The organism is Bradyrhizobium sp. th-b2 (genome assembly GCF_000426785.1).
In the GTDB taxonomy this organism is placed as follows: domain Bacteria; phylum Pseudomonadota; class Alphaproteobacteria; order Rhizobiales; family Xanthobacteraceae; genus Bradyrhizobium; species Bradyrhizobium septentrionale.
Window position 1 is genome coordinate 56593 of record NZ_AUGA01000025.1, and the last position, 53328, is coordinate 109920.

At 64.5% G+C, this 53328-nt stretch carries 63 protein-coding genes (2 of these 63 cut by a window edge); 31 read left to right on the top strand and 32 right to left on the bottom strand.

Going from position 1 to position 53328, the window contains the following annotated elements; all coding sequences use genetic code 11:
• Positions 1–322, bottom strand: the 5' portion of a protein-coding gene (locus tag K359_RS0127615; RefSeq protein ID WP_224741651.1) for a L,D-transpeptidase. The gene continues 308 nt to the left of window position 1, outside the view; 322 of the gene's 630 nt are visible here — the first part of the coding sequence; it begins with the start codon at positions 320–322; its stop codon lies off the left edge, out of view.
• A 175-nt stretch (positions 323–497) separates the two neighbouring features.
• On the opposite strand from K359_RS0127615, the gene K359_RS0127620 reads away from it, so the two are divergent.
• Positions 498–881 (top strand): hypothetical protein, encoded by a 384-nt coding sequence (locus K359_RS0127620; protein WP_029082214.1) that lies wholly within the window; start codon positions 498–500, stop codon positions 879–881.
• Positions 882–890: 9 nt separating this feature from the next.
• Here the strand turns inward: K359_RS0127620 and K359_RS0127625 are convergent, their stop codons facing one another.
• Both K359_RS0127625 and K359_RS0127630 read right to left on the bottom strand, forming a co-directional pair.
• On the bottom strand, positions 891–1673 hold the full coding sequence (locus K359_RS0127625) for an SDR family NAD(P)-dependent oxidoreductase (RefSeq protein WP_029082215.1): 783 nt from the start codon (positions 1671–1673) through the stop codon (positions 891–893).
• 24 nt (positions 1674–1697) lie between these two features.
• Positions 1698–2288: an NADPH-dependent FMN reductase gene (locus tag K359_RS0127630; RefSeq protein WP_029082216.1), complete on the bottom strand. Its 591-nt coding sequence runs from the start codon at positions 2286–2288 to the stop codon at positions 1698–1700.
• A gap of 179 nt (positions 2289–2467) precedes the next feature.
• Between K359_RS0127630 and K359_RS0127635 the strand changes: the two genes are divergently transcribed.
• Together K359_RS0127635 and K359_RS0127640 are read left to right on the top strand one after the other, a co-directional pair.
• Entirely contained in the window at positions 2468–2722 is a 255-nt protein-coding gene (locus K359_RS0127635) for a hypothetical protein (RefSeq protein WP_029082217.1), read from the top strand.
• Between the two features lie 161 nt (positions 2723–2883).
• The gene (locus tag K359_RS0127640) at positions 2884–4965 is read left to right on the top strand and encodes a methyl-accepting chemotaxis protein (protein ID WP_029082218.1); all 2082 of its coding nucleotides are present in this window, start codon (positions 2884–2886) and stop codon (positions 4963–4965) included.
• Here K359_RS0127640 and K359_RS0127645 read toward each other — a convergent pair whose 3' ends face one another.
• Positions 4966–5820 carry a LysR family transcriptional regulator gene (locus K359_RS0127645; protein ID WP_029082219.1) on the bottom strand — a complete coding sequence of 285 codons (855 nt, stop codon included), beginning with the start codon at positions 5818–5820 and terminating at the stop codon, positions 4966–4968.
• 94 nt (positions 5821–5914) lie between these two features.
• Here K359_RS0127645 and K359_RS0127650 point away from each other — a divergent pair, with 94 nt between their 5' ends.
• The gene (locus K359_RS0127650) at positions 5915–6916 is read left to right on the top strand and encodes a zinc-dependent alcohol dehydrogenase family protein (RefSeq protein ID WP_029082220.1); all 1002 of its coding nucleotides are present in this window, start codon (positions 5915–5917) and stop codon (positions 6914–6916) included.
• A gap of 17 nt (positions 6917–6933) precedes the next feature.
• Here the strand turns inward: K359_RS0127650 and K359_RS0127655 are convergent, their stop codons facing one another.
• The 3 genes from K359_RS0127655 to K359_RS0127665 all read right to left on the bottom strand — a co-directional run bounded on the left by K359_RS0127655 (position 6934) and on the right by K359_RS0127665 (position 9842).
• Positions 6934–8097, bottom strand: coding sequence for an acyl-CoA dehydrogenase family protein (locus tag K359_RS0127655; RefSeq protein WP_029082221.1), 1164 nt, complete (start codon positions 8095–8097; stop codon positions 6934–6936).
• A gap of 139 nt (positions 8098–8236) precedes the next feature.
• The gene (locus K359_RS53195; protein ID WP_051346447.1) at positions 8237–9151 is read right to left on the bottom strand and encodes a S9 family peptidase; all 915 of its coding nucleotides are present in this window, start codon (positions 9149–9151) and stop codon (positions 8237–8239) included.
• 13 nt (positions 9152–9164) lie between these two features.
• Positions 9165–9842, bottom strand: coding sequence for a nitroreductase (locus K359_RS0127665; RefSeq protein WP_029082222.1), 678 nt, complete (start codon positions 9840–9842; stop codon positions 9165–9167).
• Between the two features lie 150 nt (positions 9843–9992).
• Between K359_RS0127665 and K359_RS0127670 the strand changes: the two genes are divergently transcribed.
• Positions 9993–10241 (top strand): hypothetical protein, encoded by a 249-nt coding sequence (locus K359_RS0127670; protein WP_029082223.1) that lies wholly within the window; start codon positions 9993–9995, stop codon positions 10239–10241.
• Positions 10242–10416: 175 nt separating this feature from the next.
• Here the strand turns inward: K359_RS0127670 and K359_RS0127675 are convergent, their stop codons facing one another.
• The gene (locus K359_RS0127675; RefSeq protein ID WP_029082224.1) at positions 10417–10662 is read right to left on the bottom strand and encodes a PilZ domain-containing protein; all 246 of its coding nucleotides are present in this window, start codon (positions 10660–10662) and stop codon (positions 10417–10419) included.
• A 71-nt stretch (positions 10663–10733) separates the two neighbouring features.
• On the bottom strand, positions 10734–11705 hold the full coding sequence (locus K359_RS0127680) for an AraC family transcriptional regulator (RefSeq protein WP_245284733.1): 972 nt from the start codon (positions 11703–11705) through the stop codon (positions 10734–10736).
• 311 nt (positions 11706–12016) lie between these two features.
• On the opposite strand from K359_RS0127680, the gene K359_RS0127685 reads away from it, so the two are divergent.
• From K359_RS0127685 to K359_RS0127700, 4 genes are read left to right on the top strand one after another with little or no spacing between them, the layout of a single operon-like run.
• Positions 12017–13126 (top strand): DUF2336 domain-containing protein, encoded by a 1110-nt coding sequence (locus K359_RS0127685; RefSeq protein WP_029082226.1) that lies wholly within the window; start codon positions 12017–12019, stop codon positions 13124–13126.
• A gap of 8 nt (positions 13127–13134) precedes the next feature.
• The gene (locus K359_RS0127690) at positions 13135–13437 is read left to right on the top strand and encodes a PilZ domain-containing protein (protein ID WP_029082227.1); all 303 of its coding nucleotides are present in this window, start codon (positions 13135–13137) and stop codon (positions 13435–13437) included.
• Between the two features lie 36 nt (positions 13438–13473).
• Positions 13474–13665 carry a hypothetical protein gene (locus tag K359_RS0127695; RefSeq protein WP_029082228.1) on the top strand — a complete coding sequence of 64 codons (192 nt, stop codon included), beginning with the start codon at positions 13474–13476 and terminating at the stop codon, positions 13663–13665.
• Positions 13666–13698: 33 nt separating this feature from the next.
• Positions 13699–14748, top strand: coding sequence for an HD domain-containing phosphohydrolase (locus tag K359_RS0127700; RefSeq protein WP_029082229.1), 1050 nt, complete (start codon positions 13699–13701; stop codon positions 14746–14748).
• A 108-nt stretch (positions 14749–14856) separates the two neighbouring features.
• Here the strand turns inward: K359_RS0127700 and K359_RS0127705 are convergent, their stop codons facing one another.
• A complete protein-coding gene (locus K359_RS0127705) occupies positions 14857–15732 on the bottom strand; it encodes an MBL fold metallo-hydrolase (RefSeq protein ID WP_029082230.1) in 876 nt (291 codons plus the stop codon).
• A 146-nt stretch (positions 15733–15878) separates the two neighbouring features.
• Here K359_RS0127705 and K359_RS0127710 point away from each other — a divergent pair, with 146 nt between their 5' ends.
• Entirely contained in the window at positions 15879–16751 is an 873-nt protein-coding gene (locus K359_RS0127710; protein WP_051346448.1) for a dienelactone hydrolase family protein, read from the top strand.
• A 60-nt stretch (positions 16752–16811) separates the two neighbouring features.
• Here the strand turns inward: K359_RS0127710 and K359_RS0127715 are convergent, their stop codons facing one another.
• Entirely contained in the window at positions 16812–17108 is a 297-nt protein-coding gene (locus K359_RS0127715) for an HU family DNA-binding protein (protein WP_029082232.1), read from the bottom strand.
• Between the two features lie 365 nt (positions 17109–17473).
• Here K359_RS0127715 and K359_RS0127720 point away from each other — a divergent pair, with 365 nt between their 5' ends.
• Positions 17474–18106: a DapH/DapD/GlmU-related protein gene (locus tag K359_RS0127720; RefSeq protein ID WP_029082233.1), complete on the top strand. Its 633-nt coding sequence runs from the start codon at positions 17474–17476 to the stop codon at positions 18104–18106.
• Between the two features lies 1 nt (position 18107).
• Here K359_RS0127720 and K359_RS0127725 read toward each other — a convergent pair whose 3' ends face one another.
• Positions 18108–19730 carry an ABC-F family ATP-binding cassette domain-containing protein gene (locus tag K359_RS0127725; protein WP_029082234.1) on the bottom strand — a complete coding sequence of 541 codons (1623 nt, stop codon included), beginning with the start codon at positions 19728–19730 and terminating at the stop codon, positions 18108–18110.
• Between the two features lie 158 nt (positions 19731–19888).
• Between K359_RS0127725 and K359_RS0127730 the strand changes: the two genes are divergently transcribed.
• Positions 19889–20332, top strand: coding sequence for a DMT family transporter (locus K359_RS0127730; protein WP_029082235.1), 444 nt, complete (start codon positions 19889–19891; stop codon positions 20330–20332).
• Between the two features lie 71 nt (positions 20333–20403).
• Here K359_RS0127730 and K359_RS0127735 read toward each other — a convergent pair whose 3' ends face one another.
• Positions 20404–21108 carry a GrlR family regulatory protein gene (locus tag K359_RS0127735; RefSeq protein WP_029082236.1) on the bottom strand — a complete coding sequence of 235 codons (705 nt, stop codon included), beginning with the start codon at positions 21106–21108 and terminating at the stop codon, positions 20404–20406.
• A 270-nt stretch (positions 21109–21378) separates the two neighbouring features.
• On the opposite strand from K359_RS0127735, the gene K359_RS0127740 reads away from it, so the two are divergent.
• From K359_RS0127740 to K359_RS0127755, 4 genes are all read left to right on the top strand, one after another.
• Entirely contained in the window at positions 21379–22470 is a 1092-nt protein-coding gene (locus K359_RS0127740) for a hypothetical protein (RefSeq protein ID WP_029082237.1), read from the top strand.
• Positions 22471–22597: 127 nt separating this feature from the next.
• Positions 22598–25372 carry a xanthine dehydrogenase family protein molybdopterin-binding subunit gene (locus K359_RS0127745; RefSeq protein ID WP_029082238.1) on the top strand — a complete coding sequence of 925 codons (2775 nt, stop codon included), beginning with the start codon at positions 22598–22600 and terminating at the stop codon, positions 25370–25372.
• Complete coding sequence (locus K359_RS0127750) at positions 25369–25893, top strand: (2Fe-2S)-binding protein (protein ID WP_029082239.1); 525 nt, start codon at positions 25369–25371, stop codon at positions 25891–25893. The genes K359_RS0127745 and K359_RS0127750 overlap by 4 nt, the downstream gene beginning before the upstream one ends.
• A 10-nt stretch (positions 25894–25903) precedes the next feature.
• Entirely contained in the window at positions 25904–26521 is a 618-nt protein-coding gene (locus K359_RS0127755; protein WP_029082240.1) for a hypothetical protein, read from the top strand.
• Between the two features lies 1 nt (position 26522).
• Here K359_RS0127755 and K359_RS0127760 read toward each other — a convergent pair whose 3' ends face one another.
• The 5 genes from K359_RS0127760 to K359_RS0127780 form a co-directional block, all read right to left on the bottom strand.
• Entirely contained in the window at positions 26523–27239 is a 717-nt protein-coding gene (locus K359_RS0127760; protein WP_245284734.1) for an antibiotic biosynthesis monooxygenase, read from the bottom strand.
• Between the two features lie 74 nt (positions 27240–27313).
• Complete coding sequence (locus tag K359_RS0127765; protein WP_035977230.1) at positions 27314–28132, bottom strand: tetratricopeptide repeat protein; 819 nt, start codon at positions 28130–28132, stop codon at positions 27314–27316.
• A 32-nt stretch (positions 28133–28164) separates the two neighbouring features.
• Positions 28165–28851, bottom strand: coding sequence for a substrate-binding domain-containing protein (locus K359_RS0127770; protein WP_029082243.1), 687 nt, complete (start codon positions 28849–28851; stop codon positions 28165–28167).
• Between the two features lie 5 nt (positions 28852–28856).
• Positions 28857–29561 (bottom strand): hypothetical protein, encoded by a 705-nt coding sequence (locus tag K359_RS0127775; protein WP_029082244.1) that lies wholly within the window; start codon positions 29559–29561, stop codon positions 28857–28859.
• Between the two features lie 197 nt (positions 29562–29758).
• The gene (locus K359_RS0127780) at positions 29759–30793 is read right to left on the bottom strand and encodes a glutamine synthetase beta-grasp domain-containing protein (RefSeq protein WP_029082245.1); all 1035 of its coding nucleotides are present in this window, start codon (positions 30791–30793) and stop codon (positions 29759–29761) included.
• Between the two features lie 542 nt (positions 30794–31335).
• On the opposite strand from K359_RS0127780, the gene K359_RS0127785 reads away from it, so the two are divergent.
• Entirely contained in the window at positions 31336–31548 is a 213-nt protein-coding gene (locus K359_RS0127785) for a DUF2735 domain-containing protein (protein ID WP_035977231.1), read from the top strand.
• 90 nt (positions 31549–31638) lie between these two features.
• Here the strand turns inward: K359_RS0127785 and K359_RS0127790 are convergent, their stop codons facing one another.
• Positions 31639–31950 carry an MliC family protein gene (locus K359_RS0127790; RefSeq protein ID WP_029082247.1) on the bottom strand — a complete coding sequence of 104 codons (312 nt, stop codon included), beginning with the start codon at positions 31948–31950 and terminating at the stop codon, positions 31639–31641.
• Between the two features lie 113 nt (positions 31951–32063).
• Here K359_RS0127790 and K359_RS0127795 point away from each other — a divergent pair, with 113 nt between their 5' ends.
• Positions 32064–32807, top strand: coding sequence for a tyrosine-protein phosphatase (locus tag K359_RS0127795; protein ID WP_029082248.1), 744 nt, complete (start codon positions 32064–32066; stop codon positions 32805–32807).
• Positions 32808–32919: 112 nt separating this feature from the next.
• On the opposite strand, the gene K359_RS0127800 is transcribed toward K359_RS0127795, so the two are convergent.
• Both K359_RS0127800 and K359_RS53200 read right to left on the bottom strand, forming a co-directional pair.
• Positions 32920–33126: a hypothetical protein gene (locus K359_RS0127800; RefSeq protein ID WP_029082249.1), complete on the bottom strand. Its 207-nt coding sequence runs from the start codon at positions 33124–33126 to the stop codon at positions 32920–32922.
• A gap of 120 nt (positions 33127–33246) precedes the next feature.
• The gene (locus tag K359_RS53200) at positions 33247–33942 is read right to left on the bottom strand and encodes a hypothetical protein (protein ID WP_051346453.1); all 696 of its coding nucleotides are present in this window, start codon (positions 33940–33942) and stop codon (positions 33247–33249) included.
• 125 nt (positions 33943–34067) lie between these two features.
• Between K359_RS53200 and fabG the strand changes: the two genes are divergently transcribed.
• Complete coding sequence (fabG, locus tag K359_RS0127810) at positions 34068–34748, top strand: 3-oxoacyl-ACP reductase FabG (RefSeq protein ID WP_029082250.1); 681 nt, start codon at positions 34068–34070, stop codon at positions 34746–34748.
• Between the two features lie 25 nt (positions 34749–34773).
• On the opposite strand, the gene K359_RS0127815 is transcribed toward fabG, so the two are convergent.
• Together K359_RS0127815 and K359_RS53205 are read right to left on the bottom strand one after the other, a co-directional pair.
• The gene (locus tag K359_RS0127815) at positions 34774–35973 is read right to left on the bottom strand and encodes a GNAT family N-acetyltransferase (protein WP_165123406.1); all 1200 of its coding nucleotides are present in this window, start codon (positions 35971–35973) and stop codon (positions 34774–34776) included.
• A 274-nt stretch (positions 35974–36247) separates the two neighbouring features.
• Positions 36248–36523, bottom strand: a complete 276-nt coding sequence (locus K359_RS53205) for a GrlR family regulatory protein (protein WP_245284735.1) — start codon at positions 36521–36523, stop codon at positions 36248–36250.
• A 142-nt stretch (positions 36524–36665) separates the two neighbouring features.
• Between K359_RS53205 and K359_RS0127825 the strand changes: the two genes are divergently transcribed.
• From K359_RS0127825 to K359_RS0127835, 3 genes are all read left to right on the top strand, one after another.
• A complete protein-coding gene (locus K359_RS0127825) occupies positions 36666–37349 on the top strand; it encodes a DUF2161 domain-containing phosphodiesterase (RefSeq protein WP_029082252.1) in 684 nt (227 codons plus the stop codon).
• Positions 37350–37365: 16 nt separating this feature from the next.
• On the top strand, positions 37366–37665 hold the full coding sequence (locus K359_RS0127830; protein WP_029082253.1) for a putative quinol monooxygenase: 300 nt from the start codon (positions 37366–37368) through the stop codon (positions 37663–37665).
• A gap of 90 nt (positions 37666–37755) precedes the next feature.
• A complete protein-coding gene (locus tag K359_RS0127835) occupies positions 37756–38064 on the top strand; it encodes a hypothetical protein (protein ID WP_029082254.1) in 309 nt (102 codons plus the stop codon).
• Between the two features lie 81 nt (positions 38065–38145).
• On the opposite strand, the gene K359_RS0127840 is transcribed toward K359_RS0127835, so the two are convergent.
• Together K359_RS0127840 and K359_RS0127845 are read right to left on the bottom strand one after the other, a co-directional pair.
• Complete coding sequence (locus K359_RS0127840) at positions 38146–38769, bottom strand: GNAT family N-acetyltransferase (RefSeq protein ID WP_029082255.1); 624 nt, start codon at positions 38767–38769, stop codon at positions 38146–38148.
• A 139-nt stretch (positions 38770–38908) separates the two neighbouring features.
• Positions 38909–39307: a PaaI family thioesterase gene (locus K359_RS0127845; RefSeq protein ID WP_029082256.1), complete on the bottom strand. Its 399-nt coding sequence runs from the start codon at positions 39305–39307 to the stop codon at positions 38909–38911.
• A gap of 184 nt (positions 39308–39491) precedes the next feature.
• Here K359_RS0127845 and K359_RS0127850 point away from each other — a divergent pair, with 184 nt between their 5' ends.
• Positions 39492–40277: a cobalamin-binding protein gene (locus K359_RS0127850; protein WP_029082257.1), complete on the top strand. Its 786-nt coding sequence runs from the start codon at positions 39492–39494 to the stop codon at positions 40275–40277.
• 180 nt (positions 40278–40457) lie between these two features.
• On the opposite strand, the gene K359_RS0127855 is transcribed toward K359_RS0127850, so the two are convergent.
• A complete protein-coding gene (locus tag K359_RS0127855) occupies positions 40458–41735 on the bottom strand; it encodes an ArgE/DapE family deacylase (protein ID WP_029082258.1) in 1278 nt (425 codons plus the stop codon).
• Positions 41736–41789: 54 nt separating this feature from the next.
• The gene (locus K359_RS0127860) at positions 41790–42482 is read right to left on the bottom strand and encodes a pyridoxamine 5'-phosphate oxidase family protein (RefSeq protein ID WP_371261192.1); all 693 of its coding nucleotides are present in this window, start codon (positions 42480–42482) and stop codon (positions 41790–41792) included.
• Between the two features lie 105 nt (positions 42483–42587).
• Here K359_RS0127860 and K359_RS0127865 point away from each other — a divergent pair, with 105 nt between their 5' ends.
• The 3 genes from K359_RS0127865 to K359_RS0127875 are packed head-to-tail and all read left to right on the top strand — an operon-like array spanning position 42588 to position 44585.
• Positions 42588–44129 carry a PLP-dependent aminotransferase family protein gene (locus K359_RS0127865; protein ID WP_029082260.1) on the top strand — a complete coding sequence of 514 codons (1542 nt, stop codon included), beginning with the start codon at positions 42588–42590 and terminating at the stop codon, positions 44127–44129.
• Between the two features lie 46 nt (positions 44130–44175).
• A complete protein-coding gene (locus K359_RS63425; RefSeq protein WP_165123400.1) occupies positions 44176–44328 on the top strand; it encodes a hypothetical protein in 153 nt (50 codons plus the stop codon).
• Positions 44329–44339: 11 nt separating this feature from the next.
• Complete coding sequence (locus K359_RS0127875) at positions 44340–44585, top strand: DUF6719 family protein (protein ID WP_035977234.1); 246 nt, start codon at positions 44340–44342, stop codon at positions 44583–44585.
• 53 nt (positions 44586–44638) lie between these two features.
• Here K359_RS0127875 and K359_RS0127880 read toward each other — a convergent pair whose 3' ends face one another.
• Positions 44639–45034 carry a hypothetical protein gene (locus tag K359_RS0127880; RefSeq protein ID WP_029082262.1) on the bottom strand — a complete coding sequence of 132 codons (396 nt, stop codon included), beginning with the start codon at positions 45032–45034 and terminating at the stop codon, positions 44639–44641.
• Positions 45035–45073: 39 nt separating this feature from the next.
• Positions 45074–45232, bottom strand: a complete 159-nt coding sequence (locus K359_RS63430) for a hypothetical protein (protein ID WP_165123398.1) — start codon at positions 45230–45232, stop codon at positions 45074–45076.
• A gap of 461 nt (positions 45233–45693) precedes the next feature.
• On the opposite strand from K359_RS63430, the gene K359_RS0127890 reads away from it, so the two are divergent.
• Positions 45694–45921: a hypothetical protein gene (locus K359_RS0127890; protein ID WP_029082263.1), complete on the top strand. Its 228-nt coding sequence runs from the start codon at positions 45694–45696 to the stop codon at positions 45919–45921.
• A 71-nt stretch (positions 45922–45992) separates the two neighbouring features.
• Here the strand turns inward: K359_RS0127890 and K359_RS0127895 are convergent, their stop codons facing one another.
• Positions 45993–46550 carry a CreA family protein gene (locus tag K359_RS0127895; protein WP_029082264.1) on the bottom strand — a complete coding sequence of 186 codons (558 nt, stop codon included), beginning with the start codon at positions 46548–46550 and terminating at the stop codon, positions 45993–45995.
• Between the two features lie 222 nt (positions 46551–46772).
• On the opposite strand from K359_RS0127895, the gene K359_RS0127900 reads away from it, so the two are divergent.
• From K359_RS0127900 to K359_RS0127915, 4 genes are all read left to right on the top strand, one after another.
• On the top strand, positions 46773–48530 hold the full coding sequence (locus tag K359_RS0127900) for a L,D-transpeptidase family protein (protein WP_035977236.1): 1758 nt from the start codon (positions 46773–46775) through the stop codon (positions 48528–48530).
• Between the two features lie 175 nt (positions 48531–48705).
• A complete protein-coding gene (locus K359_RS0127905; protein ID WP_029082266.1) occupies positions 48706–49302 on the top strand; it encodes a glutathione peroxidase in 597 nt (198 codons plus the stop codon).
• A 136-nt stretch (positions 49303–49438) separates the two neighbouring features.
• Positions 49439–50467, top strand: coding sequence for a polysaccharide deacetylase family protein (locus tag K359_RS0127910; protein ID WP_029082267.1), 1029 nt, complete (start codon positions 49439–49441; stop codon positions 50465–50467).
• A gap of 110 nt (positions 50468–50577) precedes the next feature.
• Positions 50578–51150 carry a dihydrofolate reductase gene (locus K359_RS0127915; protein WP_029082268.1) on the top strand — a complete coding sequence of 191 codons (573 nt, stop codon included), beginning with the start codon at positions 50578–50580 and terminating at the stop codon, positions 51148–51150.
• Between the two features lie 89 nt (positions 51151–51239).
• Here the strand turns inward: K359_RS0127915 and K359_RS0127920 are convergent, their stop codons facing one another.
• The gene (locus K359_RS0127920; RefSeq protein WP_029082269.1) at positions 51240–51692 is read right to left on the bottom strand and encodes a DoxX family protein; all 453 of its coding nucleotides are present in this window, start codon (positions 51690–51692) and stop codon (positions 51240–51242) included.
• An 87-nt stretch (positions 51693–51779) separates the two neighbouring features.
• Positions 51780–53328 carry the 3' portion of an NADP-dependent malic enzyme gene (locus K359_RS0127925; protein WP_029082270.1) on the bottom strand. The gene runs 761 nt beyond the window's last position, so 1549 of the gene's 2310 nt are visible here — the last part of the coding sequence; the start codon falls outside the window, past its right edge; its stop codon occupies positions 51780–51782.

Below are 53328 nucleotides of genomic sequence, written 5' to 3' on the forward strand. Positions count from 1 at the left end.
CGACACCTGAGAACGCCATCGCCTCCTCGCCCACGGCGACGCCGTAGCGGATCGCCTTGCCGCCGGGCAGCACGTAATAGAGGTAGCGCTTGTCGGTATCGACCAGGATCGACCCCGGCTGCTCGCGGCGCGTGTAATCGACAATGTGGCGCTGGAACTGATCCGGGATCTTGGCGTCCGCATAGGGCGGATGCGCCAGCAACTGCCGATCGCGCGGCGTCATCGCGGCATCCGTCACGGGCGACAGCGTCGCCTGCATGCAGCCGCCAAGTGCAAGCGAACCCACCAGCACAGCAGCAAGCCCCAACTTCGACACGATCATTCTCCCCTGCGTTAACTTTTGCCAGATGCTGCCGAAATCGTGCTGAAATCGTGGCAGCGCCATCTGGAACACGGCTGTTTGATCGGTTCCTATAGCGACTGTGTCCTGTGGGTTGCAGTCGGTTCCCTTGGGCGCTAGCGTAGTAAAAAACGTCCAAAACCTTCGGAGGAATTCCATGCGTTACGCTTTGCTGATCGGCGGCCTGATTGTCGCAGCAACCCCTGCCCACGCCGATCCGCGCGCCGCCTATGTCACGATGGTGCTGCAGGCCTTTGCCGCCAAGGTCGAGTGCCCCGGCACCGATCTGGTCTATCAGGACCTCGTGCAGCGGGCGCAGGACATGCACCTCCCCGACGGCACCACCGAGCAGGTGCGCAAGGCGATCGCCTATATGCACACCGGTGGCAAGATGGGCGAGAAGCAGCCCGACGACCTGATGACCGAAGTTGCGATCGCAACCCAGACCACCGACCTCGATCAGCGCCGCGCCGGCAGCATGACGACTTGGTGCCAAGACCAAAAGACGCGGCTTGCGGGCTACATCAGGACCAAGGAGTAACTTCGACTCTCAATCGAGCTCCGGCGGCGCGAACCAGTTGGTCAGCGACAGACCGCCGTCGACCACGATCGATGCGCCGGTAACGTAGCCGGAGAGCTTGTGCGACAGCACGGCCAGCGCCATCGGCGCGAGATCGTCGGCCTGGCCAAGCCGCCCGAGCGGGATGTGCTTGGCGAGCGCCGGATCGGCAACGAAGCCGCCGGCTGCGATCGCGCCGGGCACCAGGGCGTTGACGCGGATGCCATAGCGGCCCCAGCTCTTGGCAAGCTCCTTCACCAGCATCGCCATGCCGGCCTTCGCCGTCGAGTAATGCGGCAGATTGCGGGGCGTGCCGGCATGCAGCGAGGTGAGCAGCAGGAACGAGCCCGGCGTCTTCGCTGCGATCAGCCTGCGCGCCAGTTCGCGCGACAGGTGAAAGCCGGCATCGAGATTGACTGCGTGCATCTGACGCCAGGCATCATCGTCGACCGCCATGGCATGATCGGCCTCGCGCCGCGGCGGCGAAGCGCTGTGGACGAAATGCGTCACCTGCCCGACCGTGCCGTGCGCATGCGCATGCAGGGCGTCGCACGCCACACGCTGCGCGAGATCGCCGACCCACGGCACCGCCAGTTCCGGACGCGGGGAAGCCTTGATCGCGGCCAAAACCCTGTCCTCATGCAGGTCGGCGAACACCGTGCGCACGCCTTCGCCGACCAGAGCCTGCGCGATGGCGCGGCCGATGCCGTTGCCTGCGCCGGTGACCAGGGCGGCCTCGCGCGCGGGATCGAAGGGCGATGTGAAAAGGCTCATGATCCCTGAACTCCGAGGACTGGTTCAATACGGCGGCGCCTTGCGCGCCCGCTGTGCCTTGGCGGCTTCCATCCACCAGGCAAGATCGTCGGCAAAGCGTGGGAAGGCGCGCTCGAGCGATTTGCCGCCCTCGCCGATTGGCTGGCCCTCGGCCGACAGGGTCTGCGCGATCGGCCCCGCACTGATCGTGCTCGACACCACCACCATGCCCATCTCCGACAGCGTGCCGTGCCAGGCGGTCGCGGCGCGCGCCCCGGCGAATCGTCCGGCGGAATAGCTCGCGATCGCCGCGGGCCGCCAGAACCATTCCTCGAGGAAATGATCGGTGAGGTTCTTCAGCCCGGGCTGCATGCCCCAATTGTACTCGCCGGTGACGAACAGGAAGCCGTCGGCGTCGCGGATCTTTCCGGCGAGCGTTTCGAGCGCGGCCGGCGCCTGGCCCTTGGGATGTTCCTTGTACATCCGGTCGAGCATCGGCAGGCCGACCTCCTTGGCATCGATCAACTCGACATCGTCGCCGCGGGCGCGAAAGCCCTCGACGACGAAATGCGCCAGCCGGATGCCCATGCGATCCGAACGATAGGAGCCGTAGAAGACGAGAATGCGGTGGGTCATGATGGGGCGATCCTAGCACGGTGCGGCAACAGCGTCCTGCGATGCCGCGCGCAGATGTTAACCACTGTCCCAGTTCGTTTTCCGGGCATTAAGCAATTCGTCGCAGGCCCTTTGCCGCGGCCCAAAATCGCCAGGTTTCTTTTCTGGATATGAATTCGCTTCGAGAAGGAGAACCCGACATGCGGATTGCAGGGCTGGTTTTCGCAGGCTCGCTCGCCGCCATCGCTGCCATTGCAACACCAGCGCTGGCGAAGAGTGGCGAGCGGCAGAAAGCCGACGACAAATCCACCACCACGACTTCAGCCGGTTGCCAGGCCTATCAGCAGGCCGCCGACGGCACCTGGACCCAGCTGCCCTGCGGCGAAGCGGGCTCGGGCGGCGCGACCCAGCATCGCTCCGCGACCAAGGGCGGCGCTGACGACGACGAGCACTGAACGCCACGCACGACGGGGCGGCGCCTGAACTTTTGGACGATTGGACTTTCGGGCAGGATGGAAGCCCGGAGCGCCGTGGCTCGCGCATCGTAAACCCAAGCTTAATGCGCACAAGGTACGGTTGAGGCCTCCCCTCTCTCGTCCAGAATGGCGCGCATCCCATGAAAATCGGTACTCTCCTGACGGCCGCGATCGTCTCCTTGTCCGCGGTCGGCGGCGGACTGGCGGCTTATGTCGCGGTGACCAAGTACCAGACCATGGACAAGATCTCGACCGCGCAGAGCCGGCTCGAGATCGTCCGCGCCGTCGGCGATATCCCGCGCTACATGAACCCCGAGCGGGGCTACGCCACCAATTTGCTGCTCGGCACCGCCACGATCGATCCGAAGCAGATCGCCGAACTCGACCGTCAGCGCCAGCTGACCGACGGCGCGCTCGCCAAGGTCAACCAGGTGCGCGCCGCCCTGCCGGGATCGCTCGACGACGGCGAGGCGGTCGCGAGCGCGATCGATGCGCTGAAGCTGAAGTTTGCCGGGCTGCGCGACGCCATTACGGCTGCAATCTCAGGCCCGGCCGATGCCCGCCGCGCGGCCGCCGGCAAGATCGTCGCCGACAATTCCGTGTTCAACGCCGGTGTTACCACGCTGCTCGACGAGCAGGTGCGCCGGCTCGCCGGCCTCGACGGCAATGCCTATCGCCAGGCCAGCTATGCCAACGTCGCCTGGACGCTGCGCGACACCGGCGGCCTCAATGCCAGCCTGCACAAGGCGCTGGTCGGCGCCAAGCGTGTCGCGACCGATCAGGAGAAGCTGGAACTCTACCGCTCGACCGGCCGCACCGAGCAGATCCTCTCGACGCTGCAGGAATTGCGCAACAATCCGGCAACGCCAGCGAACGTCATGACGGCGCTCGGCAAGATGCAGGCCGACTATGTCGAGCGATTCGGCAAGGCGCTGAAGTTCGCCAAGGAAGGCGCAGTGACCGGCAAATACGAGCAGGACCTCGACACCTACTACCCCGAATCGCAGATCGGCCTCGCCGCCATCATCACCGTGCGCGACGCGTTCTACGAGAATGCCGAGCAGGGCCTTGCGAGCGCCTACTCGTCGGCGCGGTTCAGCTTCGTGATTGCGCTGGTCGGTCTGCTCGCGGTCATTGCGGTCAGCGCCGGCCTCATCGTCATGGTCGGCCGCCGCATCCTCAACCCGATCGCCGCCCTCACCGGCCGGATGTCGCGTCTGGCCGCGGGCGAGGTCGCCGAGGCTATCCCCGGCGCCGCGCGCAACGACGAGATCGGCGCCATGGCCGCCGCCGTGCAGGTGTTCAAGGACAACAAGATCGAAGCCGATCGCCTCGCTGCCGAGAAGGAAGCTGAGAACTACGTCAAGATGCGCCGCGCGCGTGTGCTCGACGATCTGACCCGCGCCTTCGAGGCCAAGCTCAGAGAACTGGTCGGCGGACTGTCGGCGGCATCGTCTGTGATGGAGGATACGGCGCAATCGATGTCGGCGACCGCCGCCGCCACCAACCGCCAGGCCGCGGTCGTGGCGGCCGCATCGGATCAGACCTCGACCAACGTGCAGACGGTGGCGAGCGCGACCGAGGAACTGACCTCATCGATCTCGGAGATCGCCCGCCAGGTCGCGACCTCGACCGAGATCGCGGCGCGCGCGGTCGACCATGCCCGCCGCACCGGCGACACTGCGCGTTCGCTGGCTGACGGCGCACAGAAGATCGGCGACGTGGTGACGCTGATCCAGAGCATCGCGGCACAGACCAACCTGCTTGCGCTCAACGCCACCATCGAGGCGGCGCGCGCCGGCGAGGCCGGCCGCGGCTTTGCGGTGGTCGCCTCGGAGGTGAAATCGCTCGCCGGCCAGACCGCGAAGGCGACCACGGAGATTGCCGAGCAGATCACCGCGATCCAGACCGCGAGCGACGAGACCGTCACCGCAATCAGGAGCGTCGTCGACGTCATCACCGAGATCGACCAGATCGGCACCGCGATTGCCGCCGCGATCGAGGAGCAGGGCTCGGCAACCCAGGAGATCTCGCGCAGCGTTCAGGAAGCCGCGCGCGGCACCCAGGAGGTCAATTCCAACATCTCCGGCGTGCAGCGCGCCGCCGACGACACCGGCGCCGCGGCAACCCAGGTGCTGGGCGCGGCCGAACAGCTCTCGACGCAGTCCAAGGACCTCGCCGGCCAGGTCAACCGCTTCCTCTCCGACGTGCGGGCGGCGTAGCTAATTCGCAAGCCGGTCGATCAGGAGGGCGAGCAGCGCACGCAGGCGCGCGAGCCGCTTGAGATCGCGATGATAACCCACAAAGGTATCGCGTCCGTGCGGCGGCGCACCGAGATCGACCAGCCGCAAGCCGTCAATTGAATCGGCGAGCGGACGCGGCAACACCGCAACACCGGCACCCTCGGCGCACATCCGGGCCTGAACGTCGCGATTGTTGCTGCGCGAGATCACATGCGCATGCGGCAGCATCTTCTTCAGCCAGACCGCATCGGGCATGCCATCGAACGCGGTGTCCATCGTGATCAGCGGCGTGCCGCGCCCGTCACCTGGCTTTGGTGCGTAAGGGCTGTCGGCGCGGGCATAGACGCCATAGTCGATGCGCATCAGCCGCCGTGAGATCACCTCCGCCTCGTCGAACGGCCGGATGCGGAAAGCGATATCGGCCTCACGCCGCGGCAGGCTGTAGAGGCGCGCGTCGGTCAGCAGTTCCACCACCACGCGCGGCTGAAGCTTTGCAAACTCGGCGAGTACCGAAGTCAAGACACAGGCGCCGAACCAGTCCGAGGATGAGACGCGCAACAGACCATCGAGATGGCGGTCCCGCCCGGCAAGTTGGCGCTCGAGTGCATCGGCCTCCTCCTCCATTCGCTCGGCATGGGCGAGCACGCTGGCGCCCTCGTCGGTCAACACAAACCCGTCGGCGGTGCGCTGAAAGAGCGTCTGGCCGAGCGACGTTTCCAGTTCGCGCAGCCGCCGTCCCATAGTCGGCTGACTCTGCCCGAGCATGCGCGCCGCCGCGCCAAGTGTCCCTTCCCGTGCGACGGCGAGGAAGATCCTAAGATCGCTCCATTCCATTGAGGCGCCCATTCAAAAATGAATGGACAACGTACAACATCGTCTATTCCCAAACAATCACAGTGTCCGCAGATTGGCAACCAAGGAGCTCGACATGACCGACCAGCCTTCAATGCACGCCGCGATACTGGAAACCCCCAACACGCCCTTTCGCTTGACCGACATCCTGCGGCCGCAGCCAGGACCAGGCCAGGTGCTGGTCCGCGTCCATGCCAGCGGCGTCAACCCGCTCGACCTCAAGATTGCGGCAGGTCAGGCAGCGCATGCGCGGCAGCCGCTGCCTGCCATCCTCGGTATCGATCTCAGCGGCGTCGTCGAGGCCATAGGCCCCGGCGTGACGGGATTGCGCAGAGGTGACGAGGTCTACGGCATGACCGGCGGCGTCGGCGGACTACAGGGTTCGCTCGCCGATTACGCGGCAGTGGATGCCGATCTGCTGGCCCCGAAGCCTGCAAATCTCACCATGCGCGAGGCGGCAGTGCTGCCGTTGATCTTCATTACTGCGTGGGAAGGTCTGGTCGATCGGGCACATGTTGCCGCCGGCCAGAAGGTCCTGGTTCATGGCGGAGCCGGCGGCGTCGGCCATATCGCGATCCAGATCGCGCGCGCGTTTGGCGCCGACGTCTACGGCACCGGCTCGTCCAACAGCCTGGCGCTCATCGAACGTCTCGGAGCAACGCCGATCGACTACGCCGGCGAGACCGTCGAAGATTACGTCACCCGCCACACGCAGGGCCGCGGCTTCGACATCGTGTTCGACACGGTCGGCGGCGCGACGCTCGACGCCTCCTTCAATGCGGTGCGCCGCTTCGGCCATGTCGTCAGCGCGCTCGGCTGGGGCACGCACGCGCTGGCGCCGCTGTCGTTTCGTGCCGCAAGCTATTCCGGCGTGTTCACGTTGCTGCCGTTGCTGACCGGCGAAGGCCGCGCCCACCATGGCGAGATCCTGCGCGAGGCGACGCGTCTGGTCGAGAGCGGCATGGTCGGGCCGCGCCTCGATCCGCGTCACTTCACGCTGGCGACGCTCGCCGATGCGTACGCCGCGATCCGGGACCGGACCGCGACCGGCAAGGTGGTGGTGGATGTCGCGGTTTAGGCCACGACGGGCGAAACCTAACCTCCCCGCAGACCAAGCACGCGACGCGCGATCGACTGGCGGTGCACCTCGCTCGGGCCTTCATAGACCCGCATCAGCCGAGCCTTCTGCCAGAGCGCGTTGAGCGGCAATTCCAGCGTCACGCCAAGCGCGCCGAGCGTCTGCATGGCGTGGTCGCAGGCTTCATAGGCCATCTCGGTCGCGAACACCTTGATCATCGAGGCCTCGTGGCGGATGTCCTCGCCGCGATCGGTCTTGTCGGCGGCCTCGCGCACCATCAGCCGGCAGGCATGCATCCGCGTGGAGATGTCGGCGATCCACCACTGGATCGCCTGGCGCTCGGCGAGCTTGACGCCGAACGTCTCGCGTTGCTTGGCGTGCTCGCACATCATATCGAGCGCGCGCTTGGTGATGCCGACGCAGGTCGATCCCATCTCGAGCCGCCGCGTGCGCAGGCGCAGCTGCATCGGCGCGTAACCCTTGCCGACCTCGCCCAGCACCGAGTCCTTCGGGATGCGGCAGTCCTCGAAAACGATCTCGTAGGTCGAGCCGCCGCCGACCATCGGGATCTCGCGCTCGATGATGAATCCCGGCGTGCCCTTCTCGACGATGAAGGAGGTGATGCCGCCGTGGCGCTGGTCGCTGCCGACACGCGTCATCACGATGATGAAGTCGGCGGCGCGCGCGTTGCTGATCCAGATCTTGCGGCCGTTCAGCACCCACTCTTCGCCCTCGAGCGCCGCGCGGGTCTTCATGCCGGCCGGATCGCCGCCGGCGCCGGGCTCCGAGATCGCGATCGCCGATGCCATCCGGCCCTCGATATAGGGCTGCAGATATTTTTTCTTCTGCGCATCGGTGCCGACCGCTTGCAGCATGCGCAGGTTCGGCGAGTCCGGCGGCAGCACGAAGGGCACGCAGCTGCGGCCAAGCTCTTCGTGCACCGCAGCCATCGTGCGGGTCGGCAGGTCGTGGCCGCCGAGATCCTCGGGCGCATCGAGGCCCCAGAGTCCGAGCTCCTTCGAGACGTCGCGCAGCCGCTTGCGCTGTTCCGGCGTGAGCTCGGGATGATCGCTGCCGGGCAGTTTCGATTTCAGATATTGCGGCTCGAGCGGGATCAGCTCGCGATCGACGAATCTCGCGACGGTCTCGCGGATCATGGCTGTCTGTTCATCATCGCTCATCTGAGATTCCTCGCCTGCGCTGTTGTGCTTCAAAAAACCAGTAGCGCATTTTTTGCCGGCACAAATAGCGGAAACGCGCGCGCGCACTCACGCTCGCGCGAGGGTTTCACGGCGCGGAATTCAATATCCCGCGGCGTGGTCAGCGCGTGCGTATTTGCGCGGGACGCGCGGGCGCGTCGAGCAGCCGATCGCGCAGCACGAGATTGTTGGCAGCAAGGAAGCGATCGACGATCGGCGCCCAGATCGCCGTTCCATTCTCGTTGAACAGCGTGTGCCCGTCGCTACCGAAGGCAGGCGTTCGAACCAGCGCGAGCTTGCCGCCGGCTTTCGCAAACGCGTCCGACAATCGCGTCACGAGTTTCGGCCCGAAGAAATGATCGTTGTCGGCGGACACCCACAGCAGCGGGATGCGCGAGGATTTGCCGAACTGCGCGAACGCGTCGACGAGTTCGTCCTCCTCGCAGACCGTATCGGGGCCGGTCGATCCGCGGCCCGGCGCGAACGCGATTGCAGCGGCCAGACCCGACGGCGCCATCGACGTCAACGCGACCGTGGCAAAGCCTCCCGCCGAGCGGCCGACGCTGATCCCCTTGCTGACGTAATCCTGACCGGTCATGAATTTGGCGGCGGCTGCGACGTCGCTGGCGCCGGCGCGGCCGGCCTTCGCATAGTCCGGGTCAGAGCACCCTCCGTAATTCTCGGCCCATCCACCCTGCGAGGCGCCGTAGCCGCGGCGCAGGAAAGCCACGGCGACCCAGCCGCGCCGGGCGAACTCCACAGCCTGTGCCCACATCCCGTAGGGGCTCATCGCCGGACGGTCGCTCGCCGACCGCGGTGAGCCGTGATTGAGCAGGATCAGCGGATGCGGTTGCCCGTCATCCGGCCGCAGCACGATCGCGTCGAGCAGCGCGACGGACGGCCCTGCCCCTCCCGCATTCGGCACCGGGATCTTGAGCGCGTCGAGGCGTATGCCCTCCGCTCGCCCGGAACCGAGGGCCGAGATGAAGACGACCAACGCCAGGACAACCGCGCCGGTGATGCTGCGGGTCCGCACTGGTCATATCCCTCTATTCGGCAAAGCCGACGTAGCGGACAAAATCGCTGTTGGCCTCGCGGTCCGACCGCACCGCATTGGCGGCAAAGCCGTCGTCGGGATAGCCCATCGCGACGCAGGTCATGATCACCTGGTCTTCCGGGATGTTGGCGACCTCGCGCACGATGTCGGAGCGCATGATGCCCTGGCCGTTGATCACGCTGCCAAGGCCGCGATCCCAAGCCGCCAGCACGATGCCGTAGCAGAGCGCGCCGAGATCGAAATGGCAGACCGCGCCGGGATCGAGGATCCGGTCATAGGCGAGCACCAGCGAGACCGGGGCGTCGAACTGGCGGAAGCCGCGCAGCACCCAATCCTGCCGCATCGGCTTGTCGTCGCGCGCAATCCCCATCGCCCCGAACAGCTTCTTGGCGATGTCGACCTGGCGACCGCGGTGCACGCCCTGGTACTCGCCATGGCTGACGATGTCGCGCTTGGCTTTGGCGCCGGCGATCATCTCCTCCATGTTGCGGCGGCGCACTTCCTCCAGCGGCGCCCCGGTCAGGACATGGACGTGCCAGGGCTGGGTGTTCATCGAGGACGGCGCGCGCTTGGCCACCTCGATGATCTCCTCCACGGTCGCCCGTGACACCGGCTGCTTCTTGAACCCGCGCACGCTTTTGCGTGTCTGTACCAGCGTCTCGAATTCCATTCCGGGCGTCCCCCATGTTGTTCCGCGCTGCACGCGGAATTTCCTTGCTCTGATCGGGGCATTTTACCGACAAAATCGGCTGTGGGAACTTGATCGGGCCAAGAATCCGATATCCAATCCGGCCACTGGTTTGGTTTAGGGAGAACCCAGATGAAGCGGATTTTCTTGGCGGCCGTGATCGCGACCTTTGCCGCCGGTTCGGCATTTGCACAGGACGCCTCCTGCGAGACGAAGGCGGTCGGCAAGGACGGCAAGCCGCTGGCCGGCGCGGCCAAGACCTCGTTCATGAAGAAGTGCACGACCGATACCTGCGAGACCAAGGCGGTCGGCTCCGACGGCAAGAAGCTCGCCGGCGCGGCCAAAAACTCGTTCATGAAGAAGTGCCAGAGCGGCGCCTGAGCCCCTCGCCGGCGCTTCCCTCAGCTTCGATCGGGACAAGACCATCGGGTCGCGCCGGGCGCGGCCCGAACGGCTATTGACGGATGCTTGCGCCAGATCAGCCGATGCTTTTTGTTTTGACGCGCTTTCTTCACGCGAACCGGTGTCCGCTTCGCTCGAAAACGCTCTTCTGCGCTCAGAACGAGACGCCGACCCGCACACCCCTGCTCCAGACCCGCCGGCACCGCTTCTTGGTGTTGCCGTGAAACATTTCGAAACGTTCGGGCAGCTGGATCGGCTTCTGAAACTCCAGGCAGGCCCCTCCGGCGGAATAGTCCACCAGCCGGCATTCGATCTGCGGCGCCTTCGGCTCGAGCTGCAGCTTGACCACACTGGATACGCATCCTGTCGGACGAACACGCGCAAATCTCCGGGGATGCATCACCGCCGCCTCTGGTGGAATCGTACCAATAGCCTCTTCGGCGGCCGTTAAGATTCCGTTCAGATCGACGATTACGATTCGTATCTGCCAGCGGCCGTCTCGGCGCGCACGGCGCCCGGACGGCGCGAGGCGGCCAGCGTCTCCGATGGCGCTTCCCCGAACTGCGACCGATAGCTGCGCGAAAAATCGCTCAGGTGCCAAAATCCGTAGGCCAGCGCGCAGGCCTTGACGCTCTGCGCACCGGCGAGCAGTTGCTGGCGTACCAGCCAGAGCCGGCGCAACCGCAGATAGCGATGCAGGCTGACGCCCCGGTAGCGCTGGATGGCGTCGTGCAGCGTGCGCACCGACACGCCGATCTGCCTGGCGAGTTCGCCGCTGTAAATCGGGTGAGCCACGTCGCCGGCCAGAATGGCACGCGCGTCGTTGAAGACCTTGAACTGCCGCGTCGTGTTGGCCCGCGTCGTCCACTTGGCCGGCACGATCTCGGCGAAGGCGTTGTCGATCGCCGCAAGCAGCGTTTCCTTGATCGACGCGCCGGTAGCGAACTGGGCATCATCAGTCTGCTGTGAGGTCACGAGCAGAATTTGCCTGACCACTTCGCGCAGCCGATCCTGCGCGCGTTGAGATATTTCGTGAATGCTGAAATGGAGACCCGGGTTCGGCCAGCCGCGGTCGACAACCTCCGGCGTGAACATCGCCGAGACATATTGCCGGGGCGCCTCCTCCACCGAGGTATAGAACGCGCCGCCGCCGCCAAGCACGATCACCGCACGATCGCGCTCGACGCCGTTGAACCGCATCGGGACACCGTCATCCATCGTGAAGCCGACCGCCGTCGTGTGCCGCGCAAGCTGCGCGTCGACGATGCGCGGAAAGGACTGGGTGTAGTTGAGCTCGCATCCCGGCAAACTCAGGATGATCTGCTCGGCCGAAATCTTCCGCGCGAGTGGCGTGAAATCAACATCCAGGTCTCGGATCGAACTCCGGAATGCATCGACGTCGTCAAAACGAAAGACTCTCGGCACCAGCAATGGCGCCGTCAAATGACTGCTCCTGTGAAATGGTCTTGAAAATGTCCGCGCGGCGCCACGCAAAGCGCGCCGGCCTCATTGATAATTTCCATGCACAAAATGCGAATCGTCCAATGAACTCAGTCAAGAAAACTGCGGTCCGTTCGTCGAAGCGGACAATCTGGCAAAATATCGCTGCTGCCGATTTTCGATAGTGTTTACCGCAATATCCACCGTCAGCACAGGCACCCCCATCAATTTCTATACCCCTATTAAAGATTCGGGGAGCAAAATGCTTTCGGGGACACAGAAGTTCCCCGTCGCGGAACATTTTAGGTACCGCAATGACCACCATTGCCTCGCCAGATCTTATTGCTGAACTCGACCATGTCCTGAAGGCCGGCTCACCAGACCGCCGCACGCGCATGCTGCGGGAGGTGGCAGGGCTTTTTCTCGAAGACGCTCACCGGCTCAACGAACACCATGTCGGGCTGTTCGACGACATCCTGGTCCGCCTGACCGAGAGCGTCGAGCTGCGGACATTGACCACGCTCAGCCGCTCCCTTGCCGACCTGCGTCTGGTGCCGCGGGAGCTGGCACGGCGGCTCGCCAATCATGACGACGCCGATGTCGCCGCGCCGATCCTGCGCAAATGCGACTGCATTCTGGATGCCGACCTGATCGACATCGCCTGGATGCGGGCCGAAGGACATCTCTGCGCGATCGCGGGACGCAAGGCGGTCAACCAGGAGCTCACGGACATTCTGCTGATGCGTGGCGACGGCAACGTCTTGCGCGCTTTGGCCGAAAATCCCGGCGCGGAACTGACCAGCGCTGGCTTTGCCATGATGGTTGATGCCGCCGAGCGCGACGACGGCATCGCAGACGCATTGATATCGCGCACCGACCTGCCGGACCGCGTGCTCGCCGATCTCGTCATGCGATCCACACCGCGTCAGCAGGCCCGGCTGCTCAAGCGCGCACGTCCCGACATTCAGGACGCGATCCGCGCCGCCATCGATACCAGCTCAGCCCGCGCCTCCGCAAAACCACCAGCCACGATCGACTATGCGGAGGCGCGGGCCACGGTGATGGCCCTGAACAAGTCCGGACAGCTGAACGACTCCAGCGTCAACCGTTTCGCGATCAGGCAAGAGGTCCGCAACGTCGTCGCGGCGCTGGCGCAGCTCGCGAGCGTTCCGATCGAAACGATCACGCCGCTGATGGACGCCGCCGACAGCAACGGGCTCGTCATCGCCTGCCGCGCATCGCGACTGAACTGGAACACCACGGCCGCGATCGTCAGCTACCGAAAGGCCGGCCTGACGGTCGCGCCGGACGAGCTGGAGCGCGCCCGGCAGATGTTTGAAGGGCTGCCGCTGTCGAACGCGCAGCGCACGATCCGGTTCGGTTCGCTGAGCGAGCTGACTGCGAAGCCTTCCAAGGCAGGGTGAGTGGCGTCATGACGTATGGTGACCGCAGGGCGGAGCGCGTCAGGCTCGATACCCGCTATCCCGTCAATCTCATGGGTGTCGACGGCACATGGCGGCGGAGCTGCATCCTGCTCGACGTCTCGCAGAGCGGCGCCCGGCTCGAGGTCGACGGAACGCTTGATGTGCTGAAGGCCCAGGAGTTCTTCCTGGTGCTGTCCTCGCGGGGGCTGGCCTTCCGCCGCTGCGAGCTGGTCCGTGTCGACGGCACCGAGATCGGCGTGAGATTCATCGAAGAGAAAAAGCGAAAGGGACGCCCGGTCATTCCGAAATGAGGATGGCGGCACCCGGCCTGAAAGGAAGTTGACGACATGCCGAGAGCGACAAACATCGTGGTATCGACCGTGTCAGCCGCACCGTTACGCGGGACCATCGAATTCGACTGCGCCGGCACCGTCGCGACGTTCGAGATCAATGAGGAGCTCGCGCATCGCCTCTGCACCGAGCTTGAACGGTTTCTGACCCAGGCTCCGCGCCGGACTCAGGTGACGCGGCTCGGGTAACGCCGCCCTTTCGCCAAAAGATCGCCTGCCTCGATGCCGATTCATATTGTTGCCGATACGCCGTCCAGACTGTCCGATGTCCGCGGACTTCTGGGACAAACATTTGAGATCACCTCAGAACTGCTTACCGCTGCGCGGCTCCGGGGCGGCGATGTCGAGGCATTGGTCGTGAGCGCCGACCTGCGGCTCGTCGACAACATCGCTGCATTGAAAGCGATCTCCAGCAGACTAAAGCGGATCCCGAGGCGCATCTTCATCGTCGATCAGCGTACGCGCCTTGCAATGGTCCAGGCCTATGCGCTCGGCGCGACGGATGCTCTCTTCCGTCCGGTCAAGCCATCGCAGCTTCTGGCAAGGCTTGTCGATATCGAAGCGCCATCGATCGTTCCGGACGATCTGTCACCGACCAGTATTGAAGCGGCATCCGCTGGCGCCGCCAGCATTGCCGCAATGTTTTCGGCCGTGATGAACGGTGCGGCGATCGATGTCGCCGATGTCAGGCACGCCGGAGCGGGAATCGCCGACAGCATCGCTGAAAATGGGCTTTCCGACTGGTTGGCGACCGTCCGCCGCCACCACGAAGGCACCTACCAGCACTGCCTGCTGGTCACCGGCCTCGCGGTCGATTTCGGCATGAGCCTCGGCATGAGCAAGCCTGACATCGAGCGTCTCTATTCTGCGGCGATGTTCCACGACATCGGCAAGGCGACGATCCCCCTCACCGTTCTCGACAAGCCGGGTCGGCTCGACGACGCCGAGCGCTCGCTGATCCAGACCCATCCCGCCTTGGGCCATGACGCGCTGAAGGACACGCCGGGTATCTCCGCGGAAGTTCTCGACGCGGTGCGGCACCATCACGAATATCTCGACGGCAGCGGCTATCCCGACGGGCTGTGCTCCGAAAGTATTCCGGACATCGTCCGCATCCTGACTATCTCCGACATCTTCGCGGCGCTGATCGAACAACGGACCTACAAGCCGACGATGCCGCGGGACAAAGCCTATGAGCTCTTGCTCGACATGAAGGGCAAGCTCGAACGACCGCTGGTTGTGGCCTTCAGGGACGTCGCGCTCAACCGCTGACCGGCCCGTGCCGCCTGGAGCATTTTCGGTTCTGATTAGAATCAGAACCGAAGCTCCAGATTATTGCTTTGACGCGTTTTCTTCACGCGAACCTTCGCTCGAAACGCTCTACTCCCGCTTGAAGCGATAGTCGAAGCGGTCGCCGTCCGCGGTGATCAGGCCGACCGTCGGGGCCGGGAAATGGATCGGCAGGATCAGCGTGTCGGTCCCGGCCACAGAGCCAAAGAATTTTCGCCGCGAGATCGCCGATTGCTTCGGATCCCAATCGGGCTTTGCCGACCATTCCGGCTCGCGGCACTGGATCGCATGATGCATCAGATCGCCGGCGACCACGGCGCGCTGCCCCTTCGAGAAGATGTTGATACAGCAATGGCAGGGCGAATGACCCGGCGTCGGCGTCAGCGTCACGGTGTCGTCGAGCGCATAGTCGTCGTCGACCAATAGCGCCTGCCCGGCCTCGACGATCGGCAGGCAATTGTCGCGAAACACCGTGCCCGGCGGATTGGCGCCCTTGGCGTTCTCGGCCTCCCAGGCCGCATACTCACCCTTGTGGAAGACGTATTTCGCGTTCGGGAAGGTCGGCACCCAGCGCCCGTCGCGCAGCGTGGTGTTCCAGCCGGTGTGGTCGATATGCAGATGGGTGCAGAACACGTAGTCGATCTGCTCGTAGGAGATTCCGAGCGCGAACAGCTCGTTGCGCCAGCGTTCCTTGCCCGGGAAGTCGAACGGCGGCGGGTGCCCCTTGTTCTCACCGGTGCAAGTGTCGACCAGGATGGTATGGCGCGGCGTCCGCACCACGAAGGTCTGGTAGGTGATCACCATCATGCCGCGCGCGGCATCGAACACCTCCGGCTCCATCGTCTTCAGGTGATGCTTGAACACAGCATCGTCATAGGTCGGGAAGAAATCCTGCGGCCGCCGCCACGGCCCTTCGCGCTCGATCACCGCGTCGATCGTGATGTCGCCGATCCTGATCTGTTTCATGCTGTTTCGCTCCCGCTTTTTTTGCGAAGGGTAGCGGGCGGCCCCTTACCTCACAAGCCGAGCACGGTGCAGCGTGCCATGCGGCTTTGCATTGCTGGAAGCAGTCATGCCGTAATTCATCCGAAAATGTTGCTCATGCTGTGGGGATGACCCATCGCGCGATTCAGATTGCCCTCCTGATGCTCACGACATTGCCGACAGCGGCGGCGGCCGCCCCCGACACCGTTTTCTTTCCGAGCGCCGACGGCAAGACCGAGATCGTCGGCTATCTGTTTCGGCCGCAAACGCCGGGCCCGCACCCCGCCATCGTGCTGCTGCACGGCCGCGGCGGCCCCTATTCGATCAACGTCAACAAGGACTGCACCCTGGTGTCGCGCACAGCTCCGTCCGCGGCCTGCAATGCCGGCAGCCTCTCCAAGCGCCACGCGATTTGGGGGCAGTATTGGGCCGACCACGGCTACGTCGCGCTGCTGCCGGACAGCTTTGGGCCGCGCGGCAAGGCCCATGGCTTCGGCCGCTTCACGCATGACGATCCCGATCGCGACGACGTCAACGAAAAGACCGTGCGGCCGCTGGACGCCGAGGGCGCGCTAAGCTGGCTGCGCAGCCGGAAAGATGTCCGGGAGAACCGCATCTTCCTGCAGGGATGGTCGAACGGCGGCAGCACCGCGCTGAACGTCATGCAGCGCCAGGGTACGGCGACGTCGGGCTATCGCGCAGCGCTGGCGTTCTATCCCGGCTGCGGGCCGGCGGCCCTGCTGGCGCAGACGCTCAAGTCGGCCGCACCGATCACGATGCTGCTCGGATCCGACGACGAGGAGGTGTCGCCCGAGCGGTGCCAGGAGGTCGCGCAGCGTTCCGTCGCCGCGGGCAGCAAGATCGAGGTCGTGCTCTATCCCGGCGCGACCCACGATTTCGACGATCCCGGCCAACGCCGGCAATCGAATCCCGCCAACGACGCGGCGCTGAAGGATGCAATGATCAGGGCCATTGCCGCAGTCAACGGCTTGAAGGATTAGGCCGCCCAGCCACGCGCCGTTGCATTTCTTGCGCGCTTGGCTCGCCGCAAACCGTAGTCTTCAGACGGCGTCCTTAGCGACCTTGAGAGGTGACGCCTTGACTGACTTGCTGGCTGGCTTCGCCGCAAATTCCATCGGCTCTTTCGTAAAAGGATTTACGCCGCTGCGAGCTTCTGTGGCAGGCTTATGCACGACAGACATTTTCACAAAGCCAGGTATGACGAACTCACCGGATTCGTTCAGCTCTCTATAGCCAACAGTCGCCATGTGCTCGATGACGGTCCTTACGTCGTTCTTCGAGATCTGCGTGCCTTCGGCAATCGCGTCGATCAATTGATTCTTCGTCATCTTGGCCATGCTGAAATCCTCTGAATTTGGGGGCGCGCGAGCTACGACGCAACTCTGTCTAGAATGTGGTAAAACCACGCAGCGCGCTTCTCGTTCATGCCAACGGCATGAAGTCACCGGGCTTAAAACCTATCGAGGCCTAAAACGCAAGCAAGCGAATCGCAAATCCTTTGATAGCCCAACAATCTGCAGTGTACATTTCCCGATCCGGTCAGCGGCTTGATTCCCACGCGCGAACTTGCTGAACAAGGCGATCGCCGTGGTCGACGGAATTTAAGAGCTAGGCCCCCGCAGCAGACAGCAACCACTCTCGCCCTGCCCGCCAGCTGTGATAGATACCACTCCGTGCGAGTTGCCGGATCAAGGACAGTCATATGGATCAATCGACCCCGCCCCGCCCCAAGCTTGCCGAAACCGTCATCGAGCCGACGGTCAGGCTGCGCGAGGTCAAGGTTGGGCGTTGCTGCGAAGTTCTCGGCGACACCGCGATCGAATATACCGAACTCGGGGACTATTCCTACCTCGCCAGCGGCTGCATCGTCGCCGACGCGCAGATCGGCCGCTTCTGCGCGATCGCGGCGCAGGTCCGGATCGGCGCGCCTAATCATCCGCTCGAGCGCCCTTCCCAGCACCGCTTCACCTATTGCCCTGAATATTACACGGCCTCCGCCGAACGGGATCGTGACTTCTTCAGGAACCGACGCGCGGATCGCGTCGTGATCGGCAACGATGTCTGGATCGGCCATGGCGTGATCGTGCTGCCCGGCGTCACCGTCGGAGACGGCGCGGTGCTCGCGGCCGGCGCGGTCGTCTCGCGCGATGTCGCGCCCTACACCATCGTCGGCGGCGTGCCGGCCCGGCCGATCAAGGAGCGGTTCAACCGCAAGATCGCGGCCGAGCTATCGCAGATCGCCTGGTGGAACTGGCCGGCTGAGACCATCTGGGAGCGCCTACCGGAATTCCAGTCAGGCGACGTCGAGGCGTTTTGCGCGCGGTGGAGAACTTGAACTAACTCCGCAGCCCCGGCGCCTCATGCCCGGTGCGCGCGACATATTCGGTGTAGCCGCCGCCAAACTGATGGATGCCCTCCGGCGTCAGCTCCAGCACGCGGTTGGAGAGCGCGGCGAGGAAATGCCGGTCGTGGGAGACGAACAGCATGGTGCCCTCGAATTCGGAGAGCGCTGATATCAGCATCTCCTTGGTGGCGAGATCGAGATGGTTGGTCGGTTCGTCGAGCACCAGGAAGTTCGGTGGATCGAACAGCATTTGTGCCATCACCAGCCGCGCCTTCTCGCCGCCCGACAGCACCCGGCATTTCTTCTCGACGTCGTCGCCGGAAAACCCGAAGCAGCCGGCTAGCGCCCGCAAGGAGCCCTGGCCCGCCTGCGGAAAGCAATCCTCAAGCCACTGAAACACGGTGCGTTCGCCGTCGAGCAGATCCATCGCGTGCTGCGCGAAATAGCCCATCTTGACGCTGCCGCCGATCGCGACCGTGCCGTCATCAGGCTCCGTCGAGCCTGCCACGAGCTTCAGCAGTGTCGACTTGCCGGCACCGTTGATGCCCATCACGCACCAGCGCTCGCGGCGGCGGATCATGAAGTCGAGGCCTTGGTAGATGGTGCGGCTGCCATATCCCTTGTGGACATTCTTCAGGTTGACGACGTCTTCGCCGGAGCGCGGCGCCGGCAGGAAGTCGAACGCCACGGTCTGCCGACGTTTCGGCGGCTCGACCCGCTCGATCTTGTCGAGCTTCTTGACCCGGCTCTGCACCTGGGCGGCGTGGGACGCGCGCGCCTTGAAGCGCTCGATGAACTTGATCTCCTTGGCGAGCATCGCCTGCTGCCGCTCGAACTGCGCCTGCTGCTGCTTGTCGGAGAGCGCGCGCTGCTGCTCGTAGAATTCGTAATTGCCGGAATAGCTGGTGAGCTGGCCGCCGTCGATCTCGACCACCTTGTTGATGATGCGGTTGATGAACTCGCGGTCATGCGAGGTCATCAGCAGCGCGCCCTCATAGCCCTTCAGGAACTGCTCGAGCCAGATCAGGCTTTCGAGATCGAGATGGTTGCTTGGCTCGTCGAGCAACATGACGTCGGGACGCATCAAGAGAATACGTGCCAGCGCCACCCGCATCTTCCAGCCGCCGGAGAGTTTTCCGACATCGCCGTCCATCATCTCCTGGCTGAAGCCCAGGCCCGAAAGCGCCTCGCGCGCGCGGCCGTCAAGCGCGTAGCCGTCGAGCTCCTCGAACTGATGCTGCACCTCGCCATAGCGGGCGATGATGTCATCCATCTCACTGGCCTTGTCGGGGTCGGCCATCGCAGCCTCGAGTTCCCTGAGCTCGGCCGCGACCACGCTGACGGGCCCCGCCCCGTCCATCACCTCGGCGACCGCGCTGCGGCCGGACATCTCGCCGACATCCTGGCTGAAATAGCCGATCGAAATGCCACGATCGAGCGAGACCTGGCCCTCATCGGGGACCTCCTGACCCGAGATCATTCGGAACAGCGAGGTCTTGCCGGAGCCGTTCGGCCCGACAAGGCCGATCTTCTCGCCCTTCTGGAGCGCCGCGGAGGCTTCGATGAAGAGGATCTGGTGGCCGACTTGCTTGGAGACGTTATCGAGGCGGATCATGCTCAACGCTGGGAACTGAGGGTTTGCGGCCTCTTATTCGATCTGGGGCGTGGGTGGAAGCCCATTCCGGGCGTTTCGCGCGTCGCTCCACGCATGCCACGATCATGGCCAATCGATTATGACAGAAAGTCCTTCGGCGACCGGTTTTGGGGCATCACATGCAAGTCTGGTTTCTCTCTCTGCTCGCGCTCGGCGCCGGCATCTGCGTGGCCGTTCAGCAGGTCCTCAACGGCAATCTCCGCTCAGCCCTCAACTCGCCGGCCTGGGCCGGGCTCGTCAGCTATCTCGGCGGCCTCGTGACGATGGCGGTCGTGGTGGTCGCGACGCGCGAGCCGGTGCCGTCATGGAAGCTGGTGTCGGCCGTGCCCTGGTGGGCCTGGAGCGGCGGCATCCTCGGCGGCGTCTTCATCCTCTTGATAATCCTGCTGCTGCCCTCGCTCGGCGCCGCAACCCTGCTGGTGCTGGTGGTCGCGGGTCAGATGGTCGCCGGCATCGCGATGGACCATTTTGGCGTGTTCGGGCTGGCGCAGCACCCTGTGTCAGTCTCGCGACTGGCCGGCATCGCACTGATCATCGGCGGCGTGCTTCTGATCAAGGATTGAGGAGACGGCCGGTCGCTCTATTTGAGCATGATCTCTTCGGAAAACCGCTTCGCACTTTTCCGGATCATGCTTTAGGCGCGTCGCATCAGCCGCAGTTCGGCTGCCAGCCGAAGGCTGCGCTTGCCGGCCAGCGCGATGCCTTCGAGCTCGGCGCCCTCCTCGCGACACGACCCGGCAAAGCCGATGCCGACCTCATAACCGCCGAACACCGGGTATTCGCCCTTCGCCGGCGTGTGCTCCTGATTGACGATCTCGCCCCGCCAGCGGCCGTCCGCCGACGTATACGAGCCGAGATAGTAGAAGAATGCATCGCCACCGAGGATGCGGCCATCCATCAGCAGCATGACCCCGGAGAGGCCGGCGTCAACACCGTCGAGTGCGCGGAGTTGGATGGAGTAGAGCCCGTTGACGATGCCGCCCGGTCCGACAGCCCCGCGCGGCGGCAACGCCTCATCGTCGAGCGGCGCCAAATTCGCCCAGAACACGCCGTCCGGCATGGCGTCCGCCTTGCCCTCGAGCAGGATAGTCGAGCCCTCGGTGCGGCCGCGCACCTTGATGACGGTGACATCGGCGCCCATCAGCGGCTTGAAGTGCGGATCGTCATTGTGACGCTCGGTGATCACCTCGGCTGATATCTCGCTTCCCGTCACCTGATAGCTACCGAGATGGGCGAAGGCTGAATTGCCACCCATCATCTTGCCGTTGTGCAAGCACATGATGCTGCGGCCGAACGCGCCGTTGATGCCGTACTCGACCTTGTAGAGCCCGTTGAGCACGAGAAATCCAATAAATAAAATTGATTCTATTCGCCACATAGCACCGGGCCGAAGGCCGCACCATTGGGTCTTTTGGCGCAGGCAAGCCCGCAATGTCCGGGTGTGGACAGCAGCCGATTCGTCGCTTAGCTGTAGGCATCCGCCCGCGTCGTGCCGCGTCACGCGGGATCTACCTCCAGTTCATTGTGTCCAAGCATTTGCGCATTCCGCCAATGGTCGCGCGGCCGCACCCGGCCCTCGGCATTGGCTGGAGGCATCGAGGAGCATCACATGACCCGTCGCCTTCGCCTGGCTGCCGCCCTGGCACTGCTGCTCGGCAGCGGCGGTACCGCCCTCGCCCAGTCGTTGCCGGACTACATGGGGCCGATCTCGGGCAAGACCTCGTCGACGCCGGCCGATGTCGCCACCAAGGATGTGCTGGCGCTCAACACCGGCATGTTCGAGCTCTATGGCGATGCGGCGCGGATCTTCCAGAAGAACATCCTCGACAAACACCCGGTGATCCTCGGCCTATTCTCCGGTGCCGGCGGGCGCCTGATCCTCTACCGGCCGGGCAAGCCGCCGACCGAGGCGCCGCAGGTGCCGATCGTCTACCAGTTGCTCAAATCGGTCGGCCACAGCACGATGGCGCTGGCCGAGGTGGTCGGCCCCTATGTCGACAATCCCGACGACAAGGCGTGGCGCGGGTCGATGCAGGCCTATCGCAGCCGGATGCAGTCGGCGCTCGACGGGCTCGACGCGACGCCGATGCAGGCCGACTGGCGCGACAACAACCGCACCATCCTGCAGAACAACATCGCCTTCATGGATGATTGCCTCACAGCCGGCGTCATCCCCTTCGCCAAGCTCGAGGCGTTCGGCAAGAAGCAGGCCCCCTTCCTCGCCAAGAACGTCGCCTGGGCCGCGCAGACCCAGGTCGCGCACTGGATGACCGTGATGGCCGACTGGAAGACCCAGCTCGGCGCCGATTGGGACAAGACCTACGGTGCGAGCAACACGATCTATGTGGCGCGGCAGAACAACGTGATCTTCAGCGTGCTGGCGCAGTTCTTCGGGCCTGACGCCATCAACAGCCGCCTGATGCTGATCGAGACGATCTCCTTCACCACGACGCCGTCGGACATGCTGGAGTCGCTGACCCGGATCATCGCCGACCGCTCGGTCGGCGCGTTGTTCTTCGGCAGCTACCATTTGATGGACTACGAATTGATGGGCGGCGACGCGCGCGAGGCGATCATCGCCGAGACCAAGAAGCGCGGCATGACGACGTTCCTGCCGCCATTGGTGCCATTCGGTTCCAAGCAATGGCCGACCCTGATCACGCCGGGTCCGGGACCGGCAACGATCGCCGACCTCAAGTGAGGCCGCGACTACGACCTATTGCGGCGTTGCGAATGCGCACGCTTTGCCGCAATACTTTTGCGTGTGCTACGCCAAACGATAAACCCCGGCGCGACGCGCCCACGAAGCGTTGATGAGAGATCAGACCATGCGGCCTTCGCGACGCGAATTCGTGAAGTGGTTGTCGGCCGGCGGTATCTCGGTCAGCCTGTCGCATCTGGCGCTTGCCAAGGAACCGGCCTTCGCGACCCGCGAGACGCTTCCCGGGCGCGGACATTTCAACCCGGCGGCGAAGGCCGCCGGCCGCGTCGACGGCGTGGCCAAGGTCACCGGCGCCAAGCTCTATGCCTCGGACTTTCGCGCCATCGACATGCCGGGTTGGCCCACGACCACCTCGCACGCCATTCTGGTCCGCGCCGATGACGCGACGCATGTCTATGCCGGCATGGATCTCGCTCGCCTCGATGGTCCGCTGAAGCCGTCGGTTATCGTGACCGCAGCCGATCTCGACCGCATCGGCACGCGGGTGCCGGAGTTCTACACCGGCGACCTGTTCTGCCCCGTCGGCAAGACGCCGCTCTATCTCGGACAGCCGGTCGCGCTGTTGATCTTCGAGCGGTTCGACACCTTCGACCGGGCGCGCCTCGCGCTGCGTGACGGCGGCTTCGTCCGGTTCGGCGACGAGACCGGACCGGTCGTCATCCCGAATTACGGCGCGTATCGCTTCACGCGGGTGGCCGGCGCCACGCCTGACGCGCCCGACGTCTATTCGCCGATCCTGGCCGGCTGGGTCTCGCCGAGCCGGATCCAGAACGCGGCGCTGCCGGTCTGGCTGCCGCTCGCCAAGGAGACCAAAGCCGACTACGCCAAGGCCGCAACCCATGGCGAAGCGATCCGCGCCCAGCTCGCCAAGGACGATCCGGCGCAGCTCGTGCTCGACCGCGAGTTCGAGACCCAGTCGGTCGATCCGATGTTCCTGGAACCGGAGAGCGGGCTCGCCTGGTACAGCGACAAGGGCGGCAATCTCGAACTGGTGCTCGGCGTGCAGTCGCCCTATGAGGCGACCGAGTCGATCGCCTTCATGCTCGGCAAGGCCCGTCCGCCCTTCAGGCCCTCGCACATCAACGCACAGTTCGCCCATGTCGGCGGCGGCTTCGGCGGCCGCGACCACACCCCGTTCGTGCTTTACGTGGCGCTGGCGGCAATGTTCTTCCCGGGACGGCCGGTGCGGCTGGCGCATGACCGCTACCAGCAATTCCAGGGCGGGATCAAACGCCATCCGATCAAGATGCGCTCGCGGATCGGCATCGATCGCGCCAGTGGCAAGATCACGGCGTTCGCCGCCGACCATGTGCTCGACGGCGGCGGGCTCGCCAACTTCTCCGCCAACGTCGCGACCGTCGCCGCCACCGCGGCAATCGGCGTCTACGACGTCCCGAAGGTGGACGTCACCACCGTGGCGCTGCATTCGCGCGGCGTGACCGCAGGCTCGATGCGCGGCTACGGCACGCTGCAGACCATGACCGCGCTCGAAGTCCTGATCGACGAGGCCGCGAGCGAACTCAAGGTCGATCCGATCGCATTCCGCCGCAACAATGCGCTGAAGCAGAACGGCCGGACCATGACCGGCAACCCCTACATCGTGTCGGTGCGCACGCCCGACATCCTCGACAAGCTCGAGAAGCATCCGATCTGGCAGCAGCGCGCGCAATTCAAGCAGACCGCATCCGAGGGACGGCTGATCGGCACCGGCGTCGCCTGCGTCACCAAGGACTACGGCGCGGGCGCGGATTGCTCGCTGGGCCGGGTCGAGATCGATCCCGAGGGACGGATCGCGATCTTCTGCGATCACGTCGAGATGGGCAACGGCATCGGCACCGCGCTTGCCAACCGGGTCGCGGGCCATCTCGGCGCCGTCGCCGACGAGGTCGCCGTCTCCCGGGTCGACAGCTACGACGCGCTCGGGCTCGTCACCTCGGGCGATCCCTACACGATGGATCAGAAGACCCAGGATCTCGCCGAGAAGAACCCGCGCTGGGTGCCGGCGATCAGTTCGGCGACCAGCGCCTCGATCGGCGCCCATGTCGGCACGCATTCGTCGGCCGAGGCGGGCCGCATCATCTTCCGCTTCGGCCTATGGCCGGCGGCGCTCGAGCTCTGGCAGATCGGCAAGGCCGATCCGCGCACCCGGCAATGGGACAAAGCGCGCTGGCGGGACGGGCAACTCGTGCTCGACGAGCTCGCGCCGCTGCCATTGCCAAAGCTTGCGGCGACCGCGCACACGCGCGGCTTCGTCACCGGCGCGGTGGCGCACAGCTTCTCGCGCTGGGCCTGGTCGCGCGCGCGCTTCCCGCTGTTCGGCGAGCAGTACCGCGCCGAGATCGACGCGCTGGCGATCCGCCGTGGCCGTAGCGGCTTCGAGCGGATCGACCGCGTCAGCGTGAAGTTCCCGCCGACCGACAACAACCGGATCGGCACCGCCTACACCTCGATGTGCGGCACGCTGGTGCGCGTCGAGATCGAGCGCGCGACCGGGAGCTTGCGCATCGCCAAGGCCTATAGCGTGTTCGAATGCGGCCAGGCGCTGGTGCCCGAAGTCGTGCTCGGCCAGTCGCATGGCGGCTTCGCGATGGGCGTCGGCTACGCGCTGCTCGAAACCCTGCCGCCGTTCGAAGGCGGCCCCGGCAACGGGCAGTGGAATCTCGGCCAGTATTTGATCGCGCGCGGCTCCGACCTGCCGCTGCACGATCTCGAGATCGAGATGCTGCCGCCGCTGACGCCGGACGAACCGCCCAAGGGCATGGCCGAGGTGGTGATGATCCCGATCGTGCCGGCGCTGCTCAACGCCATCAACGACGCCACCGGCCACCGCTTCCGCTCATTGCCGGTGACATCGAGCCTGCTCAAGGGAGCGCTTGCGTGACGACGCTCAACCTCACCATCAACGGCCACAAGCATGGACCGATCGAGGTCCGCGACGACCTCTCGATGAACGATTTCCTTCGGGAAATGCTCGGCATGACCGGCACCAAATTCGGCTGCGGCGCCGCGCAATGCCTGAGCTGCGCAGTCATCATCGATAATCCTGACGGCACCAGCTACACCAGCCCGACCTGCGTGGTGCCGGCGGCGAATTTCGACGGCAAGGCGATCCGCACGGTCGAGGGCCACGCCAGGGACGGCGAGCTCTCGGCGTTGCAGCGGGCCTTCATCGATCACTTCGCGTTCCAGTGCGGCTACTGCACGGCCGGCTTCCTCAACGAGGGCCAGGTTCTGCTCGAACGGCTGGCGAAGACGCCGGTGGCGCGGGACCAGCTCGAGACTGTGATTGCCGATGCGCTCGACGGCCATCTGTGCCGCTGCACCGGCTACATCAAATATCACCAGGCGGTGCGCGACGTGATCCTCGCCGATTCCAAACGCTATCTGACCGCCAACAAGTGAGCCGCGCGCGATGACATCGGACACGCGGTTTCGGATCATGGCCTTGCTGACCGCGCTCGCGACCAGCCTGTGCGCCGGCTACGCGGCATCGGAGAGCGCAAGCCACGCCCTCGCCTCACCGGAAAGCTTTGCCGCAATCGAGAATGCCGAGCAGCGCTCCGCGGCGATCTTCACCGAGCTCGGCAAGGTTCTGACCCATCCGCGCTGCACCAACTGCCACCCCGCCGGCGACAGTCCGCGGCAAGGCGACATCAGCCGCATGCACCAGCCGCCGGTCACGCGTGGCGCCGATGGCCACGGCGTCGAGACGATGCGCTGCTCGATCTGCCACCAGCACGCCAATTTCGAACCCGGGCGCGTGCCGGGTCACCCGGAATGGCATCTTGCGCCGCGCGAGATGGCATGGGCCGGCAAGACGGTCGGCGAGATCTGCGCTCAGATCAGGGATCCCGCGCGCAATGGCGGCCGCAAGGTCGAGGAGCTGATCGATCATATCGGCAAGGACACGCTGGTGGGCTGGGCCTGGCATCCCGGCTTCGGCCGCTCACCCGCACCGGGCACGCAGGCGCAGGCCGGCGCGCTGGTCGAAGCCTGGGTGAAGAGCGGCGCGGCCTGCCCCGCGCCGTGATCTACGGTCTCTCCACCGGCGGATAATACTGCGGCGCCTCAGCGCGCTCGTACATTCCGTAGTCGCGCATGACCTCGAAAATACGGAAGTATTCGGTCGTTGGATCGGCGAAGAGCTGTGCGCCGAAGTCCAGGCCGGATTGCTCATCCGGCAGATCGACGAGGTGCGCGAACCGGCCGTCGCGATACATGCTCCGGAAGGAATCCCGACGCCACTCGGTCGTTATCGGCAGCTCGGGATTGGTCGACTCCGACGCAATGACGTAGGTCGGGGGACGTCTTGCGGGGTCATTGTATGGCGTGCGTCGCTCGGGCTGCCAAATCGGGCGGTCCGGCCTTGCTTCATGGATCACCTGGGCGATGCGGATGCGGTAGTCGGAGAAGACATCCTCGCGGCCGATCTTCTGGACCGCATGATGGCCTGCATCCACGCGCCATGCGGTCATGGCGCCCTCGTCCTGCCAGATCTGATAGGACAGCAAAAGGTTCTTGCGGGTCAGGCTCTGGAAGCGATCGATGAAGAGACAGCCGCCCATGGCGTCAAGCGCAGGCCGCAGCGACGCCGCGAGGTCCATATAGCGGTTGATGTGTCCGTCCTTGATCTGGACTTCGAAGAACTGAGAAATCATCAATTGGTACCTCGGCGTCTCCGACGCAAACCTGCATTGCGGCCGACGTGAGAAGGGATGGCGTGAGAAGGCATCGCCTTCGAAGCGCATACTGATACCGGCCAAGTGTAGAATCAGAATGCGCCCGCAAGAAAGGGCCAGTTTCTTCTATTCCACGGGGCCACCTAGAAGCAGAGATTGGTCACGGCGTTGCCGCGCTTGTCCTTGATCACATAGGGACAGCGGGCACGCTCCAGCGCCTTCTTGGCATCCTCGTCGCCGAGCGCAGCCGCCCGCTCGTAATAGGCTTTTGCGGCATCACTGTCCTTCGGACCGCCGCGCCCGGCCTGCGCGAACGCCCCCATCCGCTCCAGCGCGCCTGGATGGTTCTGCGCCGCCGCCTTCTCGAACAGCGCGCGTGCGGCAGCGTCGTCCTGCACACCGCCCTTGCCCTCGGCCAGCATCATGCCGAGCTGGTACTGCGCCTCCGCATTGGTTTCGGCGGATCTGGCGAGCAATTCGCGGGCGCGTGCCGGGTCGGACGCGGTGCCGCCGCCGAGTGCAGCGAGATTGCTGACGCCGCGCGCGTTGCCGGCCTGCGCCGCACGCTCGAACAATTTGCGCGCCTGCGCCTCGTCCCTGGCGACGCCGGTGCCGTTGCCGTAGAGCACGCCGAGCTCGACCATTGCCGATGTCGAGCCCTTGTCGGCGGCCTTGCGCCAGGCGGCCATCGCTTCCGCCGTCTGCCGGTTGGCGGCATAGGCCCGGCCGAGCGCATACATCGCGCGGCGCGACGATTTTGCCGCCACCGCGCAATACTTGATCGCGGTCGCGATATCCGCCGACGCGATCTCGGCTACGCCCTTCACGTCGGCCGGCTTGTCGGGATCTGTGGGATCGGCGGCGAGCCGGTCGCACAGCACGAGGTCGGCCGATTGCGCGTGGGCCAGCGCAGGCGCGGCGAGTGCCGCGGCAAGAACGAATGCATGGAACAGTTTGAACATGGGCGGCAGGTTGCGTCGCGGTGCGGGCAAATTCAAGGCTCGAGCCCGGTCTCGCGCAACACCGACGCGACCGCAGGCGATGCGAGATACCGCAGCAGATGATCGGCGGCATCTGCGCGCGGCGACGCGGTCATGCGGCCGGCGGAAAACACCGCCGGTGTCTGCAAGTCCAGCGGAATCGGCCCGACGACCTCGATGCCGTCGATCTGCTTCAACTCGCTGATCTGCTGGATCGCAAGATCGGCTTCACCGCTGACGAGCTTTTCCGCGGTGAAGCCTGCGGGAATGATCACCGCACGCCCGTTGATTGCGGTGGCGATGCCGAGGCGCTCGATCAGCCGCGCGAACAGGATGCCGCTGGCGCCGAGCCGCGAATAGGCGACCGCCCGTGCACCGAGCAGCGTCGCACGCAGCGCGGCTTCGGTTGTGATGTCGGGATGCGCGGCGCTCGCCTTCACCGCAACGCCGACATAGGAGCGCGTGAGATCGACGGCGCTATCCCGCGCAACGCGGCCTTCGTCGATCATCTCGTCGAGGCCTTCCTTGGTCAAAATCACCAGATCAGCCGCCTCGCCGCCACGCAGGCGCTCGAGCAGCGCCAGCGTCGGCGCGAAATCGGCATCGATCGCAACACCGCTTGCCGCCTGATAGGCCGCGGCAAGCCGCGCGACCGCCCCCTTCAGCGCCAATGTCGAAAGCACGCGAACCGAATTGCCCATTCCGTTCATGCCCGCCGCATCAGCTTGAGCGTCGCCGTGAGGCGGAGGCTGCGCTTGCCGGCAAGCGCGGTCGCTTCGAGCACCGCGCCTTCCGCGTCGCAGGTGCCGGCGAAGCCGATCCCGACCTCGCGGCCGCCGAAGGTCGGATTCTCGCCCATCGCCGAGGTGTGTTCCTGATTGAGGATCTGGCCCTTCCAGCGGCCCTTCTCGGAGGTGTAGGTGCCGAGATAGTAGAAGAACGCGTCGCCGCCGAGGATGCGGCCGTTGTTCAGCAGCATCACGCCGGTCAGGCCGCCATCGACCCCATCGAGCAACTGGATGTGGATCGAATACAGCCCGTTGATGATGCCGCCCTCGCCGACCCCGCCGGCAATCGGGACTTCGTCGTCGGTGATCGGCGTCATCACCGACCGGAACGGCACGCCGGGCAATTCCCTCAGCTCGCCCTTGAAACGGTAGAGCTCACCGTCCGGCCAGCCTTTGGCGATCAGCGTCGCGTCGTCGGTGCCAGCCATCGCGCGGTAGTTCAGGTCGGGGTTGTGGCGGACAGTCTGGATCTCGACCGCGACCTCGTCGCCATCTTTCTCATAGGTGCCGATATGGGCAAACGCCGAATTGCCGCCGAGCATCCTGCCGTCGCCGACATACATCACGCTGCGGCCGACGGCGCCGCCCAGCTCGAACCGGACCTTGTAAAACCCTTCAAACAAGCGCCGTGTCCCCGGCCGCCAAAATACAATCGCTATCTAGCGCGGTTCATAACGCGGCGAAACCGCTTTCGGCGGCAAGCCGCCTGCAAATACTGTCGTTAAAAAAGCAAAGGTCCGCCAAGGCGCTGCCCTGGCGGACCCGATTGCGGTACCGGATGGCTCCATCCGGGTCCGATCGCTGCTTAGGCCGCGGCCACTTAAGCCGCAGCCTTGGCGCCGGTCGGAACCTCGGAGATCGTCTTCAGGATCTGCGAAGCGATCTGGTAGGGGTCGCCTTGCGAGTTCGGGCGGCGGTCTTCCAGATAGCCCTTGTAGCCATTGTTGACGAAGGAGTGCGGCACGCGGATCGAAGCACCACGGTCAGCCACGCCGTAGCTGAACTTGTTCCACGGCGCGGTCTCGTGCTTGCCGGTCAGACGCTTGTCGTTGTCCGGGCCGTAGACGGCGATGTGGTCCATCAGGTTCTTGTCGAAGGCCTTCATCAGGCTCTCGAAATATTCCTTGCCGCCGACTTCGCGCATGTACTTGGTTGAGAAGTTGGCGTGCATGCCCGAGCCGTTCCAGTCGGTGTCGCCGAGCGGCTTGCAGTGGAATTCGATATCGATGCCGTAGCTCTCGGTGAGACGCAGCATCAGATAGCGGGCCATCCACATCTGGTCAGCGGCGGTCTTGGAGCCCTTGCCGAAGATCTGGAATTCCCACTGCCCCTTGGCCACTTCGGCGTTGATGCCTTCGTGGTTGATGCCGGCGGCGAGGCAGAGGTTGAGGTGCTCTTCCACGATCTTGCGGGCGACGCTGCCGACGTTCGAATAGCCGACGCCGGTGTAGTACGGGCCCTGCGGCGCGGGATAGCCATCGGTCGGGAAGCCGAGCGGACGGCCGTCCTTGTAGAAGAAGTATTCCTGCTCGAAGCCGAACCAGGCACCTTCGTCGTCCAGGATGGTGGCGCGCTTGTTCGAGACGTGCGGGGTCTTGCCGTCGGGCATCATGACTTCGCACATCACCAGCACGCCGTTCTCGCGCGCGGCGTCGGGATAGCAGGCGACCGGCTTCAGCACGCAGTCAGAGCTGTGGCCTTCAGCCTGCTGGGTGGACGAACCGTCAAAGCCCCACAGCGGAAGCTGTTCGAGGGTCGGGAACGACGCGAATTCCTTGATCTGCGTCTTGCCGCGCAGGCTCGGCGTCGGCGTATATCCGTCGAGCCAGATATACTCGAGCTTGTACTTGGTCATTGAACCTCTCTGTTGATGATGCAAAACCGTGAGGAAACCGAAAGCCAGTCGGTCGCCGCACGCGTACCCGGCCACCATCGGCCGGCTCTTACTAAGCAATTAAAATGCCAGTCGCTGCACTGCGGGACCCACCCTGTTCGCGGATGTCCACAACGGACATCGCATTTTTAGCTGCGACATAGCAGCGCGGCAGGCATGCGCCACGGTCAGCCAAAATCTTCTTTTCGCGCGCCTCGCCGCCCGTTTCTGCAGCAAATTCGGCTACGGCACCGCCTGCCGATTAATGCAGCGGCAGCGCTGTGTGACAGTTCGTGTCCGACCACCGGGCGCCCCGCAACCATCGCCATGGCCCAAGCGTTGATCAGCTGCCTCCTGCCTCGCAGGAGGCAAACCGGGATTTGCTCACAAATTAGACAGAGAATGACTATTTCTTAGTCAACTTGCGCCCCGCCAGGCCCGGGCCGATATCGAAAGCACGGTAACGACACGCGAATGAGTCGGGCGCACCATGGAGGCTCGCTGCGGCCAAAGGAGAGTTTGACATGATCACGACGGGCCAAAACCAAGGACAAATCCACGGATCGGCAACGATCTATCAATTCCCGGCGGGGGGCCGCGCGGCTCTCGGCGGACGCCGCCATGGCGAAGCGCTGACGGCGCGCGGACTTGCCAGCGAGGTAGAGACCTCGGCTTGCAGCGAGAGCTGGTACCATCAGGCGGCGATCGACGACGCCAAACCGAGCCGCGACCACTGATGTCGATCAGGCAGCGAGGCGTGACGCAGAAACGTCAGACAGCGTCAGAACAATAAGGAAGGGTCGGAACCAGGCGTTTCGGCCCTTTTTTCATGCCAGCTCACAGGCTGTCGCTGGCCGCTTGGCATGCCGGAGCCTGGCAAGCCCAGATCGGCTGATCTCGAGCGTGACGCCGCCGCCCTTGTAGCGTGTGCCCGTCAACGACAGGCGCTTGGTCAGCGTCACCGCCTTGCCGTCGAGCTGCAGATGCGCGCGCGTGTCCCCGGTGAAGAACCCCGCAACGAACTGTGTGCCGTCGGCACAGCGATAATTCCGGAAGGCGGACTGTGCCGATGCCGCCGAGGAACCGCAAACCTGCAAAAGAATTGCGCCGATGACAAAGGCGCCCACGCGATAAGTCATATTCTCCCCCTGACGGGCCGGTTATAGACCTGTCTGCGCCATTACTCCTGCGCCAAGACTCTTGCGCCAGGATTTTTTGCGCCAAGACCTCATCAGCTGCAACAGGCCCGCCAATGTCCGAAGCCCCCGCCCGTCATCTCAATCTCGCCGGCGCCAGCAATTTTCGCGACCTCGGCGGCTACCAGACGCGTGACGGGCGGACGGTGCGCTGGCGGCAGCTCTTCCGCTCCAACCATCTGGCGCATCTCACCGCGCAAGACGTCGCCGTGGTGCGCGCGCTTGGGGTCAAGAGCGCATTCGATTTTCGCGGCGTCGCCGAGCGAGCCGAGGCGCTGTGCGGCATGAGCGACGTCACCGTGCATTCGCTGCCGGTCGAGCCGACGGTGGTGGCCGCGCTGCGCGCGATCGCGAGCCACCGCCAGCTCTCGGAAGCCGATGCGATCGACGTGATGCGGGATTCCTACCGCGGCTATGTGCAGGACAACACGCCGCGCTATCGCACGCTGTTTGCCCATCTGCTGGAAGACCGCGCGCCGCTGGTGATCCACTGCACCGCTGGCAAGGATCGCACCGGCTTCGCCTGCGCGCTGGTCCTGCACGCGCTCGGCGTGTCCGATCATGTGATCGCCGACGACTATCTCCTGACCAATCGGTTCTACAAGCGCGATCCGGCGCACAGCACCGAGCTGCCCGATGACGTCAAGCAGGTGCTCGGTACCGTGCGCGCTGCATTTCTGGAAGCTGCGTTCGAGGCGGTCGATGCCGATTACGGCAGCCTCGACGGCTATTTCCGCGAAGGCCTCGGGCTCGGCCAGGCCGAGCGCAAGGCGCTTGAAGGCCGCTATCTGCAGGCCTGATCAATTCGCCAGAGCGTTTTCGAGCGAAGTGGACACCGGTTCGCGTGAAGAAGAACGCGTCAAACAAGAATCTGGAGCTTCGGTTCTGATCCAATCAGAACCGAAAAAGGCTTTAGGCCGCCGCGGCCTCGAGCTCGAGCTCTGCATCGAGATCGGCGATCACATCCTCGAACGCCGAGATCGCCTGCTGGATCGCCGCGATCTGCATCAATTCCCAGCTGCTCACCGGCCCGTTACGGTTTTGCAGCGCCACCACGAGATCGCGCCGCTGCTCCTTAAGCTGAACAAGCGGTAAACCGTGATCCGGAAGATATCCCATAGAAAAACCCCTACCTTGGCTGGAGTTTCGCTTCTACGGGATAGGATTCTGCGAACGACTTACGGAACTGCCGCAAATTTTATCCAACCGGCCCTACTCCGTAGTCTTACGTAGTCAGCGTTACGCGATCGCTTCCGGCTTCAAGGCGTCGTCGATGGCGCCAAACAGCGACTGGGTTACGCAATTCGTCGCCCATTCGCTGGTGTGAAGCAGAAGCTGGCCGCCATCGTCGAGCTCGGTCAGGGGAATATCGGCGTCGACCCAACGCTTCATCAGCGCGAAACGGCTGAACAGGTTGACGCCCTTGTTCGACGTGACCTCGGTGATCATCGGCATGATGATGTTGGCGAGATTGAGCGCGGCTGGTGTTCCGACAACCGCCTGCGTGTACTGGGAATCCATCACGATGACGTCAAGCGGCAGCGCGGCGAGCACGTCGAGCCCGGCCTCCAGCGTAGCACGCACCTCGGCCGGATTGTAGCTCTTGTAGACGGCGTTGGTGCCGACCTGCCAGATCACCAGCACCGGCGCCTCGGTCGTGACGTCGGACTCGATGCGCGAATATTCCTCAGGCGCCTCCTGGCCGCCTACGCCACGGTTGATCACATCGATCATCCGGCCGAAGAAGCGTTGCCGCAGCAGCATTTCGAGCCGCGGCGGGAATGGCAGGATGTTGTCCGCGCCCGCCGTCGACGACGATCCGAGCGCCACCACCTTGATCTTGCGTTGATGCCGCAGCGCTTCCGCGAAATGCGGCAACGGATGTCCGAACTTGACGAGTTCGAGGTGGGTTTCGCATGGCCTGGGTGTCGGCATCGCAAACATCCTTGAGGTGAATGAACTGATGAATGCGCGCAGTAGGAGGCGGAATTGGCGGCATTGCAAATGAATTCCGCCTGATCATAGTGGGCAGCAGCCTGCTCGCGCATACGGAGACCGCCATGAACGGAAAAGCCATCGTCATCACCGGCGCACTTGGCGCACTTGGCAAAGTGGTCACCGAGGAGGCCCTGGCGCGCGGCGCGCGCGTCGCCGGGATCGATCATGCAGCCTCAACGCTTGCGGCGACCGCCGACCGCATCGAGCTTGGCGGTGTCGACCTCACCGATCCCGCGCAGGCGAAGGCTGCCATCGACAAGGCGGCCGCGCATTTCGGCCGGCTCGACGGGCTGATCAACATCGCCGGCGGCTTCACCTTCGAGGCGGTGAGCGACGGTGATCCCGCGACCTGGCAGCGCATGTACGCCATGAATGTGATGACCGCGCTCAACACATCGCGCGCCGCCATCCCACATCTCAGCAAGTCGGGCGCCGGACGCATCATCAATATCGGCGCGCTGGGCGCGTTGCAGGCGGCTGCCGGCATGGGCCCCTATGCCGCATCGAAGGCCGGCGTGCATCGCCTGACGGAGTCGCTCGCCGCCGAACTCAAGGGCAAGGTCACGGTCAACGCCGTGCTGCCCTCGATCATCGATACCGCGGCCAATCGCGCCGCGATGCCGAAGGCCGATATCTCCAAATGGGTGACACCGAAGGAACTCGCTGACGTCATCCTGTTCCTCGCCAGCGACGCCGCAAGCGCCGTCACCGGCGCGCTGCTGCCGGTGAACGGGCGGGTTTAGGCCAGTCGTTACCGTATCGGATCGGCTACCAGAGATCGCGATAGTTCGCGAATCTTCGCAGCGTCTTGTCATAGCGGGCCGGGACGATCCAGGGCAGCAGCAGCCTGAAAATAGCGTTCAGGAGCGGGGAGCGGAGCCGCACATAGAGGTCGAGCGGATCGAGGTCATGCCGCATCCGGAATTTCGGTTCGTAGCTGAGACCGGTGCTTCGAAGCCACTTATAACCCTTGGCCATCGCCCAATTCATCATGTCGCGAATGGTGTAGTAGTAAAGATGGAGGTCGAGGGCGACGGCATAGTCCAGGCCGACATACTCCCAGAACAGGCTGTCGCCTTCGACCATGCAGAGGCTGAAGGCGACCACGTTCGCGCCCCGGCGCCAGATGAAGAACCGGGTCTTGTCCTTCATATCGCTGCCGAGCCGGCGGAGATAATCGGCCGTCAGTTTCTCGAAACGGAATTTCGAACGGTCGAAGACCTGCAGATAAAGCGGATGGATCTCATCGATAGCATCCCTTGCGTCATCGGTGACAGTGAGGACAATGGTGTCGCCGTCGGTTGCCTTGAATTTCTTGCGGAGCTGCCACCGCGCCGATCGCGGCAGCGCGTTTTGCATGTAGGCATCGAAATCGTCGTGCTCGATATTGAGCGCCGTCATCGGCATGCTCGGCGCACGGGCGAAACCGCACCGCACGAAACAATTGAGCACCGGCCGATAGCGCGCTGGGAATTCCTTCAAGACGATGAGCTGCGCTTGGCACGATTTTGCTAGATTGACGATCTCGCCGCAAAGGATCTCCGCCATCTCGCCTGACGGCACCGTGTCGGATGCAGCGAGGTGTCCCTCTCCGGCGAAGCATCCCACCATCAAAGTGCGCATCTTGAGAAACCGCGGCGCGAAGCGTCGGATGCGCGCCAGCCACGTCTGCCATTCCGCGCCAAGTCCTTCGAGAAAGTCCTGGTCGAGAAGAAAAAACGGCTGGACGGCTTGGATGTACCCTGCCCGGTCGATGATCGCGAAGTAGCGGTACTCGACGCGGTCGCGAAGCGTATCCTCCAGGATTTCGTAATACCGGTGATCCTTGCGCAGGTCTGCGAAGGTGGCAGCCCAGGCGGGGCAATCGGCGATTTCGCCGCGCGTCATGATCTTCACGCTAAACCGCGCTGTCGCAGCCGCCGCGTCGCCTTCACTTGGTGTAGCAGTCAGGCTGACTGAGTCTGACATCACGCCTTGCCCCTGTGATGCTTAACTTCCAAGTCCGGTTTGGAACTTAATTCATTTGGCTTGGGGGCCCTGTGCCATTGGAGCAACAAACAGCAACATTTCAACGGCGGCGAGCAGCGGACAAGCCGCATTCGAGCGTGGCGAGAGAGCGGCCCGTCGATCGCGCGCGACCTCGACTTTATAGAGCCAGGTCGGCATTACGCGTCAGTCGGCAACCAATAGCCGCAGCTTCGACCTGAAACGGATGCTCTGCTTGCCGGCGAGCGCCATGCCGTTACCCTCGGCGGTCTTGTCGGTGTAGGTGCCGGTGAATCCAATGGTGACCACCTTTGCGTTCCCACACCGGGCGCTCGCCATAGGTCGGCGAATGCTCCTCGTTGGTGACCTCGCCCTTCCACTTGCCATCGGCCGCGGTGTAGTTGCCATAGGCATAGAAGAACGAGTCGCCGCCGCGCATCTGGCCGTCGCGCAGCACCATGACGCCCTGGTTGCCGCCAGAGACGCCGTCGAGAAATTCGACGGTGATGTGATAGAGCCCGTTCCGGATCATGAAAATTGCCGCGCCTTGTCCCGGCCTCACAATAGCCGCTGGGGCGGGCTTTGAGCAAATTACGTCCGCGGCGGCAGCGGTCTTTCCGGGCTATGCTGCTGCGAATTGAGTCGCGGCCGAACCGCCGCCGGAGCCGTGCCCGTTGGAAACTGCGCTTTATCAGCCCGTCAAACGCTTCCTCGAAAAGCTCGGCTTCACGGTGAAGGGCGAGATCGGCGGCTGCGATCTCGTGGCGCTGAGCGGCGACGATCCGCCTGTCGTCGTGATCGGTGAACTCAAGCTCGCCTTCAATCTCGAACTGATCCTGCAGGCGGTCGACCGTGCCGCCGCCGCCGACGAGGTCTGGATCGCGGCAAAGGTCTCGGCCCGCGGCAAGGGCCGCGAGAGCGATGCGCGTTATCGCAATCTGTGCCGGCGGCTCGGCTTCGGCATGCTCGGCATCACCGACCGCGGCGACGTCGAGGTGCTGGTGCCGCCGCCGACCGCGGCCATCAGGCGCAATCCGAAGAAGCGCTCGCGCCTGATCACCGAGCACCGGAAGCGCAAAGGCGATCCCGCCATGGGCGGTTCGACGCGCGCGCCGATCATGACCGCCTACCGGCAGCAGGCGCTGGCCTGCGCCTGTGCGCTGTCGGATGGGCCACGGCGGGTGCGCGATTTGCGCGCCGATATTCCCGACGCCGGCAAGATCCTGCAGCATAATGTCTATGGCTGGTTCGATCGCGCCGAGCGCGGCATCTATCTGCTGACCGATGCCGGCCGTGCCGCGCTGAAGCGCTGGCCGCAACAACCGATCACTGCGTCAGGGGCGGAAGCCGCCCCGTAAAGCATTGGGGGACATCATGATTGTCGTCACCGGCAGCGTCACCGCCCGCCCCGACACGTTCGATGAGGTGCGGCGCCTCAGCCTCGAGCATGTCCATCGCTCGCGCACCGAGCCCGGCTGCATCTCGCACGCGGTGCATGTCGACTGCGAAGATCCGCTCAAGCTGGTGTTTTTCGAGCAATGGGCCGATCGCGCCGCGCTGGCGACGCATTTTGCGGTCCCGGCCTCCCGTGACTTCGTCCGGTCGCTGCAATCTCTTGCGGCGGCTGCGACCACGATCGAACTTTATGACGCTCACAAAATTGAGAGACTCTAGCTGCATGGCTGGATTGCCATCTCACATTCATATTGCAATGCAACATTAGGGCCCTTACGTATCTCCCGCGATTCAAGGGACGAGGCGGCGATGAGCGGAGACTGGAACACCAAATACGGCACAAGGCGCGTGCGGCATGATCCGCCGACCCTGGAGGAGGCAATCTTCGCGGCCATCGGCATCACCGATGACGTGGAGGCCCAGGCCGAGATCGCGTCGTCCCTGATGGGACTGCCCTATGACGAGGTGCTGGCCGAGGTGAAGAAGACCGCGCGCGTCAGCGCCCGTACCGGTACGGCAACCCGCGTGATCGCCGGCGAACAGGGCGCGCAGCGCTCCATCGTGGTCGAGCGCCGCGTGGTCCGCCGCTTTGCGACCGACAAGCGCACCGGCACCTGAAAAACAACATTCGTTTGCTCAAAGAAAAAGGGCAATCCGCTGAGCGGATTGCCCTTTTCGCGTTTGATCCGGGATATCGGCTCAGGCCGCCCGGCCCCAGCCGGAGATCTGCATCACCATCCGCCAATAGGCCCGGTTCATGTCGACGATCGCCTGCGCAGCCTCGACCGGCGTCATCACCGCAGCAGCCGGTGCCTGCTCGCCCTGGTGTTGCTCGGTCAGGTCGATGCTGCCGGTCGACTCGCCGTGGCGGAAGGTGAGCTGCGCACCGAACTTGGTGGCGAGCGCACGCATCGCGTCGTTCTGCGCACCGGTGGTGATGCGCAGGTTGGTGTAGCCCTTGGCATGCGCCTCGGCGATCAGCTTGCGGAATAGCGTGCTGCCGACACCCTTGCGCCGCACCGACCGCTCCACGCTGAAGGCGATCTCGGGCTGCGCGTCCGGTGACTGCTCCGGCGGATGCAACTCGGCCGCGCCGCGGACCACGCCATCCTCGAAATAGGCGATGATGATCGTGCCGTCGTTGGCGCAGCGCTCGGCATAGCGACGGATGAAGCTGTCGTCGATGAAGCCATGAAAGCGATCATGACGGCTGGTGCGATCCAGTCGCAGCAGGTGATCGCGCAGCAGAGGAAGCTCCTCCTGCTGGCTCAGCGTCCGCACGGTGCCCTTGGCAGACGTCGGACGGATGGAATCGTAGTTCATTTCATAACTCCTCTCGGTAGCCCTCGAGGAGGCGTCGACTCCCTAGCACCCCCATATTGTGCATCGCACCATATAATTCAAGTACTGAGATTCATTTAAGTAAACAATGATGTGATTGATAAATCACATTATCGCCCCATCATAATACCAGCTGCGTTTGGGTCACGACCGCGACCAGCTTGCCGTCCTCGGTCTCCAGCCTGGTCTGCCAGACCTGGGTCCGCCGGCCCCGGTGAACCGGTGTTGCCGTGGCGACCACGGTCATCCCCGCCTTGGCGCCGCCGATGAAGTTGGTCTTGCTCTCCAGCGTCGTGGTGCCCTTGGCGTCTTCAGGCAGGTTGATCACGGTGGCGGCGGCGCCGACCGAGTCCGCCAAGGCCATCACCGCCCCGCCGTGGATGGTGTGATGGAGGGTGCAGAGGTCCGGCCGCACCAGCATCTTCGCGACGACCCGATCCTGGCTGGCCTCGGTGAAGGTGACGCCCTTCAGTTCCGCGAACGGCATCTTCATCGACTGGATCTTTTCGAGCGGCGTCATGGGCACTCCCTGGCTTGTTCTTGCGGCGTCGGTCCGCGGGCAGAACCGCGCCTTCGGCCTTCTTCGAGGTTGGTGCCGGCATGATGGATTGCCTGACCGGGCCCGGCAATGACCTCCGAGGTAATGATGCGGATGACGTCATGGCATCAGTGACAATCGCGCGTCAGTCTGCATACCGTCCGCGATGCGCGACTTCCCTCCCCGCCGGATCGTCTGCCTGACCGAGGAGACGGTCGAAACGCTCTATTTGCTCGGCGAGCAGGACCTCATCGTCGGCGTCTCCGGCTATGCGGTGCGGCCGCCGCAGGTCCGCCGCGAGAAGCCGCGCGTGTCGGCCTTCATCTCCGCTGACATTCCAAAGATCCTGGCGCTCGACCCCGACCTCGTGCTCGCCTTCTCCGATTTGCAGGCCGACATCGTCGCCGATCTCGTGCGTGCCGGCGTCGCCGTGCATGTCTTCAACCAGCGCGACGTCGCCGGCATCCTCGCAATGATCCGCACCCTGGGCGCGATGGTCGGCGCCGCCGAGCGCGCCGGGCAGCTCGCGCAAAGCCTCGCAGGACGGCTGGACGCGATCGCGGCGACGCCGCGTCCGGCGCCGCGGCCAAAAGTCTATTTCGAGGAATGGGACGATCCCCTGATCAGCGGCATCGGCTGGGTGTCCGAGCTGATCGACATCGCCGGCGGCGCGGACGCGCTGCCGCATCTGCGCGCGCACAAGGCCGCCAAGGATCGCATCATCTCGCCTGATACCGTGCGCGAGGCGATGCCCGACGTGATCCTGGCGTCCTGGTGCGGCAAGAAGGTGGTGCCCGACCGCATCCGCAAACGCGACGGCTGGAGCGAGATTCCGGCCGTGCGCAACAACCGCATCGTCGAGATCAAGTCGCCGATCATCCTGCAGCCCGGCCCCGCCGCGCTGACCGACGGGCTCGATGCGATCGTGAAGGCGTTATGGCCGGAGCGTTGAATCTTCCAACGTCGTCCCGGCCGAGTGCGCGATTGCGCACGGAGCCGGGACCCATAACCACCAATCTTGATTGATGTACGGCGCTGCAATGACGAGTCCCGATCACAACATTCGCCGCGGAGTATGGGTCCCGGCTTTCGCCGGGACGACACTGAATTTGTTGAGGGGCGGAAACCGCGGCTAGGCCTTCTCCACGCCGCACCATTCCGCGATGAACAGCGCGGTGGCCTTGGTCGACTTCCGCAGCGAGTCCAGTTCGACATATTCGTTGAAGCCATGCATCGCCGCGCCATTGGCGCCGAAGCAGAGGCTCGGGATGTCATAGTTCAGGCCGTAGAAGCGCGTGTCGGTCAACGCGGTGAAGGCGCGATCTTCAACCGCGCCGCCATAGACCGTCTGATGCGCCCTCGCGAAGGCCGCTTCCGGCGCTTCGGAGTTCACGAGTTCATAGCCTTCCGACAGGAAGCCCGACCACTCCACCTGCGGCGGATTGTTGGAGAGGAACCGGTGGTCGCGCGCCGCGGCCGACACGCAGGCCAGAATCTCCTTCTGGCATTCGGCGATCGACCAGCCCGGCAGCACCGCGATGCGGCAGTCGACGTCGCACCAGGCCGGCACGCTGGAGGCCCAGTCGCCCCCCTTGATGATGCCGGGATTGAAGTTGATCGGATGATTGACGTCCTTGAAGTGGCGGTCGGCCTTGGCGCGCTCGTTCCAGGCGATCTCGAGCTTCTCCAGCGCATGCACCAGATGATACGCCGCCATGATCGCGTTCGAGCCGGCACCGGCCTCGAACACATGCACCGGGAAGCCGCGCACCTTCAACCGGAACCAGATCACGCCGACCTGCGAGCGGATCATCTTGCCGTTGGTCGGCTCGGGGATGAAGCAGGCATCGGCGCGATAGCCGCGCTGCAAGGTCGAGAGCGCGCCGACGCCGGTACTCTCCTCCTCGATCACCGACTGGAAGTGAATTCGCGCCGTCGGCTTCAGGCCGGCCTTCCTGATCGCATCCAGCGCATACAGCGCGCCGATGGTACCGGACTTCATGTCGCAGGCGCCGCGGCCGTACATCTTGCCGTCCTTGATCACGGGCGAGAACGGCGGCGTCTCCCACATCTCGAGCGGGCCGGTCGGCACCACGTCGCAGTGGCCCTGCACGATCAGCGATTTGCCGGCATTGGTCGCCGGGCGGTAGGTGCCGACCACCGTACGCGCCTTCGAGAAATCATGCTCGATCGGGCCGAAGCCGCGCAAATCCCGGAGCTCGTCGAGATTGATGTGCCAGTCGTCGACCTCGTAGCCGCGCTCGCGCAAGAGATCGCCGATCATGTCCTGGCACGGCCCCTCGGCGCCGCGGGTCGAGGGGATCGCGACAAAGGCCTGCGTCGTCGCAAGCTGCGCATCGAATCCCTCGTCAACGGCAGCAAGGATTCGTTGTTGCGTCTCGGCAGTCATGCGGCAACTCCATCGGGGAAATCAGACAGGTGAGCGCCGCACCGTAACCCGATTTCACTCCGCCTTGTATTGCGCAAAATAAGCATCCCGCAATGCATCTTCGAGCAGACGGCCTTCCGAATAGCCATCGAGTGTCGCAGGCCGCGACACGCCGTCGAGCAGCCGCGAACACGGCTCCGGCGCGCCGAGCACGGTGCGCACCGGAATGCGCTCGGCATAGATCGGCAACTCGTAATCCTCGTCGTCATCGGCAACGCCCTTGGCGCGAACCTTTGCCGAGGCCTCCTCGATCTCCATCGCGATGAACGAGGTCGCCTTGATCTCCTGCTTGCTGCTGGCGCGCAGGCTTGCGGTGCGTTCGGGAAAGAAGCGGTCGACCATCGCAACGATGGCGCGCTCCTTCTCTTGCGGGTCGGTGACGAGATAGGCTGAGCCGAACGCCATCACCGCGCGATAGTCGGCCGAATGATTGAAGCCGCAGCGCGCCAGCACCAGGCTGTCGAGATGGGCGACCGTCAGGCACACCCTCTGCCCTTCCGTCTGGTTCTCCAGCATCCGGCTCGCGCTCGAGCCGTGCCAGTAGAGTTTTGTGCCCTCGCGCCAGAAAAACGTCGGCGTGCAATAGGGCTGGCCGTCGATCACGTAGGAGACGTGGCACAGCATCGAGGCGTCCAGGATCTTGTGCACGGTTGCGTGGTCGTAGAAGCCGCGATCATGGCGGCGCTTCACCCGGTTGCGGGACGACATGGGGTAGGACGGAGTGGATGCGCCTTCGGTCACGGCGGTGCCTTTCGAAATTGGAATATGTCGAGAGTTGTAGCGACCCATTTGGTCTGCGATAGTGCCAATTCCATGCGAAAAATTCCGACCAATTTGCGCAAGCCCAATTTATCAGAGCCTTGGCCGGCCAAGGCCGAGCTGCCGCTCGACCTCGCCGGCCCCCACGTCACGCAGGGCGCGGCCTCACAGCAGCGGCTCTATCAGGCGCTGTGCCACACGATCGTCGGCGGCCTGGTCAAGCCGGGCGAGCCGCTGCCGCCCTCGCGCACGCTGGCAAAACAGACCGGCTTCCGACGCAACGCCGTCACCACGGCCTACGAGCGGCTGATCGCCGACGGATTTGCGGTGGCAACCACGGGCTCCGGCACCTTCGTCGCCGCGCGCATCCCGGCGCAGGCCACCGCGCCGCGACGCGCGAAGATCGAGATCGAGCCGCCGCAGCACAACGCGCTGTCGCTCGGCTGCACCCATATCGACGAACGCGCGCTGCAGCGTTTCCGCGCCTTTGCCGGCCGCAGACTGCGCGCCTTCGGCTCCGAGCATCTGCACTATGGCGATCCCCGCGGTAGCAGCGAATTGCGCGCCGCCATATCAGATCATTTGCTGTCGGCGCGCGGACTGCGCTGCGATCCCGACCAGATCATGCTGGCGTCGGGCACGCTGCATGCGCTGCGCATCGTGCTCGGCGCGATCCTCAAGCCCGGCGATCAGGTCTGGTGCGAGGATCCCGGCTATCCGGCGGCGCGGCGCGCGATCGAGCATTGCGGCTATCGTCCGGTGTCGGTGCCCGTGGATGCCTCAGGCATGCGCGTCGACAAGGGCCGCGCATCGGCGCCGCAGGCACGCGCCGCCTATGTCACGCCGTCGCACCAGTTTCCGCTCGGCGTGCAGATGTCGATGCCGCGCCGGCTCGAGCTGCTCGACTGGGCCCGCGACGCCGGCGCCTTCGTGTTCGAGGACGATTACGACAGCGAGTTCCGCTATGACGGCGCGCCACTGTTGTCGCTCGCCGGCATCGATCATCTGCGCCGCGTGATCTACATGGGCACGTTTGCCAAGACGCTCTTTCCGGGCTTGCGGATCGGTTACTGCGCCCTGCCCGAAGCCCTGATCGGCCCGGTGACGGCGGCGCGCGCCGCGCTCGACCGCTTTCCCGCCACGTTGATGGAAGGCGCGGTTGCCGACATGCTGAACTCCGGCGCCTTCGCCGCCAATTTGCGCAAGTCGCGCAAACTCTATCGCGAGGCGCGCGACGTGCTGGCATCGACGCTCGAGAGCGCATCGGAGGGCGCGCTCACGGTTCCCGTGCCCTCGCAGGGCCTGCATCTCGTGGCCAGGCTCGATCCCGCGACCGATCCACTCATTGCCGCGGAGGCAAAAGCCGCCGCCGGCGTCGGCGGCTGGCTGCTCGCCGAGACCTATCATCGCGCGCGTCCATTGCCCGGCTTCGTGCTGGGATTTTCCGGTCATCCGGTTCCGCAACTCATCGCGTCGGCGGAACAGTTGGCGAAGGCAACGCTGATTGCGCTGCGCGCGACGCGCAAAGGACCAGTCAAGGGATCGATCAAGTCATCCGCCAAACCGCGGCGCGCTATGAGAATCGCAGCGACCTGACTAAGGTCGCGCGCGTTCAGTCAGTGCCAGCGTACGGAGATACCGGATGCCTGCCAATCGCAACGTCCTGTATCTCGTGATCGGCGGGTTGGTCCTGATCGTGGGCATGCTCGGCTACAATCTCTATCAGGCGAAGAAGCAGCCCGAAGGCCTGCAGATCAATGTCGGCCCCAATGGGGTCAAGATCCAGAACAAGTGAGGGAGGCCGCGATGCCGCGCATCGGATTCGTCGCGCTGATCGGCGCCGTCGTATGTGTCGCCCTGAGCGCCCCCGCCTCCGCGCAGCAGGCCTTGATGCGCGAGGGCGACATCGTCGACCTCCGGGTCGGTCAGCGCGTCCTGGTCGATGACGGCTCGTGCCCGGCCGGGCAGATCAAGCAGGTGATCGGCGCCAAGCTGAGCCAGAACGGCGTGGTTCGGACCCGCAGCTGCGTGCCGCGCCTCGCCAAAAAATAAAGCGCCCCGCTTCCGCGAGGCGCCTGCTTCTTCATTATTTGGCAACGCGCCGCTCAGTTCGAGATCGGCTCGAACATGCATTGCAGCGTCGGCTTGGCGATCTTGGTGAAGGTCGGGCCGATCTCGGCCTGCTTCGACGGCGGCACCCAATCGGTCTCGATCGTCGGCACGCCGGTCTCGCTGATCCCGCGCAGCAATGCCTGACGGAGGTCGGGATCATCCACCGTTGCTGCGGCGTGGTCGTGCAGGCAGCCGCAGACGGCTTCGGGGTGCGCCCAGCGGCCAAGCATGTGCGGCGCGCATTGGCGAACGAATTCGTCGCGCGGCTCAGTTACCCGGTACAGCGACCGGATCTGCATCGATTCGAGTGGAAGCTGGGATTGGGCCTGCGCGGAACCCGCTAGGACGAGCAATGCGAACATGGCGGCGGAACAGATACGGAGCAACATGAGTGGCCTTTATCGGCTGTTCTGTTTTTCGCGTCGCATTCAGTTGGCCTGCGCCATCATCATCGGGGCCACAGTGACCACCGGCGAGCCGTTATAGGAGAAGGTGCCGATGCCGGGCAAACCGCTGTCCGGGGAACCAGCCATCGACGAACCGGCCATCACGAAGACGAAGGCGAGAATCAGGCTGATGGTCCGCATGTGACAGTCTCCGTTATTCCGGCCGGCGTCCGCGCCGTTGTGTTGACGGTTTGATAACGAACTGCCGTTTCCGGAGTTCTGCGGAACAAGTCGAAAATGGTTTCATCAACGGGAGAATTGTTTCGTCGGCCGGCGATCGACGAAACATTGGCCGGAAAACATCAATATTTTCAGTGATGGAGCGGCGGCGGAGCGCGTGTTCAAGATTTCGCGCGCCGATGCCTGCCGTGGTACCCGCCTTGGCGCCTGTCCTTGGCACCTGTTTTGGCCGCAGCCGGGGCGATGGCCGATTCTGCGTGCAAATTGAGCGGGCTACCGCGCTTTCTTAACTTTCCTCTGCTGAGACAGGAAGCAGCGCAGCAGGTCGGCGGTGAACCGGGCGACGGTCCAGCCGACTCATCTCGGCACCGTGCAACCATCTCCGTGGTGGCACGTTGTGGTGATCCCCTATCCAACGAAGGATGTCAGTCGTGGGCAATGGCAACATGGGCGTTGGCAATGAATCCGCGGCCACCAAATCCGGCCCGCAGAAGCAGATGACGGCCGCAATGTCGCAACAGGGTACCCACGTGATGGGCGACAATGAGTGCGCGCAGCAAAAGCTGGTTCGCCTCGTCGGCTGCCGCGACTCGAAGGTCAAGCCGGGCCTCAGCCTCGGCGCGAAGCAGTTCGGGCAAACCAACCGCTAGTTTACCCACCGCTTCAGCCGCACAGGCCAAGCCCATGCCAGGGCTATTGAATGAAGGCTACCGAACGAAGCCTATTGAATGAACTCGCCGCACTTCTGGATGGCGGCGTCGGTCGGGCCCCACGGCATGATCGGCACCGACGAGGTCGAGTTCTTCGGCGAGCCCTCGATCAGCCTGTCCGAATAGACCATGTAGACCAGCACGTTGCGCTTGGCGTCGCAGCCGCGCACGATCTGCATCTTCTTGAAGAACAGCGACCGGCGCTTGCTGAACATGTCGTCGCCCTGGCCGAGCTTGTTCTTGAAGCGGATCGGCCCGATCTGCCGGCAAGCCAGCGAGATATCGGAGACTTCCTCGGCAAGCCCAAGCCAGCCCTTGAAGCCGCCCTTCTCCGGCACCGTGAAGTGACAAGCGACACCTTCGACCTCGGGGTCGTCGACGCCGTAGGTCGCGAGCTTGTCGTTGGGGCTCATCAATTTGAACACCGTGGAGCGGCGAAAGATCAGGTCCGGCTCATCTGTCGCGGCCGCCGGACGGGCCAGCCCCAAACCCAGCACCATCAGCAGCATTGCGCACCCCCATCGAGACAACAGTCTCACGTCACACAAGCTCACACTTCTCGATGTCATTGAGGTCTCCGCGGGGTGGGTCCCGCCTATGTAGTGCGCAAACGCCGCACAGGAAGGCGCTGACGGCTCGGTGATCAGGCTGGGCGTTTAACCTCTTGTGAGGCTTTTTTGCTACGCTTTTGGCGAAAAATACGCGCCTCACGGAAGGGTTAATCGCATACGCTGGTGAACGCGTTCCACGTCTGCGACAACCAAGGAATAGTTTGGACTGGGATTCGGAATATGCACGGAACGGGACGGCGGATTTCGATTTTTGATTCTGCCAATAGGCGGTTCTGGCAGTTTGCAGTTTTGACTGCAGCCGGCACCGTCGCCGCCTCCTCACAGGCCGATGCTGCGCTGTTCTACTGGAACAGTGATTCCGGCTACTACGGTGATTACCAGCCGATGCCGCGGCCGGCCCGGCCGAAGCCGAAGCGCAATCTGACCAAGAAAAATCCGGCGCTCGAGAAGGAGGCTGGCGCCAAGCCGCAGGGCCCCCTGATCATCTCGGTCTCGGTCGACCAGCAGCGCGTCAGCGTCTACGACGCCAACGGCCTCTATGCCGAGAGCCCGGTGTCGACGGGCATGAAGGGGCACTCGACCCCGATGGGTGTCTTCAGCGTCATCCAGAAGCAGAAGTACCACCAGTCCAACATCTATAGCGGCGCACCGATGCCGTACATGCAGCGCATCACCTGGTCGGGCATCGCCATGCACGCCGGTGTGCTGCCCGGCTATCCGGCCTCGCATGGCTGCATCCGCATGCCGATGTCGTTTGCGGTCAAGATGTACGGCTGGACGCGAATGGGCGCCCGCGTGTTCGTCACGCCGGGCACGATCACGCCGGAGAACTTCTCGCATCCGCTGCTGGTGACGCAGAAGATCACGCCGCAGCAGCCGGTTGCCGACGAGATCCTGAAGATGGATGCGCCGCTCGGCGTCAAGACCGACAAGGGCGCCGACAAGCAGTCCGGTCTCGATTTGCGCACCAGCGTCGGCCACGCCGCCTTGCCCGCTTCGCTGCGCGACAACACCCACACCGCCGACGCCACCGATGCGATGCCGGCGGCGAGCGCGTCGGTGACGATGTCCGACGCGTCCTCCTCGGCGACACGGGACGCGATCGCCGACAAGCTTGCAGCCGACAAGCCCGAGACGGTCCAAGCTGAGACCGCGACCGACCAGCCGGCCGAGACCAATTCCGCTCCCGACGACAAGACGGTCGGCGAAACCACCGGCAGCACCGACAAGCCGAAGACCGAGGTCTCCGCGAACGACCCGGTGAAGGCCGAAGGCAAAGCTGACGAGCCGAAAGCGGACGCCGCCAAGCCCGGCATTGCCGAGGCACCCAAGACCGATACGAAGACCGATGCGCCTAAGGCTGATGCCGCCAGGGACGCGAGCAAGGACGCTGCCAAGGCGGTGGATGCAGTCAAGCCGGCTGACAAGCCCGCCGAGCCGGCAACCGCGGCCGACGCGCCCGATGCCAAGAAGGACGCTGCCAAGGATACGGCACGGCTGCCCGGCGTCGCCAGGATCGACGTGTCGAAGCGCGCCGGCCAGATCGCGGTGTTCATCAGCCGCAAGGATTCCAAGCTCTATGTGCGGCAGAACTTTGCGCCGCTGTTCGACGTGCCGGTGACGATCGCCGCGAGCGACCGGCCGCTTGGCACGCATGTCTTCACCGCGGAAGCCGACAAGACGGATACCAACCTGCTGCGCTGGTCGGTGGTCACGCTGCCGACCCGCAATGCCGCCCGTATCGATGCCGAGGAGCATGTCTCGCATCGCCGCAAGGTGGCCGTGCCGGTCGAGGCCAAGCCGCAGCCGGCGACGAATACCCCCGCCGAGGCACTCGACCGCATCTCGATTCCATCAGACGTGATGGCCCGGATCAGCGAAGCGCTCGGCACCGGCGGCTCGATCATCGTCTCCGACCTCGGCGTCAACCAGGGTGAGACCGGCGAAGGCACCGACTTCATCCTGCCGCTGCGCTAAGCTTTCGGGCTGTACCTCTCCAACCCTCTTCCGGAGAGCGAAAATCACCTTCCGTCATGGCCGGGCTTGTCCCGGCCATGACGGCTAAGATGTTCTCTTCCGTAACACCTTGTTGAATGCCTGAGCCTGCGCTCTGGATTATGATGTCAGGCACATCCGATCCGGGGACATCATCATGATCGACCGCCGAACACTGATCGTGACGGCCTTGGCCGCGGCCGCAGGATCGCGTGCGCTGCATGCGGAGCAGCCCGCAATGAGCCGGATCACGGCCTACGCCTTTTCATTCCCCGCACTCTCGGGCGGCGATATCAGCCTTGCCGACTATGCCGGCCATCCCCTGATGATCGTGAACACGGCCTCGCTCTGTGGCTTCACGCCGCAATATGCCGGCCTGCAGCAATTGTGGAGCGAATTCCGCGAGCGCGGCTTCGTGATCATCGGCGTGCCCTCGAATGATTTCGGCGGCCAGGAGCCCGGCGGCCCGACCGAGATCGCCGAGGCCGCGCAGCATCAATACGGCGTCACCTTCCCGATCGCAGCGAAAGCGGTGGTCCGCGGCGCGAGCGCGCATCCTTTCTACCGCTGGGCGGCCGAGGCGCGGCCGAAGGACGTGCCGCGCTGGAATTTCCACAAATACCTGATTGGCCGCGACGGCTATATCGCCGACGTCTTCCCTGAGTCGGTCACACCCGACGACACCCGCATCAAGACCGCAATCGCACTGAGCGCTGGCGGCAGCCTGAAAGGCCCCGATAATCCCCGGAATTAACTGGGATATTGAGCACGCGCCCGCCCACCTTCATTGCCTTGGCGTCGCGACTGCGACTAGGGTACGATCGGTTGGGAGTGAAGCGGTCCGGGTGCGGCAACGGCGGCACGGGAGCGCGATCAGCAGGGAACACGCCATGCGCATTGCGGCAGGTCTGATTTTCGCAGGGACCGTATCGTTGCTCGCGTCGAGCGCAGCTTGGTCGCAGACGCCGCCCGCCAAGGGCGCTGCGGCAGCGCCGGCCAAGGGCGCCGCCACAGCGCCGGCGGCAGCACCAGCGGCCGCAGCGCCAGCGCCCGCCGCCGCGGCACCTGCGCCCGCCACCGCAAACGCCGCACCAGTGCCGCCGAAGCAACCGCCGCAGCCGGCGCGCGCTGCCTGCAACAATCCGAACGCGCTCGGCGTCGGCCGCACCGTCGAGATCGACACCACCGGCGGGCCCGGCTTCGGCTTCGAGCATTTCAAGCAGCTCGACTTCCTGCGCGACCATGAAGTGGTGCTGACCTTCGACGACGGTCCGTGGCCGGCCAACACGCCCGCGGTGTTGAAGGCGCTCGCGGATGAATGCACCACGGGCATCTTCTTCCCGATCGGCAAGCACGCCACCTATCACCCTGAAATCCTGCGTCAGGTCTATGCCGCCGGCCACACGGTCGGCGCGCACACCTGGTCGCACGCCAATCTGAACAACAAGAAGCTGACCGAGGATCAGAAGAAGGACGAGATCGAGCGCGGCTACGCCGCGGTCAAATGGGCGCTCGAGGTTTCACCCTCGCCGTTCTTCCGCTTCCCGGCGCTGCAGCATCCGCCGGAGATGGTGACCTATCTCGGCAACCGCAACATCGCGATCTTCTCCTGCGACCTCGACTCCTTCGACTTCAAGTCGAGCAAGCCGCAGCAGGTGATCGACACGGTGATGAAGAAGCTGAACAAGCTCGGCAAGGGCATCATCCTGATGCACGACTTCCAGAAGCACACCGCGGAGGCGCTGCCCGCGCTGCTGCAGCAGCTCAAGGCCGGCGGTTACAAGGTGGTGGCGATGCGCGCCAAATTCCCGGTGACGGTGCTGCCGCAATACGAGCAGGAGCTCGCCAAGGACGTCAAGCTGCCGACCGTGAGCTCGCGGCCGGTGAACAGCGTCGTCACCACGGTCGACCAGCAATAGCGCGCGCGACAGTTCTAGAGCGTTTTCGAGCGAAGTGGGTACCGGTTCGCGTGAAGAAAACGCGTCAAAACAACAATCCAGAGCCCCGTTCCGATTCGATCGGAGCGGAAATGGCTCTGGTTTCCGGGTTGCGTATCGAAGGGTTCGTCATCGTCTCCGCCGATGGCCGGCTGGCGAATGCGCACAATGTGATGCCCGACGATCTCAAGATCGAGGGCGACAAGCGGTTCTTCACCGCGGCTCTCGACCGCGCCGACCTCGTCGTGCATGGCCGTCACTCCCAGGAAGAGCAGCCGAACGCGCCGAAGCGGCGCCGCCTGATCCTGACCGGCAAGGTCGCGGCCACCGCGCCCGATCCGGACAATCCGAAGGCCCTGTTGTGGAATCCGGCCGGCTGCCCGTTCGAGGCGGCGAGCCGCGAAGCCGGCGTGACATCGGGCATGGTTGCCATCATCGGCGGCCCCGGCGTGTTCGGCATGTTCATGGACCGCTACGACACGTTCTGGCTGTCGGTCGCGCCAAGGGTGCGCATCCCCGAGGGCGAGCCGTGCTTTCCGGGCGTCCCTGCCCGCACCCCGCAGCAGGTGCTTGCTGCGCACGGGCTTCGCGCCGACGCGCCGCAACTGATCGATGCCGCGCAGGATGTCAGCGTGACGCCGTGGCGGCGTGAGCTGCCCCCGTAGGATGGGTGGAGCGCAGCGATACCCATCGATCTCTCAGCACAAAGGTGATGGGTTTCGCTGCGCTCTACCCATCCTACTGTGATCGCGCCCTACACGTCCCCATACGCCGGCTCATCGCGGCGCGGGCCGCGACCGTAGCCGGCGATGATGAACAATGCGCCGATCAGCGACAGGTTCTTCAGCGCCTCCATCAGGGTCTTGCCGTTGTCGGGCGCCGCCTGATTCCAGAAATCGTGGAAGTAGAAGGTCGCAAAGCAGACGAAGATGATCAAAAGGATCGCGAAGAACCGCGTCAGCACGTTCACCGCGATCATCAACCCGGCGATGATCTCGAAGGCGCCGATCGTGATCGCCAGGAGCTGCATGAACGGCATGCTAGCGAAGGTTTCGATCTGCTGCGTATAGGGCGCGATCACGGCGGGAACGGTCACCTTGGCCGTGAGCACGTCCGCAGTCACCTGGATGCCGAAGAGCTTGGTCGCCCCCGAATACAGGAACAGCACGGCGAACAGAACGCGCCCGAAGGTGATCAACGCTGGCATGGGTCGGCCTCACTGGATGGCAGAATCGGACGAAGCAGGCGGAGCGATTATGGTCGCTCCACCTGCTTCGATCAAATCGAATCGGTCTCAGCCAAAGAGCGTCGGCTGCGCGCGGCCAGCGCGCTCCTGGGCTTCGACGGCGGCAACCGCCGTCATGTTGAGAATGCCGCGCGCCGTCACACCGGGGGTGAGGATGTGCGCCGGGCGCGCCGGACCGATCAGGATCGGCCCCACCGGCAGCGCGTTGGCCAGCGATTTGATCATCTGGTAGGCGATGTTGGCGGCGTCGAGGTTCGGCATGATCAGGATGTTGGCCTCGCCTTCCAGCCGCGATTGCGGCAGCACGAGCTTGCGCGCCACCGCCGACAGCGCTGTGTCGCCCTGCATTTCGCCGTCGGCCTCGATCTCCGGATGCTTGTCCTTCAGGAGCTGGGTGGCCCGCCGCATCTTGCGCGAAGAGTCCGTATCATAGCTGCCGAAGTCGGAATGTGACACGAAGGCGACCCTCGGCTTGAAGGCGAAGCGCTGAACGTGAATCGCCGCGAGCGACGCCACTTCGGCGAGCTCCTCCGCACTCGGGTTCGGCCGCACCTGGGTATCGGCGAGGAAATGCGCGCCGGTGGAGGTGATCATCAGCGCCAGCGCGGCATAGTCGCTGACCCCCGGCAGGAAGCCGATGATCTCGCGAACATGGCGCAGATGGCTCATGTAGCGGCCCTCGACGCCGCACAGCATCGCATCGGCCTCGCCGCGCGACACCGCGAGCGCCGCGATGACCGTGTTGTTGGTGCGAACCACGGTCCGCGCGCCCTCAGGCGTCACCCCGCGCCGGCCGGCGACGTCGATATAGGACTGCACGTAGGAACGGTAGCGCGGATCGTCCTCGGGATTGACCAGGTCGAAATCGCGGCCGGCCTTGATCGACAGGCCGAAGCGCTTGATCCTGGTCTCGACCACCGATGGACGGCCGACCAGGATCGGCCGCGCCAGCTTCTCCTCAAGCACCACCTGAGTCGCGCGCAGCACGCGCTCATCCTCGCCTTCAGCGTAGATCACGCGCACCGGCTGGGTCTTGGCCTTGGCAAACACCGGCTTCATGGTGAGGCCGGAGCGGAACGAGAAGCGCTCGAGATTGGCGGCGTATTCGTCGAAATTGGTGATCGGTCGTGTCGCGACGCCGGACTCGATCGCGGCCTTGGCCACGGCCGGCGCGATGCGCAGGATTAGGCGCGGATCGAACGGGCTCGGGATCAGCGAGCCCGGGCCGAACCCTTGCGTCTCGCCGGTCTCGAAGCCATGGGCCACCGCATCCGACGGCGGATCGCGCGCGAGCTGCGCGATCGCATCCACCGCGGCGTGCTTCATCGCCTCGTTGATCGCGGTGGCGCCGACGTCGAGCGCGCCGCGGAAGATGAAGGGGAAGCAGAGCACGTTGTTGACCTGGTTCGGATAGTCCGACCGTCCGGTGCAGATCATCGCATCCGGTCGCGCCGCCCGCGCCTCTTCCGGCATGATCTCGGGCACCGGATTGGCGAGCGCCATCACCAGCGGCCCATCCCCCATCTGCTTGACCATCTCCGGCTTCAGCACGCCCGGCGCCGAAAGCCCGATGAAGATGTCCGCGCCCGGAATCACG

What these genes read in the sequence shown, in the direction of transcription:
- K359_RS0127910 (WP_029082267.1), top strand. Translation starts at nt 49,439, where the DNA reads ATGCGCATTGCGGCAGGTCTGATTTTCGCAGGGACCGTATCGTTGCTC.
- K359_RS0127725 (WP_029082234.1), bottom strand. Translation starts at nt 19,730, where the DNA reads ATGATCCGCCTCGATAACGTCTCCAAGCAAGTCGGCCACCAGATCCTC.
- K359_RS0127665 (WP_029082222.1), bottom strand. Translation starts at nt 9,842, where the DNA reads ATGGAATTCGAGACGCTGGTACAGACACGCAAAAGCGTGCGCGGGTTC.
- K359_RS0127895 (WP_029082264.1), bottom strand. Translation starts at nt 46,550, where the DNA reads ATGACATCGAGAAGTGTGAGCTTGTGTGACGTGAGACTGTTGTCTCGA.
- K359_RS53200 (WP_051346453.1), bottom strand. Translation starts at nt 33,942, where the DNA reads ATGCCGACACCCAGGCCATGCGAAACCCACCTCGAACTCGTCAAGTTC.
- K359_RS0127670 (WP_029082223.1), top strand. Translation starts at nt 9,993, where the DNA reads ATGAAGCGGATTTTCTTGGCGGCCGTGATCGCGACCTTTGCCGCCGGT.
- K359_RS0127705 (WP_029082230.1), bottom strand. Translation starts at nt 15,732, where the DNA reads ATGAAACAGATCAGGATCGGCGACATCACGATCGACGCGGTGATCGAG.
- K359_RS0127710 (WP_051346448.1), top strand. Translation starts at nt 15,879, where the DNA reads ATGACCCATCGCGCGATTCAGATTGCCCTCCTGATGCTCACGACATTG.
- K359_RS0127860 (WP_371261192.1), bottom strand. Translation starts at nt 42,482, where the DNA reads ATGTCGTCCCGCAACCGGGTGAAGCGCCGCCATGATCGCGGCTTCTAC.
- K359_RS0127840 (WP_029082255.1), bottom strand. Translation starts at nt 38,769, where the DNA reads ATGAACTACGATTCCATCCGTCCGACGTCTGCCAAGGGCACCGTGCGG.
- K359_RS0127790 (WP_029082247.1), bottom strand. Translation starts at nt 31,950, where the DNA reads ATGACTTATCGCGTGGGCGCCTTTGTCATCGGCGCAATTCTTTTGCAG.
- K359_RS0127875 (WP_035977234.1), top strand. Translation starts at nt 44,340, where the DNA reads ATGCCGCGCATCGGATTCGTCGCGCTGATCGGCGCCGTCGTATGTGTC.
- K359_RS0127880 (WP_029082262.1), bottom strand. Translation starts at nt 45,034, where the DNA reads ATGTTGCTCCGTATCTGTTCCGCCGCCATGTTCGCATTGCTCGTCCTA.
- K359_RS63425 (WP_165123400.1), top strand. Translation starts at nt 44,176, where the DNA reads ATGCCTGCCAATCGCAACGTCCTGTATCTCGTGATCGGCGGGTTGGTC.
- K359_RS0127630 (WP_029082216.1), bottom strand. Translation starts at nt 2,288, where the DNA reads ATGACCCACCGCATTCTCGTCTTCTACGGCTCCTATCGTTCGGATCGC.
- K359_RS0127780 (WP_029082245.1), bottom strand. Translation starts at nt 30,793, where the DNA reads ATGACCAAGTACAAGCTCGAGTATATCTGGCTCGACGGATATACGCCG.
- K359_RS0127720 (WP_029082233.1), top strand. Translation starts at nt 17,474, where the DNA reads ATGGATCAATCGACCCCGCCCCGCCCCAAGCTTGCCGAAACCGTCATC.
- K359_RS0127800 (WP_029082249.1), bottom strand. Translation starts at nt 33,126, where the DNA reads ATGGGATATCTTCCGGATCACGGTTTACCGCTTGTTCAGCTTAAGGAG.
- K359_RS0127675 (WP_029082224.1), bottom strand. Translation starts at nt 10,662, where the DNA reads ATGCATCCCCGGAGATTTGCGCGTGTTCGTCCGACAGGATGCGTATCC.
- K359_RS0127835 (WP_029082254.1), top strand. Translation starts at nt 37,756, where the DNA reads ATGAGCGGAGACTGGAACACCAAATACGGCACAAGGCGCGTGCGGCAT.
- K359_RS0127795 (WP_029082248.1), top strand. Translation starts at nt 32,064, where the DNA reads ATGTCCGAAGCCCCCGCCCGTCATCTCAATCTCGCCGGCGCCAGCAAT.
- K359_RS0127690 (WP_029082227.1), top strand. Translation starts at nt 13,135, where the DNA reads ATGACGTATGGTGACCGCAGGGCGGAGCGCGTCAGGCTCGATACCCGC.
- K359_RS0127700 (WP_029082229.1), top strand. Translation starts at nt 13,699, where the DNA reads ATGCCGATTCATATTGTTGCCGATACGCCGTCCAGACTGTCCGATGTC.
- K359_RS0127745 (WP_029082238.1), top strand. Translation starts at nt 22,598, where the DNA reads ATGCGGCCTTCGCGACGCGAATTCGTGAAGTGGTTGTCGGCCGGCGGT.
- K359_RS0127635 (WP_029082217.1), top strand. Translation starts at nt 2,468, where the DNA reads ATGCGGATTGCAGGGCTGGTTTTCGCAGGCTCGCTCGCCGCCATCGCT.
- K359_RS0127645 (WP_029082219.1), bottom strand. Translation starts at nt 5,820, where the DNA reads ATGGAATGGAGCGATCTTAGGATCTTCCTCGCCGTCGCACGGGAAGGG.
- K359_RS0127815 (WP_165123406.1), bottom strand. Translation starts at nt 35,973, where the DNA reads ATGTCAGACTCAGTCAGCCTGACTGCTACACCAAGTGAAGGCGACGCG.
- K359_RS0127850 (WP_029082257.1), top strand. Translation starts at nt 39,492, where the DNA reads ATGCGCGACTTCCCTCCCCGCCGGATCGTCTGCCTGACCGAGGAGACG.
- K359_RS0127650 (WP_029082220.1), top strand. Translation starts at nt 5,915, where the DNA reads ATGACCGACCAGCCTTCAATGCACGCCGCGATACTGGAAACCCCCAAC.
- K359_RS0127620 (WP_029082214.1), top strand. Translation starts at nt 498, where the DNA reads ATGCGTTACGCTTTGCTGATCGGCGGCCTGATTGTCGCAGCAACCCCT.
- K359_RS0127755 (WP_029082240.1), top strand. Translation starts at nt 25,904, where the DNA reads ATGACATCGGACACGCGGTTTCGGATCATGGCCTTGCTGACCGCGCTC.
- K359_RS0127900 (WP_035977236.1), top strand. Translation starts at nt 46,773, where the DNA reads ATGCACGGAACGGGACGGCGGATTTCGATTTTTGATTCTGCCAATAGG.
- fabG (WP_029082250.1), top strand. Translation starts at nt 34,068, where the DNA reads ATGAACGGAAAAGCCATCGTCATCACCGGCGCACTTGGCGCACTTGGC.
- K359_RS0127655 (WP_029082221.1), bottom strand. Translation starts at nt 8,097, where the DNA reads ATGAGCGATGATGAACAGACAGCCATGATCCGCGAGACCGTCGCGAGA.
- K359_RS0127845 (WP_029082256.1), bottom strand. Translation starts at nt 39,307, where the DNA reads ATGACGCCGCTCGAAAAGATCCAGTCGATGAAGATGCCGTTCGCGGAA.
- K359_RS0127640 (WP_029082218.1), top strand. Translation starts at nt 2,884, where the DNA reads ATGAAAATCGGTACTCTCCTGACGGCCGCGATCGTCTCCTTGTCCGCG.
- K359_RS0127890 (WP_029082263.1), top strand. Translation starts at nt 45,694, where the DNA reads ATGTCAGTCGTGGGCAATGGCAACATGGGCGTTGGCAATGAATCCGCG.
- K359_RS0127855 (WP_029082258.1), bottom strand. Translation starts at nt 41,735, where the DNA reads ATGACTGCCGAGACGCAACAACGAATCCTTGCTGCCGTTGACGAGGGA.
- K359_RS0127740 (WP_029082237.1), top strand. Translation starts at nt 21,379, where the DNA reads ATGACCCGTCGCCTTCGCCTGGCTGCCGCCCTGGCACTGCTGCTCGGC.
- K359_RS0127785 (WP_035977231.1), top strand. Translation starts at nt 31,336, where the DNA reads ATGATCACGACGGGCCAAAACCAAGGACAAATCCACGGATCGGCAACG.
- K359_RS0127730 (WP_029082235.1), top strand. Translation starts at nt 19,889, where the DNA reads ATGCAAGTCTGGTTTCTCTCTCTGCTCGCGCTCGGCGCCGGCATCTGC.
- K359_RS0127625 (WP_029082215.1), bottom strand. Translation starts at nt 1,673, where the DNA reads ATGAGCCTTTTCACATCGCCCTTCGATCCCGCGCGCGAGGCCGCCCTG.
- K359_RS53205 (WP_245284735.1), bottom strand. Translation starts at nt 36,523, where the DNA reads ATGATCCGGAACGGGCTCTATCACATCACCGTCGAATTTCTCGACGGC.
- K359_RS0127685 (WP_029082226.1), top strand. Translation starts at nt 12,017, where the DNA reads ATGACCACCATTGCCTCGCCAGATCTTATTGCTGAACTCGACCATGTC.
- K359_RS0127905 (WP_029082266.1), top strand. Translation starts at nt 48,706, where the DNA reads ATGATCGACCGCCGAACACTGATCGTGACGGCCTTGGCCGCGGCCGCA.
- K359_RS0127865 (WP_029082260.1), top strand. Translation starts at nt 42,588, where the DNA reads ATGCGAAAAATTCCGACCAATTTGCGCAAGCCCAATTTATCAGAGCCT.
- K359_RS0127695 (WP_029082228.1), top strand. Translation starts at nt 13,474, where the DNA reads ATGCCGAGAGCGACAAACATCGTGGTATCGACCGTGTCAGCCGCACCG.
- K359_RS0127920 (WP_029082269.1), bottom strand. Translation starts at nt 51,692, where the DNA reads ATGCCAGCGTTGATCACCTTCGGGCGCGTTCTGTTCGCCGTGCTGTTC.
- K359_RS0127915 (WP_029082268.1), top strand. Translation starts at nt 50,578, where the DNA reads ATGGCTCTGGTTTCCGGGTTGCGTATCGAAGGGTTCGTCATCGTCTCC.
- K359_RS0127770 (WP_029082243.1), bottom strand. Translation starts at nt 28,851, where the DNA reads ATGGGCAATTCGGTTCGCGTGCTTTCGACATTGGCGCTGAAGGGGGCG.
- K359_RS63430 (WP_165123398.1), bottom strand. Translation starts at nt 45,232, where the DNA reads ATGCGGACCATCAGCCTGATTCTCGCCTTCGTCTTCGTGATGGCCGGT.
- K359_RS0127715 (WP_029082232.1), bottom strand. Translation starts at nt 17,108, where the DNA reads ATGGCCAAGATGACGAAGAATCAATTGATCGACGCGATTGCCGAAGGC.
- K359_RS0127830 (WP_029082253.1), top strand. Translation starts at nt 37,366, where the DNA reads ATGATTGTCGTCACCGGCAGCGTCACCGCCCGCCCCGACACGTTCGAT.
- K359_RS0127765 (WP_035977230.1), bottom strand. Translation starts at nt 28,132, where the DNA reads ATGTTCAAACTGTTCCATGCATTCGTTCTTGCCGCGGCACTCGCCGCG.
- K359_RS0127760 (WP_245284734.1), bottom strand. Translation starts at nt 27,239, where the DNA reads ATGCGCTTCGAAGGCGATGCCTTCTCACGCCATCCCTTCTCACGTCGG.